Origin of the sequence: Streptomyces sp. MI02-7b (genome assembly GCF_033793585.1) — a bacterium.
Classification (GTDB): Bacteria; Actinomycetota; Actinomycetes; order Streptomycetales; family Streptomycetaceae; genus Actinacidiphila.
The window spans coordinates 1-56,311 of the sequence record NZ_JARAWX010000029.1; the positions used below are offsets into that span (position 1 = coordinate 1).

General features: G+C 73.2%; 54 protein-coding genes and 1 pseudogene. 24 read left to right on the forward strand and 31 right to left on the reverse strand.

What is annotated here, in order from left to right:
• The 3 genes and pseudogenes from PV364_RS34160 to PV364_RS34170 form a co-directional block, all read right to left on the reverse strand.
• On the reverse strand, positions 1-756 hold a 756-nt coding region (locus PV364_RS34160; RefSeq protein WP_319664554.1), incomplete at its 3' end, for a sirohydrochlorin chelatase.
• A 276-nt stretch (positions 757-1,032) separates the two neighbouring features.
• Positions 1,033-1,194: pseudogene (locus PV364_RS34165) on the reverse strand (SpoIIE family protein phosphatase); the annotation flags it as partial.
• A 30-nt stretch (positions 1,195-1,224) separates the two neighbouring features.
• The gene (locus tag PV364_RS34170) at positions 1,225-1,653 is read right to left on the reverse strand and encodes a gamma-glutamylcyclotransferase family protein (protein ID WP_319664659.1); all 429 of its coding nucleotides are present in this window, start codon (positions 1,651-1,653) and stop codon (positions 1,225-1,227) included.
• 56 nt (positions 1,654-1,709) lie between these two features.
• Here PV364_RS34170 and PV364_RS34175 point away from each other — a divergent pair, with 56 nt between their 5' ends.
• From PV364_RS34175 to PV364_RS34190, 4 genes are all read left to right on the forward strand, one after another.
• A complete protein-coding gene (locus PV364_RS34175) occupies positions 1,710-2,402 on the forward strand; it encodes a vancomycin high temperature exclusion protein (protein ID WP_319664556.1) in 693 nt (230 codons plus the stop codon).
• Positions 2,399-2,665 (forward strand): hypothetical protein, encoded by a 267-nt coding sequence (locus PV364_RS34180; RefSeq protein WP_319664557.1) that lies wholly within the window; start codon positions 2,399-2,401, stop codon positions 2,663-2,665. The genes PV364_RS34175 and PV364_RS34180 overlap by 4 nt, the downstream gene beginning before the upstream one ends.
• A 341-nt stretch (positions 2,666-3,006) precedes the next feature.
• Positions 3,007-3,204 carry an antitoxin gene (locus tag PV364_RS34185; protein ID WP_319664559.1) on the forward strand — a complete coding sequence of 66 codons (198 nt, stop codon included), beginning with the start codon at positions 3,007-3,009 and terminating at the stop codon, positions 3,202-3,204.
• 59 nt (positions 3,205-3,263) lie between these two features.
• Positions 3,264-4,196: an oxidoreductase gene (locus PV364_RS34190; protein WP_319664560.1), complete on the forward strand. Its 933-nt coding sequence runs from the start codon at positions 3,264-3,266 to the stop codon at positions 4,194-4,196.
• 104 nt (positions 4,197-4,300) lie between these two features.
• Here PV364_RS34190 and ppdK read toward each other — a convergent pair whose 3' ends face one another.
• Positions 4,301-7,066 carry a pyruvate, phosphate dikinase gene (ppdK, locus tag PV364_RS34195; protein ID WP_319664562.1) on the reverse strand — a complete coding sequence of 922 codons (2,766 nt, stop codon included), beginning with the start codon at positions 7,064-7,066 and terminating at the stop codon, positions 4,301-4,303.
• 348 nt (positions 7,067-7,414) lie between these two features.
• On the reverse strand, positions 7,415-8,566 hold the full coding sequence (gene dusB / locus PV364_RS34200; protein WP_319664563.1) for a tRNA dihydrouridine synthase DusB: 1,152 nt from the start codon (positions 8,564-8,566) through the stop codon (positions 7,415-7,417).
• Between the two features lie 120 nt (positions 8,567-8,686).
• Between dusB and PV364_RS34205 the strand changes: the two genes are divergently transcribed.
• From PV364_RS34205 to PV364_RS34215, 3 genes are read left to right on the forward strand one after another with little or no spacing between them, the layout of a single operon-like run.
• On the forward strand, positions 8,687-10,099 hold the full coding sequence (locus PV364_RS34205; protein WP_319664564.1) for an MFS transporter: 1,413 nt from the start codon (positions 8,687-8,689) through the stop codon (positions 10,097-10,099).
• Positions 10,096-10,509: a MarR family winged helix-turn-helix transcriptional regulator gene (locus PV364_RS34210; protein ID WP_319664565.1), complete on the forward strand. Its 414-nt coding sequence runs from the start codon at positions 10,096-10,098 to the stop codon at positions 10,507-10,509. The genes PV364_RS34205 and PV364_RS34210 overlap by 4 nt, the downstream gene beginning before the upstream one ends.
• 41 nt (positions 10,510-10,550) lie before the next feature.
• Positions 10,551-11,126, forward strand: a complete 576-nt coding sequence (locus tag PV364_RS34215; RefSeq protein ID WP_319664566.1) for an NADAR family protein — start codon at positions 10,551-10,553, stop codon at positions 11,124-11,126.
• 1 nt (position 11,127) lies between these two features.
• On the opposite strand, the gene PV364_RS34220 is transcribed toward PV364_RS34215, so the two are convergent.
• On the reverse strand, positions 11,128-12,006 hold the full coding sequence (locus PV364_RS34220) for a helix-turn-helix transcriptional regulator (protein ID WP_319664568.1): 879 nt from the start codon (positions 12,004-12,006) through the stop codon (positions 11,128-11,130).
• Positions 12,007-12,297: 291 nt separating this feature from the next.
• On the opposite strand from PV364_RS34220, the gene PV364_RS34225 reads away from it, so the two are divergent.
• From PV364_RS34225 to PV364_RS34235, 3 genes are all read left to right on the forward strand, one after another.
• Positions 12,298-13,653 (forward strand): MFS transporter, encoded by a 1,356-nt coding sequence (locus tag PV364_RS34225; RefSeq protein ID WP_415924644.1) that lies wholly within the window; start codon positions 12,298-12,300, stop codon positions 13,651-13,653.
• A 128-nt stretch (positions 13,654-13,781) separates the two neighbouring features.
• Positions 13,782-14,789 carry an aldo/keto reductase gene (locus tag PV364_RS34230; protein WP_319664571.1) on the forward strand — a complete coding sequence of 336 codons (1,008 nt, stop codon included), beginning with the start codon at positions 13,782-13,784 and terminating at the stop codon, positions 14,787-14,789.
• A 34-nt stretch (positions 14,790-14,823) separates the two neighbouring features.
• A complete protein-coding gene (locus PV364_RS34235) occupies positions 14,824-15,408 on the forward strand; it encodes a TetR family transcriptional regulator (protein WP_319664572.1) in 585 nt (194 codons plus the stop codon).
• An 82-nt stretch (positions 15,409-15,490) separates the two neighbouring features.
• On the opposite strand, the gene PV364_RS34240 is transcribed toward PV364_RS34235, so the two are convergent.
• The gene (locus tag PV364_RS34240; protein WP_319664573.1) at positions 15,491-16,873 is read right to left on the reverse strand and encodes a glycine--tRNA ligase; all 1,383 of its coding nucleotides are present in this window, start codon (positions 16,871-16,873) and stop codon (positions 15,491-15,493) included.
• 185 nt (positions 16,874-17,058) lie between these two features.
• Between PV364_RS34240 and PV364_RS34245 the strand changes: the two genes are divergently transcribed.
• Genes PV364_RS34245 through PV364_RS34260 form a run of 4 tightly spaced genes read left to right on the forward strand, consistent with a single transcriptional unit; the run spans position 17,059 to position 20,196 of the window.
• A complete protein-coding gene (locus PV364_RS34245; protein ID WP_319664574.1) occupies positions 17,059-18,039 on the forward strand; it encodes a metal ABC transporter substrate-binding protein in 981 nt (326 codons plus the stop codon).
• A 20-nt stretch (positions 18,040-18,059) separates the two neighbouring features.
• On the forward strand, positions 18,060-18,821 hold the full coding sequence (locus PV364_RS34250; RefSeq protein WP_319664575.1) for a metal ABC transporter ATP-binding protein: 762 nt from the start codon (positions 18,060-18,062) through the stop codon (positions 18,819-18,821).
• Positions 18,821-19,714: a metal ABC transporter permease gene (locus tag PV364_RS34255; RefSeq protein WP_319664576.1), complete on the forward strand. Its 894-nt coding sequence runs from the start codon at positions 18,821-18,823 to the stop codon at positions 19,712-19,714. The genes PV364_RS34250 and PV364_RS34255 overlap by 1 nt, the downstream gene beginning before the upstream one ends.
• A gap of 56 nt (positions 19,715-19,770) precedes the next feature.
• Complete coding sequence (locus PV364_RS34260) at positions 19,771-20,196, forward strand: Fur family transcriptional regulator (protein WP_319664578.1); 426 nt, start codon at positions 19,771-19,773, stop codon at positions 20,194-20,196.
• A 44-nt stretch (positions 20,197-20,240) separates the two neighbouring features.
• Here the strand turns inward: PV364_RS34260 and PV364_RS34265 are convergent, their stop codons facing one another.
• Together PV364_RS34265 and recO are read right to left on the reverse strand one after the other, a co-directional pair.
• Complete coding sequence (locus tag PV364_RS34265) at positions 20,241-21,083, reverse strand: isoprenyl transferase (RefSeq protein ID WP_319664579.1); 843 nt, start codon at positions 21,081-21,083, stop codon at positions 20,241-20,243.
• A gap of 26 nt (positions 21,084-21,109) precedes the next feature.
• Complete coding sequence (gene recO, locus PV364_RS34270; protein ID WP_319664580.1) at positions 21,110-21,856, reverse strand: DNA repair protein RecO; 747 nt, start codon at positions 21,854-21,856, stop codon at positions 21,110-21,112.
• 57 nt (positions 21,857-21,913) lie between these two features.
• Here recO and PV364_RS34275 point away from each other — a divergent pair, with 57 nt between their 5' ends.
• Positions 21,914-22,276 (forward strand): DUF1304 domain-containing protein, encoded by a 363-nt coding sequence (locus PV364_RS34275; RefSeq protein WP_319664581.1) that lies wholly within the window; start codon positions 21,914-21,916, stop codon positions 22,274-22,276.
• A 29-nt stretch (positions 22,277-22,305) separates the two neighbouring features.
• Here PV364_RS34275 and PV364_RS34280 read toward each other — a convergent pair whose 3' ends face one another.
• From PV364_RS34280 to leuA, 5 genes are all read right to left on the reverse strand, one after another.
• A complete protein-coding gene (locus tag PV364_RS34280) occupies positions 22,306-22,995 on the reverse strand; it encodes a response regulator transcription factor (RefSeq protein ID WP_319664582.1) in 690 nt (229 codons plus the stop codon).
• 208 nt (positions 22,996-23,203) lie between these two features.
• Positions 23,204-24,484, reverse strand: coding sequence for a sensor histidine kinase (locus PV364_RS34285; RefSeq protein WP_415924641.1), 1,281 nt, complete (start codon positions 24,482-24,484; stop codon positions 23,204-23,206).
• Positions 24,485-24,551: 67 nt separating this feature from the next.
• Complete coding sequence (locus PV364_RS34290) at positions 24,552-26,654, reverse strand: MMPL family transporter (protein ID WP_319664583.1); 2,103 nt, start codon at positions 26,652-26,654, stop codon at positions 24,552-24,554.
• 140 nt (positions 26,655-26,794) lie between these two features.
• Entirely contained in the window at positions 26,795-27,511 is a 717-nt protein-coding gene (locus PV364_RS34295; RefSeq protein ID WP_319664584.1) for a TerB family tellurite resistance protein, read from the reverse strand.
• Between the two features lie 205 nt (positions 27,512-27,716).
• A complete protein-coding gene (gene leuA, locus PV364_RS34300) occupies positions 27,717-29,480 on the reverse strand; it encodes a 2-isopropylmalate synthase (protein ID WP_319664585.1) in 1,764 nt (587 codons plus the stop codon).
• Positions 29,481-29,805: 325 nt separating this feature from the next.
• Here leuA and PV364_RS34305 point away from each other — a divergent pair, with 325 nt between their 5' ends.
• Together PV364_RS34305 and PV364_RS34310 are read left to right on the forward strand one after the other, a co-directional pair.
• On the forward strand, positions 29,806-30,927 hold the full coding sequence (locus PV364_RS34305) for a M4 family metallopeptidase (protein WP_319664587.1): 1,122 nt from the start codon (positions 29,806-29,808) through the stop codon (positions 30,925-30,927).
• Positions 30,928-30,936: 9 nt separating this feature from the next.
• The gene (locus PV364_RS34310; protein WP_319664588.1) at positions 30,937-31,203 is read left to right on the forward strand and encodes a protealysin inhibitor emfourin; all 267 of its coding nucleotides are present in this window, start codon (positions 30,937-30,939) and stop codon (positions 31,201-31,203) included.
• 29 nt (positions 31,204-31,232) lie between these two features.
• On the opposite strand, the gene era is transcribed toward PV364_RS34310, so the two are convergent.
• The 5 genes from era to PV364_RS34335 form a co-directional block, all read right to left on the reverse strand.
• Positions 31,233-32,183, reverse strand: a complete 951-nt coding sequence (gene era, locus PV364_RS34315; protein ID WP_319664589.1) for a GTPase Era — start codon at positions 32,181-32,183, stop codon at positions 31,233-31,235.
• 64 nt (positions 32,184-32,247) lie between these two features.
• Complete coding sequence (locus PV364_RS34320; protein WP_319664590.1) at positions 32,248-32,604, reverse strand: cytidine deaminase; 357 nt, start codon at positions 32,602-32,604, stop codon at positions 32,248-32,250.
• Positions 32,605-32,671: 67 nt separating this feature from the next.
• Entirely contained in the window at positions 32,672-34,003 is a 1,332-nt protein-coding gene (locus tag PV364_RS34325) for a hemolysin family protein (protein WP_319664591.1), read from the reverse strand.
• A 5-nt stretch (positions 34,004-34,008) separates the two neighbouring features.
• Positions 34,009-34,506, reverse strand: a complete 498-nt coding sequence (ybeY, locus tag PV364_RS34330) for an rRNA maturation RNase YbeY (RefSeq protein WP_319664592.1) — start codon at positions 34,504-34,506, stop codon at positions 34,009-34,011.
• Between the two features lie 13 nt (positions 34,507-34,519).
• Positions 34,520-35,545, reverse strand: a complete 1,026-nt coding sequence (locus PV364_RS34335) for a PhoH family protein (protein ID WP_319664594.1) — start codon at positions 35,543-35,545, stop codon at positions 34,520-34,522.
• A gap of 136 nt (positions 35,546-35,681) precedes the next feature.
• Between PV364_RS34335 and PV364_RS34340 the strand changes: the two genes are divergently transcribed.
• From PV364_RS34340 to PV364_RS34350, 3 genes are read left to right on the forward strand one after another with little or no spacing between them, the layout of a single operon-like run.
• Complete coding sequence (locus PV364_RS34340) at positions 35,682-36,197, forward strand: GNAT family N-acetyltransferase (protein ID WP_319664596.1); 516 nt, start codon at positions 35,682-35,684, stop codon at positions 36,195-36,197.
• A gap of 48 nt (positions 36,198-36,245) precedes the next feature.
• On the forward strand, positions 36,246-36,473 hold the full coding sequence (locus tag PV364_RS34345; protein WP_319664597.1) for a FitA-like ribbon-helix-helix domain-containing protein: 228 nt from the start codon (positions 36,246-36,248) through the stop codon (positions 36,471-36,473).
• Positions 36,470-36,862 carry a type II toxin-antitoxin system VapC family toxin gene (locus tag PV364_RS34350; protein WP_319664599.1) on the forward strand — a complete coding sequence of 131 codons (393 nt, stop codon included), beginning with the start codon at positions 36,470-36,472 and terminating at the stop codon, positions 36,860-36,862. Before PV364_RS34345 ends, PV364_RS34350 begins: the two co-directional genes overlap by 4 nt.
• Before the next feature lie 13 nt (positions 36,863-36,875).
• On the opposite strand, the gene PV364_RS34355 is transcribed toward PV364_RS34350, so the two are convergent.
• Positions 36,876-37,967, reverse strand: a complete 1,092-nt coding sequence (locus tag PV364_RS34355) for a carbohydrate kinase family protein (protein ID WP_319664600.1) — start codon at positions 37,965-37,967, stop codon at positions 36,876-36,878.
• 128 nt (positions 37,968-38,095) lie between these two features.
• On the opposite strand from PV364_RS34355, the gene PV364_RS34360 reads away from it, so the two are divergent.
• A complete protein-coding gene (locus PV364_RS34360) occupies positions 38,096-39,022 on the forward strand; it encodes an FHA domain-containing protein (RefSeq protein ID WP_319664601.1) in 927 nt (308 codons plus the stop codon).
• Positions 39,023-39,050: 28 nt separating this feature from the next.
• On the opposite strand, the gene PV364_RS34365 is transcribed toward PV364_RS34360, so the two are convergent.
• The 9 genes from PV364_RS34365 to hrcA form a co-directional block, all read right to left on the reverse strand.
• The gene (locus PV364_RS34365; RefSeq protein ID WP_319664603.1) at positions 39,051-39,566 is read right to left on the reverse strand and encodes a hypothetical protein; all 516 of its coding nucleotides are present in this window, start codon (positions 39,564-39,566) and stop codon (positions 39,051-39,053) included.
• A gap of 79 nt (positions 39,567-39,645) precedes the next feature.
• Positions 39,646-40,635, reverse strand: a complete 990-nt coding sequence (locus PV364_RS34370) for an adenosine deaminase (protein ID WP_319664604.1) — start codon at positions 40,633-40,635, stop codon at positions 39,646-39,648.
• 46 nt (positions 40,636-40,681) lie between these two features.
• Positions 40,682-41,587: a ribonuclease Z gene (locus PV364_RS34375; RefSeq protein ID WP_319664605.1), complete on the reverse strand. Its 906-nt coding sequence runs from the start codon at positions 41,585-41,587 to the stop codon at positions 40,682-40,684.
• 6 nt (positions 41,588-41,593) lie between these two features.
• Positions 41,594-41,953, reverse strand: a complete 360-nt coding sequence (locus PV364_RS34380; RefSeq protein ID WP_319664606.1) for a histidine triad nucleotide-binding protein — start codon at positions 41,951-41,953, stop codon at positions 41,594-41,596.
• An 87-nt stretch (positions 41,954-42,040) separates the two neighbouring features.
• A complete protein-coding gene (locus PV364_RS34385; protein WP_319664607.1) occupies positions 42,041-45,316 on the reverse strand; it encodes a S41 family peptidase in 3,276 nt (1,091 codons plus the stop codon).
• A gap of 170 nt (positions 45,317-45,486) precedes the next feature.
• The gene (locus tag PV364_RS34390) at positions 45,487-46,224 is read right to left on the reverse strand and encodes a 16S rRNA (uracil(1498)-N(3))-methyltransferase (protein ID WP_319664609.1); all 738 of its coding nucleotides are present in this window, start codon (positions 46,222-46,224) and stop codon (positions 45,487-45,489) included.
• The gene (locus PV364_RS34395; protein WP_319664610.1) at positions 46,221-47,294 is read right to left on the reverse strand and encodes a nitronate monooxygenase; all 1,074 of its coding nucleotides are present in this window, start codon (positions 47,292-47,294) and stop codon (positions 46,221-46,223) included. Before PV364_RS34395 ends, PV364_RS34390 begins: the two co-directional genes overlap by 4 nt.
• 85 nt (positions 47,295-47,379) lie before the next feature.
• A complete protein-coding gene (gene dnaJ, locus PV364_RS34400) occupies positions 47,380-48,519 on the reverse strand; it encodes a molecular chaperone DnaJ (RefSeq protein WP_319664611.1) in 1,140 nt (379 codons plus the stop codon).
• Entirely contained in the window at positions 48,519-49,535 is a 1,017-nt protein-coding gene (gene hrcA, locus PV364_RS34405; protein ID WP_319664663.1) for a heat-inducible transcriptional repressor HrcA, read from the reverse strand. Before hrcA ends, dnaJ begins: the two co-directional genes overlap by 1 nt.
• Positions 49,536-49,813: 278 nt before the next feature.
• On the opposite strand from hrcA, the gene PV364_RS34410 reads away from it, so the two are divergent.
• Complete coding sequence (locus PV364_RS34410) at positions 49,814-50,473, forward strand: MBL fold metallo-hydrolase (protein WP_319664665.1); 660 nt, start codon at positions 49,814-49,816, stop codon at positions 50,471-50,473.
• Between the two features lie 30 nt (positions 50,474-50,503).
• Complete coding sequence (locus PV364_RS34415; RefSeq protein ID WP_319664613.1) at positions 50,504-51,334, forward strand: DUF3097 domain-containing protein; 831 nt, start codon at positions 50,504-50,506, stop codon at positions 51,332-51,334.
• On the opposite strand, the gene hemW is transcribed toward PV364_RS34415, so the two are convergent.
• Positions 51,335-52,567, reverse strand: coding sequence for a radical SAM family heme chaperone HemW (hemW, locus tag PV364_RS34420; protein ID WP_319664614.1), 1,233 nt, complete (start codon positions 52,565-52,567; stop codon positions 51,335-51,337).
• 620 nt (positions 52,568-53,187) lie between these two features.
• Positions 53,188-54,963, reverse strand: coding sequence for an ATP-binding SpoIIE family protein phosphatase (locus tag PV364_RS34425; RefSeq protein WP_319664615.1), 1,776 nt, complete (start codon positions 54,961-54,963; stop codon positions 53,188-53,190).
• A 239-nt stretch (positions 54,964-55,202) separates the two neighbouring features.
• Between PV364_RS34425 and PV364_RS34430 the strand changes: the two genes are divergently transcribed.
• The coding region (locus tag PV364_RS34430) for a HAMP domain-containing protein (RefSeq protein ID WP_319664616.1) at positions 55,203-56,311 on the forward strand (1,109 nt) is incomplete at its 3' end.

Here is a 56,311-nt window from a genome sequence, read left to right on the forward strand (position 1 = left end):
GCCGGGCGCGGCGGCCGCGGCGGCGGCGGCGTGCCGGCCGGGCGCGGCGAAGCAGGAGGCGACGGCGATGTCGTGGCGGCCCGCGGCGGCCAGTGCGCGCACGGCGTCGGCGACACCGGGCCCGGCCCTCGTGTACGCCGGGACCACCGGGACGCCGCCGCCCAGCCGTGCCTGGAGCAGCGCCGCGGTGCGCGCCGTGTCCCGCGCCGACCGCGGGTCGCGCGACCCGGCGGCGGCCAGCACGACCGCCGCACGGTGCGCGTCCCGGGGCCGCGGGACGCGCCAGCCGGCCTCGGTCAGCCGGTCGTGCAGCGCCTCCGCCAGCAGCGCGTGCGGTCCGAGCGCCGCGGCGATCCGGCCGCCCGGGTGCGCGGCGCGGGCCAGCACTCGCGGGATGCCGGCGGTGACGTGGTGGCCGTGCGCCAGCATGAGCGGGACCAGCACGGCGTCCCGGCGCAGCGCGGCGAGGGTGTCGTCGAGCAGCGGCTCGTCGAGGTCCAGATGGCCGAGGCGCACCGTCAGACCGGGCCGCAGCGCCCTGACCGCGTCCGTCAGCGCGTGCGCCGTCCGGGACGCCCCGGGGTCGCGGCTGCCGTGCGCGACGAGCACCAGGACGGGGGGCCGCCCGGACCCGTTCAGCGTCACTCGCGACAACTGGCTGCTGAGCTGCGCGGTGATCAGCGCCAGGAGCTGTCCCGTGCTGTCGAAACGGTCCGGTCCTTCAGCGCCGTGGAGCGGGGGTTCCAGTGCCGTCATGGAGCGAGTGTGCCCACGCGGGGTTGCCGTGCCGTTGCACGGAAATGACGTCTGGTCCCCGCCACTCCGTCCACCGGTCGCGGACACGGGCTCCGCCGCGCCCCGGCGGGAACTCACCGGCCTCGGCGGCAGCGCCGGTGGTGTCCCTGGTGGCCGGCGCGGGCGCCCTCCTCGGGGCCGACCAGCAGGAGGGCGGTGTCGTCCGCGGGAGCGGCGGCGAGACGGCCGGCGAGTTCGTGGACGGCGGTCCCGATGTCCGTGCCGGGGCGCTCGGGTCTACAGCAGGAGCACTGCCCCCGGCGGGAACGGGATCTCGGTGGCCGGGTGCCCGGCGTCGGCCTCGACGCCGAGGACGATCCCCGACCGCGCTCGCACGATGTCGGCACCGCCGCCCGGACGGCGCACGATCGCGGGCAGGTGGCCCGCGCCGGCCGGTGTCGCCCGCTGCCGTCCCGCGCGGCGCGGGGGTCAGCGGTGCTTCCAGTCACCGCCGTGGATGGGCCGGCCGGAGGCGCGCAGGTCCCGTTCGTGAGCGGGGGCGGCGAGGTACACCCAGGCGGGGAGGGTCTGGCCGGCGTAGGTGCGGACGTCGCGGACCACGCGCTCGTAGAGGTTGCCGGCCGCGCCGGGGGTGTACTCCTCCAGGCGGTCGAGGTCGGTGAGGACGTCCTCGTAGAGGTCGTCGAGGGGCTGCACGACGTCGCCCTGGACGTGGCCGCGCACGTCGGGCACCGCGTACGGGTAGCCCGGCCCGTCGAAGAGCAGGGCGCCGTGCAGGACCGCCGGGGTCTCGGTGGCGATGCGGCCGCGCAGCAGCCAGGAGTGGTTGATCTCGCCGGGCCGCAGGGTCCCGTACACGAAGAACGGGAGGCGGGAGTGGTCGTCTCGCACGATCATCATGGAACCGCAGGGACGTGGGCGGCGTCGACTCGGGCGTGAAGCGGTTGCGCGGGATGACACGGACGGCTGTCGCGGGAGTACGGGCCGTGGCGGCGCGCCTGCCCAGGTCCAGGCGGGGCAGGCGGCGGTTGCTGCGCGCCGCGGTGGCGCTGTGCGTGCTGGCGCTGCTGCCCGCCACTTGGCTCCGGCTGACCGCGGACCCGCGGGTCCGCACCCTGGCCGACGCGCCCGCCGAACCGGTCGCGGTCGTCTTCGGCGCCGGGCTGTGGAACGGCGAGCCGTCGCCGTACCTGGCCCACCGGCTGGACACCGCCTCGGCGCTGTACGCCGCCGGGAAGGTGCGGGCGGTCCTCGTCACCGGCGACAACAGCCGCACCGACTACGACGAGCCGACCGCCATGCGGGACTACCTCGGCGCGCACGGCGTCCCCCGCGCGAAGGTCGTGCTGGACTACGCCGGCTTCGACACCTGGGACTCCTGCGCCCGCGCCAGGCGCATCTTCGGCGTCGCCCACGCGCTCCTGGTCAGCCAGGACTTCCACATCCGCCGCGCGCTCGCGCTGTGCCACGCCGCGGGCATCGACGCCTACGGGATCGGCGTCGACGAGCCCCACGACGTCACCTGGTACTACGGCGGGGCCCGCGAGATCGCCGGCGCCGCCAAGGCCGCCGTCGACGCCGCCCTCACCCCGGACCCGCACTTCCTCGGGCCCCGGGAGCACGGCATCGCGCAGGCGCTGCGGTGAGCACCGGCGTCGTACGGGACGGTACGGCGCCGCCGGAAGCGGCGGCGCGGCAGGCACTGGCCGCGGAACTCGGCTACAGCGAGACGGTGTTCGTGGACGACGGCGCCGAGGTACTGCGGCCGCCCGCGGGCGGGGTGAGGGCCGCGGCGGAGGGCCCGTTCACCCGGGTGCGGGGGCGCGCGGAGTGGGCGCCGGGGCGGCGGACGCAGGCGTACCGCTCACCGGCGGAGGTCGACGCGCCCGCCTTCCCCGCCGCCGGGTGACGGCCGGCCGTACGCGTGGGCGTGGGACGACGACGTCCGGGGCCGCGTGAGGCACGGGCGTCGCCGCTCCGCGAGGACGGCATCGTGGCGGACGAGGCGACCGGGGCGGACGCCCCGGCGCTCGGCGACGGGCTCCCGCGGTCGCCGGGAACCCGTCGGGGCAACGGGCTCGCGGATCCTCACCCGCGTGCGCCCCGGCGGCGCCGCGGACCTCGGCGGCCGGGTGGTCCGGACCCGCTGAACCGCTCCCCACCTGCGGCATTGGGCGTGGCTCGGGATGCGGATCTTCAGCGGGGCGGTGATGCTGGGAGGAGTCCCACCTCACGGCAAGGAGGACAGCGATGTCCATGTTGGACAAGATCAAGGCCAAGCTGAAGGGCCACGAGAGTCAGGCCCAGAAGGGCATCGACAAGGGTGGCGACACGCTCGACGAGAGGACCGGCGGCAAGTACCAGCGCCAGGTCGACACCGGCCAGGACAAGCTGGGCGACGAGTTCGGCACGGGCGGCTCGGGCGAGAACCGGCCTCCCCACTCCTGACGCCGGCGGGGCCGCCGCGCCCGCTTCCGGCAGCGCGCGGCGGCCCTACGCTGGCTGCCATGGCCTGGACCGCGAACGACATACCCGACCTGAGCGGCCGCACCGCTGTCGTCACCGGCGCGAACAGCGGCATCGGCTTCTGCACCGCACGCGAACTGGCCCGTGCCGGCGCCCGCGTGCTGCTCGCCTGCCGCAGCGAGGAACGCGGCAAGGACGCGGTCCGGCGTATCCTGCGCGACGTCCCGGCCGCCCGCGCCGGCTACCGCCACCTGGACCTCGGCGACCTGTCCACGGTGCGCGCCTTCGCCAAGGAGTACGACGCCGACCGGCTGGACCTGCTGGTCAACAACGCGGGCGTGATGGCGCTGCCGCACCGCACCACCCCCGACGGCTTCGAGTCGCAGATGGGCGTGAACCACCTCGGCCACTTCGCCCTCACCGGCCTGCTGATGCGGCATCTGCTGGACACCCCCGGCGCGCGCGTGGTCACCGTCTCCAGCTGGCTGCACGCGATCGCCGACGTGGACCTCGGCGACCTCAACAGCGAACGCGGATACCGGCGTTGGATCGCCTACGCCCGTTCCAAGAGCGCGAACCTGCTCTTCGTCCACGAACTCGCACGGCGCCTGGCCGCCGTAGGCGCCGACACCGTGGCCGCGGCGGCGCACCCAGGGTACGCCCGCACCGAACTGCAGACCCGGGGCGCCCGCATGGAGAACCGCCGGGTCGCCGAGCGGCTGATCGGCATCGCCAACCGCGTCGTCGGCCAGTCCGCGGAGGCGGGCGCTCTGCCCCTGTTGTACGCCGCCACGGCGCCCGGTGTCCGGCCCGACTCGTTCACGGGGCCGCGCCTCCAGGGCTGGCGCGGCTCACCCGCCCCGTCCTGGCGCGCCAAGTGGACCCTCGACGACCGCGCGGGCGAGATGCTGTGGGCGGCCTCCGAGCAGCTGACGGGCGTCACCTACCCGATGGTGGTCCCACCCGCCGGGTGAGGGCGGGCACGGGTGCCTCCCGGAGAGAGAGCGGGGGCGGCACCTTCGCACAAAGGTGCCGCCCCCGGTGAGGGAGGGAGATGGTCCATGGGGCGCCGGGGTGGTCACCGGCCGCCGTTGCCCCTGTTCTGCGCCGCGGCCCGGCCCGCCTCCAGGCGGGCGACGGGGATGCGGAACGGGGAGCAGGAGACGTAGTCCAGGCCCACCTCGTGGAAGAAGTGGACGGACTCGGGATCTCCGCCGTGTTCGCCGCAGACGCCCAGCTTGAGGCCGGGGCGGGTGGCCCGGCCGGCCTCGGCGGCGGACCGCACCAGTGAGCCGACGCCGTCGCGGTCGATCGTCTCGAACGGGGAGACGCCGAAGATGCCCTTCTCCAGGTACGCCGTGAAGAAGCTCGCCTCCACGTCGTCGCGGGAGAAGCCCCACACGGTCTGGGTCAGGTCGTTGGTGCCGAAGGAGAAGAACTCCGCGGCCTCGGCGATCTGCGCGGCGGTCAGGGCGGCCCGGGGCAGCTCGATCATCGTGCCGAGCGTGAGTCCCAGTTCGGTACCGGTGGCGGCCTCGACCCCCGCGATGACCGACTCGGCCTCGTCGCGGACGATCTCCAGCTCCTGGACGGTGCCCACCAGCGGGATCATGATCTCGGGCCGGGGGTCGCCCTTGGCGTTCTTGCGCTCCGCGGCGGCCTCGGCGATCGCCCGCACCTGCATCGCGAACAGGCCCGGGATGACCAGGCCCAGGCGTACCCCGCGCAGGCCCAGCATCGGGTTCTGCTCGTGCAGCTTGTGGACGGCCTGGAGCAGCCGCAGGTCGTTCTCGTTGGCGTCCTTGCGGGACTCGGCGAGCGCGACGCGTACCGACAGCTCGGTGATGTCGGGCAGGAACTCGTGCAGCGGCGGGTCGAGCAGGCGCACGGTGACCGGCAGGCCGTCCATCGCCTCGAAGAGCTCGACGAAGTCGGACCTCTGGAGCGGCAGCAGGGCCTCCAGCGCCTCGTCGCGCTCGGTGTCGGTGTCGGCGAGGATCAGCCGCTCGACGAGCTCGCGGCGCTCGCCGAGGAACATGTGCTCGGTACGGCACAGGCCGATGCCCTGGGCGCCGAAGCGGCGGGCGCGCGAGGCGTCCTCGGCGTTGTCGGCGTTGGCGCGCACCCGCAGCCGACGGACCCGGTCGGCGTAGGCCATGATCCGGTGCACCGCCTGCACGAGCTCGTCGGCGTCGTCGGCGCCCGCGTGCATCCGGCCCTCGAAGTACTCCACGACCGGGGACGGCACGACCGGGACGGTGCCGAGGTAGACCTTGCCGGAGGAGCCGTCGATGGAGACGACGTCGCCCTCCTCCACGACGATCCCGCCCGGCGCCGTCATCCGCCGCCGCTTGGTGTCGACCTCCAGCTCCTCGGCGCCGCAGACGCAGGTCTTGCCCATGCCGCGGGCGACGACGGCGGCGTGCGAGGTCTTGCCGCCACGCGAGGTGAGGATGCCCTCGGCGGCGATCATGCCGTTGAGGTCGTCGGGGTTGGTCTCGCGGCGGATGAGGATGACCTTCTCGCCGGAGCGCGACCACTTGACCGCGGTGTACGAGTCGAAGACGGCCTTGCCGACCGCCGCGCCCGGCGAGGCGGCGATGCCCCAGCCGATCCGCTCGGACTTCGCCTTCTCGTCGAAGCGCGGGAACATCAGCTGCGCCAGCTGGGCGCCGTTGACCCGCTGCAGGGCCTCCGCCTCGTCGATGAGCCCCTGGTCCACCAACTGGGTGGCGATACGGAAGGCGGCGGCCGCGGTGCGCTTGCCGACGCGGGTCTGCAGCATCCACAGCTTGCCGCGCTCGATGGTGAACTCGATGTCGCACAGGTCCTTGTAGTGCGTCTCGAGGGTCTCCATGATCTGCATCAGCTGGTCGTAGGAGGCCTTGTCGAGCTGTTCGAGCTCGGCGAGCGCGACGGTGTTGCGGATGCCCGCGACGACGTCCTCGCCCTGCGCGTTGCACAGGTAGTCGCCGTACACGCCCTGGTGGCCGGTGGCGGGGTCGCGGGTGAAGGCGACGCCGGTGCCGGAGTCGGGGCCGAGGTTGCCGAAGACCATCGAGCAGATGTTGACGGCCGTGCCGAGGTCGCCGGGGATGCGCTCCTGGCGGCGGTAGAGGATGGCGCGCTCGCCGTTCCAGGAGTCGAAGACCGCCCGGACGGCCATGTCCATCTGCTCGCGCGGGTCCTGCGGGAAGTCCCGGCCGGTCTCCTTGGACACGACGGCCTTGAACTGCTCGACCAGGCCCTGCAGGTCGCCGGCGTCCAGGTCGAGGTCGTTGTGGGTGCCCTTGGCGCGCTTGGCGTCCTCCAGGGCCTCCTCGAAGCGGTCGCCGTCCACGCCCAGCACGGTCTTGCCGAACATCTGGATCAGGCGGCGGTAGGAGTCCCAGGCGAAGCGTTCGTCGCCGGCCTGCGCCGCGAGCCCGGCCACGGAGTCGTCGGACAGGCCGATGTTGAGGACGGTGTCCATCATGCCCGGCATGCTGAACTTCGCCCCGGAGCGCACGGAGACCAGAAGAGGGTTGTCCGGCTGGCCGAGCTTCTTGCCCATGCGTTGTTCCAGCGCGTCGAGGTGCGCACTCACCTCGTCGCGCAGGGCCGCGGGCTCCACGCCGGAGTCCAGGTAGACCTTGCAGGCCTCGGTGGTGATCGTGAAGCCCGGAGGGACGGGCAGGCCGAGGTTGGTCATCTCGGCGAGGTTGGCGCCCTTGCCGCCGAGAAGGTCCTTGAGGTCCTTGTTGCCCTCAGTGAAGTCGTAGACGAACTTCTGGATTTCTTGTTCTTCCGACACGGGACTCGCTCCTCGCGGCCGGGATGCCCTGACGGCGGGGAGCGTACCCATCTCGAAGGCGCTGCAGTACGTCCATCACCAGGTCACACGGCTGTAACCACCCATCGGCCGATAGATCGAAAGCGCCGGGACCGGTTCGGGCGGGCATCGGATGCATTCAATCCTCGAACACATGATGCCGCCACGTGATCACGACGGGCGGTATCTGTTACTCCATGCGAGGGATGGCTTGATCGGATGGCGCCGACAACGATGGCACCCAGTGCCACCCCTAAGAGAGGTGACATGACACTCGGCGCGCTCATCTGAGCAATGCCCCTATCAGGCGTGGCGAGAATCACTCGCCGCGCCGGCACGGCGTCAGACCCCGAGGGCTCCTCCACGCCGCGCGGAATGCCGTCAGCCGCCGGAAGTGTCCGATTCCGCGTCCGCATCCACGACCACCGAGCAGTCGTACGGGTCCTCCAGCCAGCCGTCCGGGAGCGCCACGCGCTTGCCCGCCGCCGTACGGCCGCGCGGGCCCTCGGCGCCATCCGGCCATTCCTGGTCGAGGTCGAGGTCGTCGAGGTGGGCGTCGAGCTCCGCCAGGGAGGACGCCATGGCGAGCTTGCGGCGCATCTCGGAGCCGACCGAGAAGCCCTTGGTGTACCAGGCCACGTGCTTGCGGAAGTCGATCACGCCGCGCTCCTCGTCGCCCAGCCACTCCCCGAGCAGCTCGGCGTGGCGCCGCATCACCCCCGCGACCTCGCGCAGCGCCGGGGTGGCCAGGGTGCCGTCACCGTCGAACGCGGCGACGAAGTCGCCGAACAGCCACGGCCGGCCCAGGCAGGCGCGGCCCACGACCACGCCGTCACACCCGGTCCGGCCCATCAGCCGGATCGCGTCCTCGGCGCTCCAGATGTCGCCGTTGCCGAGCACGGGGATCTCCGGGACGTGCTCCTTCAGACGGGCGACCGCCTCCCAGTCGGCCGAGCCGCCGTAGTGCTGGGAGAGCGACCTGCCGTGCAGCGCGACCGCGGCGATCCCCTCCTCGACGGCGATACGGCCCGCGTCCAGGTAGGTGACGTGATCCTCGTCGATGCCCGTGCGCATCTTGATGGTCACCGGCAGGTCGCCCGCGTTGGCGACGGCCTCACGCAGGATCGAGCGGAACAGGTTGCGCTTGTACGGCAGCGCCGCGCCGCCGCCCTTGCGGGTCACCTTCGGCACCGGGCAGCCGAAGTTCAGGTCGATGTGGTCGGCCAGGTCCTCGTCGACGATCATCCGGACCGCCTTGCCGACGATCACCGGGTCCACCCCGTACAGCTGGATCGAGCGGGGGGTCTCGCTCTTGTCGAAGTGGATGAGCTGCATGGTCTTCTCGTTGCGCTCGACGAGCGCCCGGGTGGTGATCATCTCGGAGACGAAGAGCCCCTTGCCGCCGGAGAACTCCCGGCACAGCGTGCGGAAGGGGGCGTTGGTGATCCCCGCCATCGGCGCCAGCACCACAGGCGGCCACACGGTGTGCGGGCCGATCGTGAGCGGTGGGGCGGTGATGGCGTCTGCAGTCATGCGCCCCATTCTCGCCCATCCGCGGACGGCCGGGCGCACGGAGTGGGTGTAGATTGAAATGGTTACACAAGTACAACCAAAGTCCGGGGCGGGAGCCCCGGCGGAGCGGACGGGGTACCGATGCCGGAGCTCAGCCACCGCAGGCGTCTGCTGGTGCTGGCCATTTGCTGCATGAGTCTGCTCATCGTCAGCCTCGACAACACGATCCTCAACGTGGCGCTGCCGTCCATGCGCGCCGATCTGCACGCCTCGATCTCCGGACTGCAGTGGACCATCGACGCCTACACCCTGGTGCTGGCCTCGTTGCTAATGCTCTCCGGCTCGACCGCGGACCGCATCGGACGGCGCCGGATCTTCCGCCTCGGCCTGGTGATCTTCACGGTGGCCTCCGGCCTGTGCAGCATCGCGCCCAGCCTGGAGTGGCTGGTGGTCTTCCGCATGCTGCAGGCGATCGGCGGCTCGATGCTCAACCCCGTCGCGATGTCGATCATCACCAATGTCTTCACCGACCCGCGCGAGCGGGCCCGGGCCATCGGCGTGTGGGGCGGCGTCGTCGGGATCAGCATGGCGGCCGGCCCGATCATCGGCGGCGCCCTGGTGGAGACCGTCGGCTGGCGCTCGGTCTTCTGGATCAACCTGCCCATCGGCTTCCTCGCCCTGGTGCTGACCGCCCTCTTCGTCCCCGAGTCCCGGGCCCCCCGGCCCCGCCGGATCGACCCCGTCGGCCAGTTGCTGATCATCGCGCTGCTCGGTTCGCTGACGTACGCGATCATCGAGGCGCCGGGGGCGGGCTGGGGCTCGTCCCTGATCATCGGCTGCCTCGTGGTCGCGGTGTGCTCGGCGGCGGTACTGATCGGCTACGAACGACGGCGCAAGGAGCCGCTGATCGACCCGCGCTTCTTCCGCAGCGCGCCCTTCAGCGGGGCGACGGTGATAGCGGTGAGCGCCTTCGCCGCGCTCGCCGGATTCCTCTTCCTCAACACCCTGTACCTCCAGGACGTGCGCAAGCTGTCCGCCCTGGACGCCGGACTGCACCTGCTACCGATGGCCGCCATGGCGCTCGTCTTCGCCCCGCTGTCCGGCCGCATGGTCGGCAGCCGCGGGCCGCGGCTGCCCCTGCTGCTCGCGGGCACGGCGACGACGGCGAGCGGGGTGGTGTTCGCCGCGCTGCACGGCCAGTCCTCGGACGTCCTGCTCTTCACCGGGTACGTGCTGTTCGGCATCGGCTTCGGCTTCGTCAACGCGCCCATCACCAACACCGCCGTCTCCGGCATGCCGCGCTCCCAGGCCGGGGTCGCCGCGGCCGTGGCCTCCACCAGCCGCCAGGTCGGCCAGTCGCTGGGCGTCGCCGTCGTCGGCGCGGCGCTGGCGGCCGGGCTGAACATCACGGCCTGGTGGATCATCACGGGCTGCGGAGTGGTCGTGCTGGTCCTGGGCTGGCTGACGAGCGGGCCCTGGGCGGCCGGCACGGCGGCACGGGCCGCACAGCGCCTCCAGGCCGACGAGCCCCGGGAAATGGTGGGGGCCGGATGAACGACGTGACACCGGCCCGGGTGTGGCGCAACATGCGCACCCTGGTCCTGGAGCGCAACGAGCGCCGCCGGGAGGTGGCCGACGCCCTCGGCATGAGCTTCTTCCGCATCAAGGCGCTGCGCCGGATCGCGGCCGCGCCCGTCACCCCGGGCGAACTCGCCGCCGACCTCATGACCGACCGCCCGTACATCACGATCGTCGTGGACGACCTGGCCGGGCGCGGCCTGGTGGACCGCACCCCGCACCCCGACGACCGCCGCCGCAAGGTCGTGGCGGTCACCGCGGCGGGCGCCGCGGCCGCCGCCGAGGCCGAGCGCATCCTCGGCACGCCCCCACCGGCGCTGGCGGCCCTGTCCCCGGACGAACTCGCTGTGCTGGACCGCGTGCTGGGCCGGCTGCTCGACGAGTAATCCCGGTGACCGCTGTCGGACCCCCGCGTTACCGTCACGGCATGACGCAGACGCAGATCACCGAGCCGGCCGACGTTCGCGACCACGACACCCTCGTGGCGCTCACGGCGCGGGGGAAGCAGGCGAAGTACCTGTTCTTCTGGGGGCACCGGCCGCAGGCGGACGGCAGCGTGGGCGCGGGCTGCCTGAGCCAGTGGTGGCCCTCGGAGTTCTCCGTCGACGGCGTCGTGTACCCCACCGCGGAGCACTGGATGATGGCCGGCAAGGCCCGGCTCTTCGGTGACGAGGAGACCCTGGCGAGCATCCTCGCCGCACCGCATCCGCACGCGGCGAAGCGACTGGGCCGCCAAGTGCGCGGTTTCGACGGCCGGGTGTGGGAGCGGCGGCGCTCGGAGCTGGTGGTGGAGGGCAATGTCGCCAAGTTCGGGCAGGACCCCGCGCTGCGCGGCTATCTGCTGGGGACGGGCCGGCGGGTGCTCGTCGAGGCCAGCCCGGTCGACCGCATATGGGGCATCGGCCTGGCCGCCGACGACGAGCGCGCGGCCGACCCCGCGCAGTGGCGCGGGCTGAACCTGCTGGGCTTCGCCCTGATGGAGACCAGGGCGCGGCTCGGCTGAGTCAGGCGGGGACGGGTTCGGGCAGTCCGGCCGCGGTCACGGCGGGGACCGTGACCAGTTCGTACAGCCGCTGCACCCGCTCGCGGGTGAGGTCGTCCGCCGGGGTGTAGGTCACCAGCCGCGGGCCCTGCCGGGGGCCGAGCCACAGGTGGGTGAAGTCGAAGGTCAGCAGGCCGACGTAGGGGTTGAGGAAGCGCTTGGCGCGGTTCTCCGGCTCCTGGACCTCATGGCGCTCCCAGAGCTCGCGGAACTCCGGTGACGCCTGCTCCAGCCGTTTCACCAGCGACTTCCAGGCGGGCTCGGCGAGGTGCTCGGCCATGGCGGCACGGTACTTGGCGACCATCTGCCGGCTGGCCTCCTTCCAGTCCGGCATCCCCGCCCGCCAGGCGGCGTCGGTGAAGGCCAGCCACATGATGTTGCGGTCCTCGAAGGGCAGCGCGTCGAGGTCGGCCACCAGCCGCCCGTAGGTGCGGTTGTGGGCGATGACGTCGGTACGGCTGTTGAGGACCGCGGCCGGCAGCGGCTCCAGCTTGCCCAGCATCTCGCGGATCTGGTCCGACATGCCGGGGCAGCGGGCGCGCGGATTGGGGTCGGTGACGCCGGCGAGCCGGAACAGGTGGGTGCGCTCGTTCGGGTCCAGCATCAGCGCACGGGCGATGGCGTCCGCCACCTGGGCCGAGATCTGGATCTCCCGGGCCTGTTCCAGCCACGTGTACCAGGTGACCCCGACCGCGGCGAGCTGCGCGACCTCCTCGCGGCGCAGCCCCGGCGTGCGCCGGCGGCGCCCGGGCGTCAGGCCGACCTGCTCGGGGGCGATCCGCTCGCGGCGGCTGCGGAGGAAGGAGGCGAGCTCCTGCCGGGCTGCTGCGGTCGTCGTCATGGCTCCAGGGTGCCCCATGTACCCAGCCCGTTGCCAGGTGGTCCTGATACCTGGATAAACGCTCTCTGGTACCACCTTTGAATGGGGCCCATCGTGGCATACGTGACCGATCGAAACGACCTCCCCGTCTCCACCGGCCTGCCCTCCCGGGCCCAGGTAAAGCCCCGGGTGATCCGTCTCGGCGACGGCACCGCCGCCTCCCCCGCCCCCGCCCCCTCCACCACCGCCTCCCACGTCCCCTCCACCACCGCACCCGCGTCCCCCGCGCTCAGCCCGCTGGGCCTGTTCACCGTGCTGCTGGGCGCCGCGCTGCCGCTGATCGACTTCTTCATCGTCAACGTCGCCCTGCCCGCCATCGAGTCCGACCTGCACGCCGGGGCGGCCCTGCTGGAGCTGGTCGTCGCCGGCTACGGCCTGGCGTACGCCGTGCTGCTGGTGCTCGGCGGCCGGCTCGGCGACTCCTTCGGCCGCCGGCGGCTCTTCCTGGCCGGCATGGCGGCCTTCGGCCTCACCTCGCTCGCCTGCGGCCTGGCGCCGGACGCCTGGACACTCGTGGCCGCGCGCGTCGCACAGGGCGCGTCGGCGGCGCTGATGCTGCCGCAGGTGCTGGCCACCATCCACTCCGCCACCTCCGGCCACCGCCGGGCCAAGGCGCTGAGCCTGTACGGAGCCACCGCCGGCCTGTCGATGGTCGCCGGCCAGATCCTCGGCGGCGTCCTGGTCGCCGCGGACATCGCGGGCACCGGCTGGCGCGCGGTGTTCCTGGTGAACGTGCCGGTCGCCGCGATCGGGCTGTTCCTCGCCGCGCGCAGCGTCCCGGAGACCCGCTCCGAGCACCCGGCGCCCGTGGACCGTCCCGGCACGCTCCTGCTGGCGGTGTCCCTGATCACGCTGCTCGCGCCGCTGACCGAGGGCCGGGCCGCCGGGTGGCCGGCGTGGACCTGGGTGTCGCTGCTGCTCTTCCCCTTCGCCGCGACCGCCTTCTACCTGGTCGAGCGCCGGGCGGACCGCGCGGGACGGGTCCCGCTGGTGCCGCCGAGCCTGTTCCACTCGGCCGGCATGCGCAGGGCGCTGCCGCTGGTGCTGCCGTTCTCCATCGGTTTCGGCGGCTTCATGTTCGTCATCGCGGTCGCGCTGCAGCAGGGCCTCGCGTACGGCCCGGTGGAGGCGGGCGCCGCGCTGGTGCCGATGGCGGTGGCCTTCTTCATCGCCTCGCTGGCCGGGCCGCGCCTGGTCATCCGCTACGGGGGGCGTGTGGTCACCGCGGGCGGCGCGCTGCAGGCGGTCGGTGTCGCCGTGCTGGCGGCCTCGGTGGCCCGCGAGTGGCACGCCGGGGGGATGAACGGCTGGGCGCTGCTGCCGGGGCTGGCGCTGGCGGGCTTCGGACAGGGGCTGCAACTGCCGGTGCTGTTCCGGCTGGTACTGGCGGACGTACCGGCCTCCCGGGCCGGAGTGGGCAGCGGCGTCATGGTGACCGCGCAGCAGTCCGCGCTCGCCCTGGGCGTCGCCACCCTCGGCACCCTCTTCCTCTCCCTCGCACCCGCGCACGGGATGCGGGACGCCCTGGTCATCGTGCTGGTCGTGCAGCTCGCGGCCGTCCTGGGGACGGCGCTGTTCAGCCTGCGGCTGCCACGCCACGTGGGGTGAGGCACCGGGTCCGGCGGTCATGACGGGGCACAGGGACTGACAGATATTGAAATCTGTCAGTCCCTGTGCCATTGTCGTCAGTGCACCCCTCGATCACGCGATCTCCTGATCCGAACAAGGAGTTCCCCATGCGGAACCGCACGCTCGGCACCACCGGACCGACCGTCTCAGCCCTCGGCCTCGGCGCCATGGGCATGTCCGCCCTGTACGGCGAAGCCGACCGCGCCGAGTCCATCGCCACGATCCACGCCGCCCTCGACGCGGACATCACACTGATCGACACCGGCGACTTCTACGGGATGGGCCACAACGAGATGCTCATCGGCGAGGCCCTGCGCACCGCCGGCGCCGACCGCGAGAAGGCCCTCGTCAGCGTCAAGTTCGGCGCCCTGCGCGGCCCCGGCGGTGAGTGGTACGGCTACGACGGCCGCCCGGCGGCGGTGAAGAACTTCGCCTCCTACTCGCTGCAGCGCCTGGGCACCGACCACATCGACGTCTACCGCATCGCCCGGGTCGACCCCGCCGTTCCGATCGAGGAGACCGTCGGCGCCATCGCGGAGCTCGTCCAGGCCGGCCACGTGCGCCACATCGGCCTGTCCGAGGTCGGCGCCGGCACGCTGCGCCGTGCCGCGTCCACGGCTCCCATCAGCGATCTGCAGATCGAGTACTCACTGATCTCGCGCGGCATCGAGGAGGACATCCTGCCGACCGCCCGCGAGCTGGGCATCGGCGTCACGGCCTACGGCGTGCTCTCGCGCGGCCTGATCAGCGGCCACTTCACCCGTGACCGGCAGCTCGCCGCGAACGACTTCCGGTCGATGAGCCCGCGCTTCCAGGGCGAGAACCTGGAGCACAACCTGGCGCTGGTCGACGCGCTGCGGAAGATCGCCGAGCAGAAGGGCGTCTCCGTCGCGCAGACCGCCATCGCCTGGGTGCTGGCCCAGGGCGAGGACATCGTGCCGCTGATCGGCGCCCGTACCCGGGAGCGGCTGACGGAGGCCGTCGGCGCGCTGGACGTCCGTTTCGACGACGCCGACCTCGCCGCCATCGAGGCCGCCGTCCCGGCCGGTGCGGCGGCGGGCAGCCGCTACCCGCAGTCGCAGATGGAGCACCTGGACAGCGAGCGCGAGCACTGACGGCCGGCGCGCCGGCCCTGGGAGAATGTCCACCATGCCACCCGAGACGCTGACCGCCGAACGCATCCTTCAGACCACGGAGGACGTGCTGCGGCGCTACGGCCCCGCGAAGGCCACCGTGGTCGACGTGGCCCGCGCGCTCGGTGTCAGCCACGGGAGCGTGTACCGGCACTTCCGCACGAAGGCGGCACTGCGCGAGGCGGTCACCCAGCGCTGGCTGGACCAGTCGCACGCGGAGCTCTCGGCGATAGCCCTGGACGCCGGGCTGCCCGCGCCGGAGCGGCTGCGGGCCTGGCTCGCGGCGCTCTTCGCGGCGAAGCGGCGCAAGGCGGGTGGCGACCCCGAGCTGTTCGCGACGTACATGGTGCTGGCGGCGGAGCAGAGCGCCGTCATCGATCGCCATGTCGGCGACCTGGTCGAGCAGCTGTCCGGGATCATCCGGGAGGGCACCGGCGCGGGCGACTTCGCGGCCGGGGACCCCGAGGTGGCGGCGCGGGCCGTCTTCGACGCCTCCGGACGCTTCCACGACCCCGCCTACGCGGCCGAGTGGTCCGCACCCGGCATCGACGCCGCGTTCACCGCGGTCTGCGACCTGATCGTGCGCGGCCTGGCGTCCTGAACCCGGCGCACGCACGCGAAGGCGCCCGGTCCCCCTCGGGGGGGGACCGGGCGCCTTCGTGCGCGTCCGTACGAGCCGGAACCTAGCAGCCGAGCAGACGGCCGCCGAGGAAGGACTCGACCTGGTCGAGCGAGACGCGCTCCTGCTTCATGGTGTCGCGCTCGCGGACCGTCACCGCGTTGTCCTCGAGGGTGTCGAAGTCGACGGTGACGCAGAACGGCGTGCCGATCTCGTCCTGGCGGCGGTAGCGGCGGCCGATGGCGCCGGCGTCGTCGAACTCGATGTTCCAGTGCCGGCGCAGGTCCGCCGCGAGCCCCTTGGCCTTCGGGGAGAGCTGCGGGTTGCGCGACAGCGGGAGCACCGCGACCTTGACCGGGGCCAGGCGCGGGTCGAGCCGCATGACGGTGCGCTTCTCCATCACGCCCTTCGCGTTCGGCGCCTCGTCCTCGTTGTAGGCGTCGAGCATGAAGGCGAGCATGGCGCGGTTGAGACCGGCCGCGGGCTCGATGACGTACGGGAAGTAGCGCTCGCCGGCCTCCTGGTCGAAGTACGACAGGTCCTGGCCGCTGGCCTGGCTGTGCGCCTTGAGGTCGTAGTCCGTGCGGTTGGCGATGCCCTCCAGCTCGGAGAACTCGGTGCCGCCGAAGTTGAAGCGGTACTCGATGTCGGTGGTGCGCTTCGAGTAGTGGGAGAGCTTCTCCTTGGCGTGCTCGAACCAGCGCATGTTCTCCTCGCGCAGGCCGAGGCCCCGGTACCAGTCCCAGCGCTGCTGCATCCAGTACTCGTGCCACTGCTCGTCCTCGCCGGGCTTGACGAAGAACTCCATCTCCATCTGCTCGAACTCACGGGTCCGGAAGATGAAGTTGCCCGGCGTGATCTCGTTGCGGAAGGACTTGCCGGTCTGGGCGATGCCGAACGGCGGCTTGCGGCGCGAGGTCGTCTGCACCTGCGAGAAGTTGGTGAAGATGCCCTGGGCGGTCTCCGGACGCAGGTAGGCGATCGAGCCGGAGTCCTGGGTCGGGCCCAGGTGGGTGGAGAGCAGTCCGGAGAACTGCTTGGGCTCGGTGAAGGCGCCCTTGTTGCCGCAGTTCGGGCAGTTGATGTCGGAGAGGCCGTTGGCCGGCAGGTGGCCGTGCTTGGCCTCGTACGCCTCCTCCAGGTGGTCCGCGCGGTAGCGCTTGTGGCAGGAGGTGCACTCGGTGAGCGGGTCGGTGAACGTGGCGACGTGGCCGGAGGCCTCCCAGACCTCGCGGGCCAGAATCACCGAGGAGTCAATGCCGACCACGTCCTCCCGCGAGGTGACCATCGCACGCCACCACTGGCGCTTGATGTTCTCCTTGAGTTCCACGCCCAGCGGCCCGTAGTCCCAGGCGGCCTTCTGACCGCCGTAGATCTCGCTGCAGGGGAAAACGAAGCCACGGCGCTTGCTCAGGCTGACGATGGTGTCGATCTTGTCGGCGGCCACGGTGCTCTCTTCAGACGACGAAGCGGTCGGTGGGGTCCGCCGGGGGCGAGCTCGGTCCGGCGAATACCTCAGATTACCGGCGTCGATGGGGGCGGTATCAAATCGGTTCCGCGTCGCGGGGGGCCGATCGTGATCACACTGTGCTCAATTGACAATCGTTTCCATTTTTGTTGAAAATGGGAGTCATGAACATAGGTCGTGTGCTGCTGTCGACGGCGGCCGTCGCCGGGCTCGTCGCCCTCTCCGCGTGCACCACCGCGGCGGGCGGGACCCGTACCGCGGACGGGCGCCTGAAGGTGACCGCGTCCTTCTACCCGATGCAGTTCCTGGCGGAGCGGATCGGCGGCAGCCACGTCAGCGTCACCGGCCTCACCAAGCCCGGCACCGAACCGCACGACCTGGAACTCACCCCCCGGCAGGTCGGCGAGCTCGGCGAGTCGGGCGTGATCGTGTACCTCAAGGGCCTGCAGCCCGCGGTCGACGACGCCATCGCGCAGTCCGGCGTACGGCACATCGTGGACGCCGCCTCGCTCACCGCGCTGGAGGACCACGGCACCGAGGTCGACGGGCACCACCACACCACCGGTGACAATGAGAGCGACACCGGCCTCGGCGAGGACGGCCCGCGCCACGACGAGGACGCCGGCGCCGACCCCCACATCTGGCTCGACCCGGTGAAGTACGCGGCCGTCGCCGAGGGCGTCGGCCGGACGCTGGCCGCGGCCGACCCGGACCACGCCGCGCTCTACGCCAAGAACACCGGCGCGCTGGTGAGGAAGCTGGACGCGCTGAACACCGAGTTCGCCGACGGACTGCGCAACCGCACCTCGGACACCTTCCTCACCACCCACGCCGCCTTCGGCTACCTCGCCGAGCGCTACGGCCTGGTGGAGGAGGCGATCAACGGCATCGACCCGGAGGCCGAGCCGAGCGCCGCCCGGATGCGGGCGCTCCAGGGCCTCGCCAAGGACACGCACGTGAGCACGGTGTTCTTCGAGACGCTCGTCAGCGACCGGACCGCGACGACCCTGGCGGGCGACCTGGGCCTGCGGACCGACGTGCTCGACCCGATCGAGGGGATCACCGACCGGTCGCGCGGCTCCGACTACTTCGGGGTCCAGCGCGCCAATCTCAGGGCCCTGCAGACGGCGCTGGGCGCCAAGTGACCGCGACGACGGAGGCTGGTATGGACACGGTCGTATCGCTGCGGGGCGCGACCGCCTCGCTCGGCTCGCGCCCGGTACTGCGCGGCATCGACCTGGACGTGCGCCGCGGCGAGGTCGTGGCGCTGCTCGGTGCCAACGGCTCGGGCAAGTCCACCGCGGTGCGCGCCGTGGTCGGCCAGGTGCCGCTCACCGGCGGCGAGCTGGAGCTGTTCGGCACCCCGCACCGCCGCTTCCGGGACTGGGCGCGGATCGGCTACGTGCCGCAGCGCACCACGGCCGCCTCCGGGGTGCCCGCGACCGTGCGCGAGGTCGTCACCGCGGGGCGGCTGGCCCGCACCCGGATGGGGTTCTCCCGCAAGGCCGACCGGGCCGCCGTGGACCGCGCCCTGGAGCTGGTCGGCATGGCCGACCGGGCCGGTGACTCGGTGAACGCCCTGTCCGGCGGACAGCACCAGCGCGTCCTGATCGCCCGCGCGCTGTCCGTGGAGCCCGAAGTGCTGATCATGGACGAGCCGATGGCCGGTGTCGACCTCGCCAGCCAGGAGGTCCTCGCGGGCACCCTGCGCGAACAAGTGGGCCTCGGCACCACGGTGCTGGTCGTCCTGCACGAACTCGGCCCGCTGGAGCCGCTCATCGACCGCGCGGTCGTGCTGCGCGACGGCTGCGTCGTCCATGACGGGCCGCCGCCGCAGGCGCGCGGCCAGCACGCGCTGCCCGGCCACGACCATGTCCACCCGCACGCCGACCGTGCGGCCGCGCCGATCCGGACGGGGCTGTTCTGATGGAGCTGTTCTCCTACGCCTTCATGCAGCGGGCCCTGATCGCGGCCGTCCTGGTCGGCATCACGGCGCCCGCCATCGGCATCTTCCTGGTCCAGCGCCGCCAGGCGCTGATGGGCGACGGCATCGGCCATGTCGCGCTGACCGGCGTGGGCCTGGGCTTCCTGCTGAGCACCAACCCGGTGTGGATGGCCACGGCCGTGTCCATCGTCGGGGCCATCGTGATGGAGCTGATCCGCTGGTACGGCCGCACCCGCGGCGACATCGCGCTGGCCATGCTCTTCTACGGCGGCATGGCGGCCGGCGTCATGTTCACCTCGCTCGCGCCGAACGGCTCCAACGCCAACCTGACGACGTATCTGTTCGGTTCGATCACCACCGTCTCGCCGCAGGACATCACCGCCGTCTGCGTGCTGGCCGGTTTCGTCGTCCTGGTCACCCTGGGCCTGCGGCGGCAGTTGTTCGCGGTCTCCCAGGACGAGGAGTTCGCCCGCGTCAGCGGACTGCCGGTGCGGCTGCTCAACCTGCTGGTCGCGGTCACCGCGGCGGTCACCGTCACCGTGGCGATGCGGGTCGTCGGGCTGCTGCTGGTGAGCGCGCTCATGGTGATCCCGGTGGCGGCCTCGCAAGCGATCACCCGCAGCTTCGCGACGACCTTCGCCCTCGCGGTGGGCATCGGCGTCACCGTGGCCTTCTCCGGCACGGTCACCTCGTACTACGTCGACGTGCCCTCCGGGGCGACGATCGTGCTGCTCGCCATCGGCGTCTTCGTCGCCCTGACCCTGGCGTCCGCGCCGCTGGCGAAAAAGAGGGCTCGCAAGGCCGCGCAGGACACGGAACGATGCACCCTGGAGGTACCCGGCGCGCGCCCGGCCGAAGACGACGTTCGGGTCTGAGAGCCCCGGACTGGCACAATGGCCGACCGGGACAACGACCGAGAAGGAGGCCACTGGTGACGACCGCCAAGCCCCCCGTACGGGGCCGTTCGACGCGGCAGCGCGCCGCCGTGGCCGCGGCCCTCGCCGAGGCCGACGAGTTCCGCAGCGCACAGGAACTGCACGATCTCCTCAAGCACCGGGGTGACTCGGTGGGCCTCACCACGGTCTACCGCACCCTGCAGTCCCTCGCCGACGCCGGCGAGATCGACGTCCTGCGCACCGGCGACGGCGAGTCCGTCTACCGGCGCTGCAGCAGCGGTCACCACCACCACCTCGTCTGCCGCGTCTGCGGCAAGGCCGTCGAGGTCGAGGGTCCCGCGGTGGAGAAGTGGGCCGACGCCATCGCCGGCGAGCACGGCTTCGTCGATGTCGCGCACACGGTCGAGATCTTCGGCACGTGCGCCGACTGCGCCTCCTGCGGCGGCCCCGCCGCGCTCTGACCAGCCCCGGGGCCCCAGAGCGCGGCCACGCGGCCACCCGCCCGTCAGGCCTGCGGGGTCGCCGTACCGCCGTCGGCCGCCATCTCCTCGTTGGGGATCGCGCCGCCGAAGCGGCGGTCGCGGGAGGCGTACTCCAGGCAGGCGCGCCACAGGTCGCGGCGGTCGAAGTCGGGCCACAGCACGTCCTGGAAGACCATCTCGGCGTAGGCGGACTGCCAGATCAGGAAGTTGGAGGTGCGCTGCTCGCCGGAGGGGCGGACGAAGAGGTCCACATCGGGCATGTCCGGGTGGTACATGTACTTCGCCAGGGTCTTCTCGGTGACCTTGGAGGGGTCGAGTCGACCCGCCTTTATGTCCTGTGCGAGCGCGGCCGCGGCGTCCGCGATCTCCGCGCGGCCGCCGTAGTTGACGCACATGTACAGCGTCATCGCGTCGTTGTCGCGGGTCATCTCCTCCGCGACCTGGAGCTCCTTGACCACGGACTTCCACAGCCGCGGCATGCGCCCGGCCCAGCGGATGCGGATGCCCATCTCGTGCATCTCGTCGCGGCGGCGGTGGATGACGTCGCGGTTGAAGTTCATCAGGAAGCGGACCTCGTCGGGGGAGCGCTTCCAGTTCTCGGTGGAGAAGGCGTACAGGGAGAGGTTCTTGACGCCGATCTCCAGGCAGCCCTTGAGGACGTCGAGCACGACGGTCTCGCCGACCTTGTGGCCCTCGGTGCGGGGCAGGCCGCGCTCCTTGGCCCACCGGCCGTTGCCGTCCATGACGATGGCGACGTGCTGCGGGACGAGCTCGCCTGGGATCTTGGGGGGCCGGGCGCCGGACGGGTGCGGGTCGGGAGCCCGGTACTCGCGTCGGGGGCGGCTCAGAATCCCGCGTACAGCCATGCGCCTGCTCTCCACTTCATGTGTATCTACTTGTCGATGAAACGCAGCGAGCGCAGCCCGCGCTCCAGGTGCCACTGCAGATAGGCGGCGACCAGCCCGCTGCCCTCTCGGCAGTGGCGCGGCTCGCACGCGTCCGCGGTCTCCCAGTCGCCGCCGAGCAGCGCCCCGAGGAGTTCCAGGGACTCCAGTGAGGGTACGACGCTTCCGGCCGGGCGGCACTCGCCGCATACGACTCCTCCCGCGGCGACCGAAAAGAACCGATTCGGTCCGGGCATCCCGCACTTCGCGCAGTCGCCGAAGCTGGGCGCGTAGCCGTTGACCGCCAGGGAGCGCAGCAGGAAGGCGTCGAGCACCAGGCGCGGGTCGTGCTCGTCGCCGGCGAGGGTGCGCAGGCCCCCGACGAGGAGCAGGTACTGCTGCACCGCCGGTTCGCCCTCGTGGTCGGTGAAGCGCTCGGCGGTCTCCAGCATCGCGGTGCCGGCGGTGTAGCGGGCGTAGTCGGTGACGATCCGGCTGCCGTACGGGGTGATCGTCTCGCCCTGCGTGCACAGCGGCAGCCCGCGTCCGACGAGTTCTCCCCCGCGCGCGAAGAACTGCACGTCCACATGGGAGAAGGGCTCCAGCCGGGCCCCGAACTTCGACTTCGTGCGCCGCACTCCGCGGGCCACCGCGCGCACCCGGCCGTGGCGGCGGGTGAGCAGCGTGATGATCCGGTCCGCCTCACCCAGCTTCTGGGTGCGCAGCACGATGCCGTCGTCGCGGAACAGACTCATGGCGCCCATTCTCCCGCACGGCCCGGGGCGCCCGGCACGGGACGTACGCTACGGCTCATGTCGATCACCGCTACCGTCGCCGTGCTGCTCATAGCGGCCCTGCACGTCTACATCCTGGTCCTGGAGATGTTCCTGTGGACCACGCCGCGCGCCCGCGCCTCGTTCGGCACCACCGAGGAGTTCGCGCGGGAGAGCAAGGCCCTGGCGGCCAACCAGGGCCTCTACAACGGCTTCCTGGCCGCCGGGCTGGTGTGGGGCGCGGTGGCGTCGGACCCGGTCGGCTTCCAGGCGCAGGTGTTCTTCCTGGTCTGCGTGGCGGTGGCGGGCGTGTACGGCGCGGCGACCGCGAGCCGGCGCATCGTCTTCGTGCAGACCGTTCCGGCCCTCGTCGCGCTGGCCCTGGTCGTGGCCGCGCACTGAGTGCGCACGGCCACCCCGCGGCGACCCGGTCAGCCGCTGACGCCCGCGGGACCGCCGGGGCTGACCAGCCCGGACTCGTAGGCGGCGATCACCAGCTGCGCGCGGTCGCGGGCACCGAGCTTGCCCATGATCCGGCTGACGTGGGTCTTGGCCGTGAGCGGGCTGAGGCCCAGCGCCTCGGCGATCTCGGTGTTGTTCAGGCCGCGCGCGACCAGGGTGAGCACCTGGCGTTCGCGTTCGGAGAGCGCGGCCGTCCGCCCCGGCGCCGGGCCGCCGGGCTGCGGGCTGTCCGGCAGGCGCAGCACCCGGGCGATGAGGCGGGCCGTGGGCCCGGGCGAGAGCAGCGCCTCGCCGGCCGCGACCGTGCGGATGGCGTCGAGGAGTTCGGCGGGGCGGGTGTCCTTGACCAGGAAGCCGCTGGCGCCCGCGCGCAGCGCCGGGACGACGTGGTCGTCGGTGTCGTAGGTGGTGAGCACCAGCACGCGCACCCCCGCGAGGTCGTCGTCGGCCGCGATGAGCCGGGTCGCCTCGATGCCGTCGAGGTCGGGCATGCGGATGTCCATGACGACGACGTCCGCCCGGCAGGCACGCGCGGTGGCCACGGCCTCCCGGCCGGTGGCCGCGTGACCGACCACCGCCATGTCCGGGGCGGACTCCACCAGCATCGCGAAGGCCTCGCGGACCAGCGTCTGGTCGTCGGCGAGCAGCACCCGGATCACGCGGCACCCCCGGGCAACCGCAGACCGCCCCCCGGGCGTGAGCCGGCGACCGCCGTGTCCGGGCCGGAACCGACCCGCGTCGCGCAGACCTCACACACCGGCATCCGGCCCTCGGCGAGCACAGGGACCACCCGGGAGGGCCCGGCGGTCAACACACCCGCGACGCGACCACGGACCAACGGCCGGTCGCCGGCGCACAACACCCGGATCACACGGCACCCCCGGCGAACGGCAGCACAGCGGCAACCTCGAAACCGCCCCCGGGGCGGGGGCCCGCGGTCAGCGTGCCGCCGACGCTGCGGGCGCGTTCGCGCATGCCGATCAGGCCGTAGCCGGTGGCAGGGCCGGTCACCGCCGGGGCGGCGTCCTCGGACGGCCTGGGGGGTGCCACGGCGCGCCAGGGCCGCCAGCGGGCGTCAGGGCGGTCCGGTCCGGGTTCGGCCCGCGTCCCCGGGCAGGGGCCGTCGTCGGTGACGGCGATCCGCAGGGCGGTACCCCGGTCCGGGTCGGTGCCGAGCTCCACCCCGACCCGGACCGAGGTGCCCCCGGCGTGCCGCACGGCGTTGGTCAGTGCCTCCTGGACGATGCGGTAGGCGGCGGCCCCGATCGCCGGGGGCACCCCGTCCGCGCCGGCCGCCACGGCCAGTTCCACCCGGGCGCCGGCGGCCTCCGCGGAGCGGGCCAGGTCGGCCACGGCCGCCAGGCCCGGCAGCGGGCCGCGCTCGTCGTCGCCGCGCAGCACCTGGAGGGTGGCGCGGAGTTCGGCGCGGGCGTCGCGGCAGGTGCCGGCGATGCTGTCGAGGGCGCCGGCGACGGCCGTGCGGTCCAGCCGGTCGGGGTCGGCGACCAGGACGTGCGCGGCGACCGAGGTCTGCACCCCGATGAGGGTGATGCTGTGGGCGAGCAGGTCGTGCAGGTCGCGGGCGATCCGCAGCCGCTCCTCGGCGACGCGCCGGGCCGCCTCCTCCTCGCGGGTGCGTTCGGCGCGTTCGGCGCGCCCGACGATGGCGGCCACGTACTTGCGGTGGATGCGGACCGCCTCGCCGGTCAGCGCCACCGCCACCACCCAGCCGCCGCTGCGCAGCATGTCGGTCGCCGCGTGCCGTTCGGGTGTCGCCGACATCACCCCGCCCATGATCGCGACGACCGCCGCCACGGTGAGGTACGTCCGCGGCGGCGGCCCGGCGACCGCCAGCGAGTAGATCGCCACCATGCTCGCCGGGACCACGGCCAGGTGCAGGTTGTCCAGGGCGTGGTACGGGGCGACGGCCGCGACCATGACGAGCATCACGGTCATCGGCCACCGCCGCCGGGCCGCCAGCACCAGCGCGGTGACCACCAGCAGCGCCCAGCCCGCCGCGTCCGGGCGGTGCCCCTGCCCGGCCGGCAGGAGGGCGCCCACGGCGCTCTGGAGCACGAGCACGCCCACGGCGAGGGCGGCGTCCTTGTGCGCGCGGACGGCGGGCGGGAGGGGCGGCGGCTTCGGCACGGCTCCATCTTCCGTTACGGGGTCGGCGGGGGGACAGACCGGTTCACGGGCCGGCTCACGGGCCGGTTCACGGGCCCGTACGCGGCCGGCTCAGCCGGCCCGGCCACCAGACCCGCTCGCGCAGCGCCACGCTCGCGGAGGTCACCAGGTAGATGCGGACGAGGAAGGTGTCCAGCAGGACGCCCACGGCGATGACGAAGCCCATCTCGACCAGCGACACCAGCGGCATGTTGACCAGGACCGAGAACGTGGCCGCCAGCACCAGCCCGGCCGAGGCGATCACCCCGCCCGTGGTGCGCAGCGCGGTGACGGCCGCGGCGGCCGGCGCGGCCCCAGCCAGCGACTCCTCGCGCATCCGGTGCATGAGGAAGATGCCGTAGTCGACCCCGAGCGCCACGAGGAAGACGAACGACAGCAGCGGCAGTCCCGGGTCCGTGCCCGCGAAGCCGAACAGCGGCCCGAAGACCAGCCCGCCGATGCCCAGCGCGGCGCCCCACACCGCGATCACGGCCACCACGAGCAGCAGCGGCGCGACCAGGCTGCGCAGCAGCGCGACGAGGATCAGCAGCACGGCGGCCAGGACGAGCGGCACGACGACCCAGCGGTCGCGGGTACTGGTGGCGGCCAGGTCCGCCTGCTGGGCGCCGGGGCCGCCGACGTGTGCGCCGTAGGGGCCGTCCAGCTCCGCGCGCAGGGCGTGGATGGTCGCGGTCTCGCCGGCCGACTCCGGCGGCGCCTGCGCGGTCACCGACACCTCCGTCCAGCCGCCGCCGCTGCGCCCGCGTTCGGCGGACGCGACGCCTTCGGTGCCCCGGACCGCGGCCAGCACCTCGCCGGTCCGGCCGGTGGGCGACATGACGGTGATCGGCTGGGCGGAGCGGCCGGGGTCGGCCTCGGCGAGGATGCGCATGGCGGCGACCGACTCCGGCGCGCTGGTGAAGGCGTCGTCGTTCCGCAGACTGCCGGGCAGGGCCAGGGTCCCGAGCGCGAGCGCACCGAGCAGCACCGCGCCGGTCGCGAGCACGGCCGCCGGACGGCGCGCCGCCGAGCCGCCCATCGCCGCGAACAGGCCGCGCGGGCGCGGCACTTCACTGCCGTACGCGGGCACCAGCGGCCAGAACACCCGCCGTCCCAGCAGCACCAGCAGCGCGGGCAGCAGGGTCGTCATCGCCAGGAGCGCGCACAGCACCCCGACCGCGGCGATCGGGCCCATGCCCCGGCTGCTGTTGAGGTCGGCGGCGAGCAGGCACAGCAGGCCCACAGCGACGGTCCCGGAGGAGGCCAGGATCGCGGGCCCGCAGCCGCGCAGCGCGGCGCGCATCGCCTCGTACGGGCGCTGGATCCGGCGCAGTTCCTCGCGGTAGCGGGCGACCAGCAGCAGGGCGTAGTCGGTGCCGGCGCCGAAGACGAGGATGGTCATCACGCCCTGGCTCTGGCCGGTGACGGTGACGCCGAAGGCCTGGTGGAGTCCGTAGACCCCGGCCATCGCGGCGGCGTCCGCCACGCCCGCGACGAGCAGGGGCAGCAGCCACAGCAGCGGGCTGCGGTAGATGAGGATCAGCAGCACGGCGACGACGGCCACCGTGGTGTAGAGCAGCGGCCCGTCGAGGGAGGAGTACACCTCCTTCATGTCGGTGTTGAGCGCGCCGGGGCCGCCCACAAGGGCGGTCAGCCCGTCGCCGCCCTCGGCCCGGTCGCGGACGTCGGTGACGAAGGCGTTCCTGGCCGCGTCGTCCTGGCCCGGCCCGGTGCTCGCCACGGGGTACATCAGTGTGTCGCCGTGCGACGGGACGGCGTGCGGCGTGCCGCCGGTGAGCCGGTGCGCCCGCGCGATGCCGGCGATCTGGGCGGCGGCCTTGTCGCGGTCGGCGGCGGTCAGCCCGCCGTCGCGGTGGTAGACGACCACGAGTTCGGTGGCCTCGCCGCCGGGCAGCGCGTCCTGGAGCCGGGCGACCTGCGTGGAGTCGGCGCTCACCGGGAGGTAGTCCACCGCCCGGTTCTGCTGCGCGTCGGCGAGCTTGCCGGCCAGCGGGCCGGCCAGCGCCAGCACGGCGATCCACAGCGCGAGCACCGCCCAGGGGAGCGCGCGGGCGCCCCGGCTCCTCCCCCGTCCTCGGGTCGTCGGCGGCGGCGCGGCGGCCGGTGTGGTCTCAGTGGTCGGGGCCCCCATGACGGGCCTCCCTCCGGGCCGGTGGTCTGGTCCTTTCCAGACTTCCGGCGCGGCGGCGCCTTTTCGTCGGACCCGGGACCGAGCCCGGCGTTACTGCCCGGGGTGCGGGGCGGGTCCGGTTACTCCCCGGGGAGTACTCCTCAGGAGGGCGTGCGGGCCGCGGCCTCCAGCACCCGGGCCGTGTCCTCGCCGACCAGACCGAGGCAGCGGCCGACGGCGCCCAGCACCTCGCGCTCCGCGGGCAGGTAGGGGCCGTCGGCGAGGGCGATGCGCGCGCCCTGGAGCAGGACCCGTTCGCGTCCCTGCGGGGCGAGGTGGCGGGAGAGCGGTTCCAGGGCCTCGTGCAGCTCGATGGAGAGCCAGCTGCCGCAGCCGTCGAGGGAGTCGGCGAGACCCTCCGGCGAGGGCGATCCGGCGGCGCCGGGGAAGCGGCCCTCGTCGGCGACGATGGCCGCGAGCAGGCCGAGCAGCTGGTCCTCGGTGCAGTCGGTGAAACCGGCCGTGCGGACCGCCTCCACGGCCGTCTCGCGGGCGGCCCGCCCGGAGGCGCCGCCCGCGGTGAGGACGGCGAGGGCGACGGTGTGGACGGCGTCGCGGAGCATCGCGGAGAAGACGGTCGTCGTCGGTTGTTCCAGGGCCTCGGGGCCCCGGCGGGCACGGCACACGACGCACTCCACGACGGTGCCGGCCGAGCCGCGCGGCAGCAGCGGCAGGCCGAGGACGGTCAGGCGCCGGGTGCCGGTCCGGCGCCGGTACCCGCGGTCGCCGCCGCAGCCGGCGCAGAAGAACTCCCCGTCGCCCTCGGTGCGCCAGACCGTCCGCACGCCCAAGATGCACAAGCCCTTGATCTGGAGCACTTCGCACCCTCCGGCCGCTCATCCGGCTACATACCGGTTCGTCCCGTTACGGGCCGCAGGCGGGGGTAACGCTCCGGCAACGGCGCCGTAATGACGTGATGTTAGCCACATGAGCAACGCGGAGTCAGTACCACGAGAGGGCCGAATACAAGAATCGGCCACGGCACCCGGGCGGGTGCCGTGGCCGGTTCACCGTCCGCGGTGATCAGCGCGTCGCGCGGTTGACGGCGGAGACGACCGCCTTCAGCGACGCACGGGTGGTGTTGGCGTCGATGCCGATGCCCCAGAGGACCTTGCCGTCGATCGCGCACTCGATGTACGAGGCGGCCTGGGCACTGGCCCCCTCGCTCATGGTGTGCTCGGTGTAGTCCAGCAGCCGGGCGTCGACGCCCACGGCGGCCAGCGCGTCGAAGAACGCCGAGATCGGGCCGTTGCCGGTGCCGGTGAGCACGGTCTCCACGCCGTCCACGGCCGCCTCGACGGTGAGGGTGTCGGCGCCGTCGCTGCTGGTCGAGGTCTGCGCGGAGCGCAGCGTGATGCGGCCCCAGGCGTTGTCGGGGGTGGGCAGGTACTCGTCCTCGAAGATCCCCCAGATCTCCCTGGGCGTGACCTCGCCGCCCTCGGCGTCGGTCTTGGCCTGGATGATCTTCGAGAACTCGATCTGCATCCGGCGCGGCAGGTCCAGCTTGTGGTCGTTCTTCAGGACGTACGCGACGCCGCCCTTGCCGGACTGGGAGTTCACGCGGATGACGGCCTCGTAGGAGCGGCCGACGTCCTTGGGGTCGATCGGCAGGTACGGCACCGCCCACTCGATGTCGTCGACGGTCACACCCCGGGCGGCCGCGTCGGCCTCCATGGCGTCGAACCCCTTCTTGATGGCGTCCTGGTGGGAGCCGGAGAAGGACGTGTAGACCAGGTCGCCCACGTACGGGTGGCGCGGGTGGACCTCCATCTGGTTGCAGTACTCGGCGGTGCGGCGGATCTCGTCGATCTGGGAGAAGTCGATCTGCGGGTCCACGCCCTGGCTGAACAGGTTCATCCCCAGGGTGACCAGGTCCACGTTGCCGGTGCGCTCGCCCTGGCCGAACAGGCAGCCCTCGATGCGGTCCGCGCCCGCCATCAGCGCCAGTTCGGCGGCGGCCACGGCCGTGCCGCGGTCGTTGTGCGGGTGGACCGACAGGCACACGTACTCGCGGCGCGACAGGTTCCGCGACATCCACTCGAAGCGGTCGGCGTGGGTGGAGGGCGTGGAGCGCTCCACGGTCGCCGGCAGGTTCAGGATGATCTCGCGGCCCTCCTCGGGCTGCCAGACGTCCATGACCGACTCGCAGACCTCCAGGGCGAAGTCCAGCTCGGTGTCGGTGAAGATCTCCGGGCTGTACTGGTAGCCGAAGACGGTCTCGTCGCCCAGGATCTTGTCCGCGTACTCCATGACCAGCCGGGTGCCGTCCACGGCGATCTGCCGGATCTGCTCCTTGGAGCCGCGGAAGACCACCCGGCGGAAGGTCGGGGCGGTGGCGTTGTACAGGTGGACGGTGGCCCGTGCCGCGCCGCGCAGGGACTCCACGGTGCGCTCGATGAGCTCCTCGCGGGCCTGGGTCAGCACCGAGATCGTGACGTCCTCGGGGATCGCGCCCTCTTCGATGATGGAGCGCACGAAGGCGAAGTCGGTCTCACCGGAGGCGGGGAAGCCGACCTCGATCTCCTTGTAGCCCATCGACACCAGCAGGTCGAACATCGCGCGCTTGCGGGCCGGCGACATCGGGTCGATCAGGGCCTGGTTGCCGTCCCGCAGGTCGGTGGACAGCCAGCGGGGGGCCTTGGTGATCCGGTTGCCCGGCCAGGTGCGGTCCGGGATCTCCACCGCCTCGTACGGCCGGTACTTGTGCACCGGCATCGACGTGGGGCGCTGGCGCACGGTGGCGGCGGTGATCGGCGTGGGACGGCCGACGGCGTTCGGGGTGGACATGTACGGGGGGCTCCTCGGTTGCGGCTTCAGAAGCGGCCGACCGGCGCTGGTTCTCCGACAACGCCACACTCCGCGGGGAGGGAGTCGACCTGGACTACAGGCCCTCGCCGCGGCAGCTAAGGAGAAGAAGCATCCCGAAACGCATGATGTGACCGACCCTAACCGAGCCCCGGGTCTCCCCGCAGCCGCTGCGGCGTTCTTCTCAGTATGCAAGACCGCCCGTGATGACGTGAAAAACGTAATTTTCCTCTCTTTACGGCAATCGTTACGGCAATCGCCGTCACGGCTGGTGACACCGGAGTCGCGCCGTGCCACATTGCCGACCATGGAGCACACACCCGTTTTCTGCACGATCGTGCCGCCGCACGTCCTGGACCGGATCGCCCGCAACCAGGACAGCGCGCTGGCCGGCCCCTCCCGCCGCACCCTGGAGCAGGACGCCGCGCAGCGCACCCGCCGCCGTCTGACCACCGTCATCGGGGCGTTCCCGGTGGCCGGGGCGGAGCCGTCGGAGCAGCCGCAGCGCACCATCGGCGACGCCGGGCACGGGGAGGACCTGCCGGGCGTGAAGGTCCGCGGCGAGGGTGACGCGCCGCTCGCCGACGCGACGGTCAACCGGGCCTACGACGGGCTCGGCGCGACCTTCGAGCTGTACCTGACCGCGTACGGCAGGCACTCCATCGACGACGCCGGCCTGCCGCTGGACGCGACGGTCCACTACGGCCGCGACTACAACAACGCCTTCTGGAACGGCGAACAGATGGTCTTCGGCGACGGCGACGGGGAGCTCTTCCTCGACTTCACGCTGCCCGTCGACGTCATCGGCCACGAGCTCACCCACGGCGTCACGCAGTACACCGCCAACCTGGACTACTTCGGCCAGTCCGGCGCGCTCAACGAGTCGGTGTCCGACGTGTTCGGCTCGCTGATCAAGCAGTACGCGCTGGGGCAGACCGCCGACCAGGCGGACTGGCTGATCGGCGCCGGGCTGCTCGCCCCGCGCGTCACCGGCGCCGCCCTGCGGTCCATGAAGGCCCCCGGCACGGCGTACGACGACGACGTGCTCGGCAAGGACCCGCAGCCCGGTCACATGGACGGCTATGTGCGCACCTCCCGGGACAACGGCGGCGTCCACATCAACTCCGGCATTCCCAACCGGGCGTTCTACCTGGCCGCCACCGCGCTGGGCGGCCACGCCTGGGACCGCGCCGGGCGGATCTGGTACGACGCCCTGACCGGCGGCGGGCTCTCACCGCGCGCCGACTTCGCGGAGTTCGCCCGGGCCACGGTGGCCGCGGCCGCCGCCCGCTACGGCGAGGCGGAGGAGCACGCGGCCGTCGCCGACGCCTGGAGCCAGGTCGGCATCGCGACACCGGCGGCGGGCGGCTCCGAACTCCCGCGCCAGGCACCGGCACCGGAAGGTGCGCAGCCCCCCGTCCAGGGGTAGGCGCACCCCATGCGCATAGAGGTGATCCGCTCCGGCGGCTTCGCGGGGATCGAGCGCCGGGCCGCGCTGGACACCAACGGCCGGCCCGACGCCTTCCAACTGCACGCCCTGGCCCGCGACGTGCTCGCCGCGGGCGGGGCGGAGCCCTCGTCCGGGGTGCCGGACGGCTTCCACTACGAGATCACCGTCGACGCGCGCACCGTGCACTGCGCCGACCCGGACCTCACGGAGGCCCAGCACCAACTGATCCGGATCATCCTGAAGGAGGGCACGTGACACCCGCCGGCGGGCCGGCGGGGGTCTGACTAGAACCCCAGCTTGCGCAGCTGCTTGGGGTCGCGCTGCCAGTCCTTGGCCACCTTCACGTGCAGGTCGAGGAAGACCGGCGTGCCCAGCAGCGCCTCGATGTGGCGGCGGGACTTGGTGCCGACCTCCTTCAGACGGGCGCCCTTGGGGCCGATGATGATGCCCTTCTGGCTGGGCCGCTCGATGTAGATGTTGGCGTGGATGTCGAGCAGCGGCTTGTCCGCCGGGCGGTCCTCGCGGGGCAGCATCTCCTCGACCACGACGGCGATGGAGTGCGGCAGCTCGTCGCGCACGCCCTCCAGCGCGGCCTCGCGGATCAGCTCGGCGACCATGACCTGCTCGGGCTCGTCGGTGAGGTCGCCCTCCGGGTACAGGGCCGGGCCCTCGGGGAGGAGCGGCACCAGCAGGTCGGCGAGGAGGCCGACCTGGCTGTCACCGACGGCGGAGACGGGGATGATCTCGGCCCACTCGATGCCGAGTTCGGCGCCGAGCCGGTCGATGGCCAGAAGCTGCTCGGCGAGGTGCTTGGAGTCCACCAGGTCGGTCTTGGTGACGATCGCGACCTTGGGGGTCTTGCGGACCTCCCCCAGCTCCTTGGCGATGTACCGGTCGCCGGGGCCGAGCTTCTCGTTCGCGGGCAGGCAGAAGCCGATCACGTCGACCTCGGCCCAGGTGGTGCGCACCACGTCGTTCAGCCGCTCGCCGAGCAGGGTGCGGGGCTTGTGCAGCCCCGGGGTGTCGACCAGCACGAGCTGCGCGTCCGGGCGGTGCACGATGCCGCGCACGGTGTGCCGGGTGGTCTGCGGGCGGTTGGAGGTGATCGCCACCTTCGTTCCGACGAGAGCGTTGGTCAGGGTGGACTTGCCCGCGTTGGGGCGGCCCACGAAGCAGGCGAAGCCGGACCGGTGGGCGGGGGCAGTGGTCTCGGTGCGAACGCTCATGGCGACCATTGTCCCTGATCCTCCGGGCCGGCCTGACGCACGCGCCCGCCGCCCGCCGCGTACGCCCCTCGGGTCACTCCGCGGGGACGGTGGCGCGCAGCGCGCCGTCCGGGCCCGCGAGGAGCACCGGGGTGTCGGGGCCGCCGAGGTCGCGCACCGCGGCCAGGTCCTCCGGGGCCAGGGTGCCGGCGGCCGAGACGACCGCCGCGGCCTCCAGGGACGTGGCACCGCTCGCGACGGCCATGGCGACGGCGGTCCGCAGGGCGCTGAGCGACAGCGACCGCAGCGCCACCGTTCCCGCGACGTAGGTGCGTCCCGTCCCGTCCCGCACGGCCGCGCCCTCGGGGACGCCATTGCGCGCCCGCGCCGAGCGGGCCAGCGTGATGATCTTGCGGTCCTCGGGGTCCAGCGGGGGCTGCTCGTCGCTCATGCGGCCAGCGTATCCGCCGTGAACCGCCCGCCGGGGACGGGTTTCCGCGGCAGGTGCCCGCCCGGTCCTAGCCGCGCACGGCACCGTCCTGGGCGGAGTCGGGGCCGGCGGACGGGGCCGGGGCGGGAAGCGGGTCGACCAGCACCGCGCCGATGCGGTTGCGGCGCCCGGACGGGGCCTCCGCGGTGAGGCGCAGCGCGGCCGGGGCATCGGGGGCCGAGGCGGTCTCGGGCAGTTCCACGACCGCGGAGGCGCCCGGGATCGGCACCCTGCCCAGAACCTTGGCGAGCAGGCCGCCGACGGTCTCCACGTCCTCGTCGTCCAGGTCGACCCCGTACAGCTCGCCGAGGTCGCCGAGGTCGAGGCGGGCGGTGACGCGGTAGCGGCCGTCGCCCAGCTCCTCGACGGGCGGCAGCTCGCGGTCGTACTCGTCGGTGATCTCGCCGACGATCTCCTCCAGGATGTCCTCGATCGTGACGATGCCGGCCGTGCCGCCGTACTCGTCGATGACGACGGCGACGTGGTTGCGCTCCCGCTGCATCTCGCGCAGCAGGTCGCCGGCGTTCTTGGTGTCGGGCACGAAGGCGGCCGGGCGCATCACCGAGGAGACCGGGTCGGTCTCCGCGTCGCGGTTGATGTGCACGCGCCGGGCGAGGTCCTTGAGGTAGACGATGCCCACGATGTCGTCCTCGCTCTCGCCCGTGACGGGGATGCGGGAGAAACCGCTGCGCAGCGCCAGGGTCATGGCCTGCCGGATCGTCTTGAAGCGCTCGATGGCCACCAGTTCGGTGCGCGGCACCATCACCTCGCGCACCAGGGTGTCGCCGAGCTCGAAGACGGAGTGCACCATGCGGCGCTCCTCGTCCTCGATCAGGGACTCGCTCTCGGCGAGGTCGACCAGGGCCCGCAGTTCCGCCTCGGAGGCGAACGGGCCCTGCCGGAAGCCCTTGCCGGGGGTGAACGCGTTGCCGAGGAGGATCAGCAGCGCGGGGATCGGCCCCATCACCCGGGCCAGCGGCAGCAGCACGTACGCCGCCGCGGTGGCCGTGTTCAGCGGGTGCTGGCGGCCGATGGTGCGCGGCGAGACGCCCACGGCGACGTACGAGACCACGATCATGACGCCGATAGCGACGAGCAGCGCCTGCCAGGTCGCGTCGAAGTGCCGTACGCACAGCACCGTGACGAGCACCGCCGCCGCCATCTCGCAGGCCACGCGCACCAGCAGGGCCACATTGAGGTAGCGCGTGGGGTCGGAGGCGACGGCGAGGAGCTTGTCCGCGCCACGGCGGCCGGCCCGCATCGCCGCCTCGGCGCGGAACCGGGACATGCGGGCGATGCCGGCCTCGGCGCAGGCGGCGAGCCATGCGACGACGACCAGCAGGACGGCGTAGACCACCATCGGGATCAGTGGGTGGTGGTCGGGGCCGGTGAGGGGCCCTGGATGCCGCGCTCGGCGCGCCAGCCGTCGAGGATGGCCTTCTGCAGGCCGAACATCTCGGCCTTCTCGTCGGCCTCGTCGTGGTCGTAACCGAGCAGGTGCAGCACTCCGTGGACGGTGAGCAGCTGGAGCTCCTCGTCCATGGAGTGCTTGGTCGTGGCCGCCTCGCCTTGCTTCTTGGCCACCTCGGGGCAGAGCACGATGTCCCCGAGCAGGCCCTGGGGGGGCTCCTCGTCGTCCTTCCCGGGACGGAGCTCGTCCATCGGGAAGGACATGACGTCGGTGGGGCCCGGTTCGTCCATCCACTGGATGTGCAGCGCCTCCATGGCGTCGGCGTCGATGGCGATCACCGAGAGCTCGGACAGCGGGTGGATGCGCATGTGCTGCAGGGCGTAACGGCTGATGTCGAGCACAGCCGCCTCGTCGAAGTCCCAGCCGGATTCGTTGTTGACGTCGATCGCCATAGTGCTTCGGAGGCTACTTTCCGTTGCCGTTTCGGTTGCCGTTGAGGTCGTCGTAGCGCTCGTAGGCGTCCACGATGCGCCCGACCAGCTTATGGCGTACGACATCGGTGCTCGTCAGGCGCGAGAAGTGCACGTCCTCGACACCGTCCAGGATGTCCACGACCTGGCGCAGCCCGCTCTTCGTGCCGCCCGGCAGGTCGACCTGCGTGACGTCGCCGGTGATGACGATCTTGGAGTCGAAGCCGAGCCGGGTGAGGAACATCTTCATCTGCTCGGCGCTGGTGTTCTGCGCCTCGTCGAGGATGATGAACGCGTCGTTGAGCGTGCGGCCGCGCATGTACGCCAGCGGGGCGACCTCGATCGTCCCGCTCGCCATGAGGCGCGGGATGGAGTCGGGGTCGACCATGTCGTGCAGCGCGTCGTACAGCGGGCGCAGGTAGGGGTCGATCTTCTCGTAGAGCGTGCCCGGCAGGAAGCCGAGCCGCTCGCCCGCCTCGACGGCGGGACGGGTCAGGATGATCCGGTTGACCTGCTTGGACTGCAGCGCCTGCACGGCCTTGGCCATCGCCAGGTAGGTCTTGCCGGTGCCCGCCGGGCCGATGCCGAAGACGATGGTGTGCTTGTCGATGGCGTCGACGTAGCGCTTCTGGTTGAGCGTCTTGGGGCGGATGGTGCGGCCCCGGCTGGAGAGGATGTTCTGGGTCAGGACCTGGGAGGGGGTCTCCTCCAGGCCGTCGGTTCCGCTGTCCTGGCGGAGCATGGCGATCGACCGCTCCACGGCGTCCTCCGTCATCGGCTGTCCGGTGCGCAGCACCAGCATCATTTCGTCGAAGAGGCGCTGGACCAGGGCGACATCGGCCGCTCCGCCGGTCGCGCTGATCTCATTGCCTCGTACATGGATGTCGACGGCCGGGAACGCCTTCTCGATCACGCGCAGGAGCGAGTCGCCGGACCCCAGGACAGTCACCATGGGGTGCTTGGCCGGTACGACGAAGTGGGCACTCGCCTGCGGTTGCTGCGTTGTCGGTGTCTGTGTCATGGGCCAGGCACTTCGGCCTGCTCATCCCGCCTTCTGCTCTTCGACATGCCACTGGGCTTGGGGTTCAAGGGTACGTCGGTGCGACGGAGGTGCCGAGGGGTTTTACGCTGCGTCACGCAACGGGTAGAACTGCGCCATGCAGATCCGCACCGGGGGTCCCGCCGACCTCCCCGCCACGCTCGCCCTGCTCGACGGCGCCGTCGCCTGGCTGACCGCCCGAGGCCACACCGGGCAGTGGGGCACCGAGCCGTGGTCCTCCCGCCCTGCCGCCGTCGAACGGACCCGCCGGTACGCCGACGCGTACCTGCTGCGCGCCGCCGAGGTGGACGGCGAGGTCGCCGGGGTGTGCGTGCTCGCCGGGGAACCTCCCGAGAGCGTCCCGCCCGCCGGCGAACCCGAGTTGTACATCCGCCTGCTGGTCACCGACCGGGCGCGCTCCGGGAGCGGCATCGGGGCCGCGCTGGTCGACGACGCGGTCGCCGAAGCCCGCCGCCGGGGCGTGAGCCTGCTGCGGGTCGACTGCTACGCCGGCAGCGACGGGCGGCTGGTGCGCCGGTACGAGGCCCTCGGCTTCACCCGCGCGGAGCGGTTCGCGGTGCCCCGCGACGGGGGCGAGCCCTGGCCGGGTCAGGTGCTGCAGCGCCGGGTGTAACAACGCATGCGACATGCATGCATGCATTTCGCATGCCACCGTGGCGCCATGGCGAACATCCAGATCAAGGACGTCCCCGACGACGTGCACCGCACGCTCAAGCACCGCGCGGTCGAGGCGCACCAGTCCTTGAACGAGTACCTGCGCCAGCGGCTGATCGAGCAGGCGAGAACGCCGACGGTCGACGACATTCTGGCCGGCGCCCGGAAGTCGGCGACGGCCGACTACACCCTCGATGACCTGCTGGGCCACATCGACGAGGGGCGTCACCGGTGATCGTCGTCGACGCGTCGGCGGTCGTCCTCGCCCTCACCCATGGCGGCCCGCTGGGCGACCTGGCACGCAAACGACTCTCCGGCGAGACCCTGCACGCCCCGGCCGTCGTCGAGTGCGAAGCGGCCCAGGCGATCCGCGGTCTGTCACTGGGAGGAAGACTGGAGCAGTCGGCAGCGGCGACGGCGATCACCCCTCTGTCGGCCCTGCCGATTCAGCGCACGCCCGGATACGCCCTGCTCGAACGGGTCTGGGAACTGCGCGCCGACCTGTCGGCGTACGACGCGTCGTACGTGGCGCTCGCGGAGCACCTGGAATGCTCCCTGGTCACGGGCGACGCCCGGATCGCGCGGGCGGGGGCGGCGCGCTGCCCCGTCGACGTGGTCGCGTGACGACGCCACCGCCTCAGCGGTACGGCCGGAAGCCGATCGTCGGCACCGCCCGGCGCAGCGGCCAGCGGCGGGTGCCGGTCGGCAGCAGGTCGTCCAGGAAGGCGTAGCGGCGCAGCGCGGTGCGGTCCTGGTCGTCGTAGGCCTTGGCGTGCTGCCACCAGGCGGCGATCTCGATCCAGCCGGGCGCCGACAGCGAGCCGCCGAACTCCTGCACCGACAGGGCGGCGGTCAGGCAGGCGAAGGCCAGCCGGTCGGCCAGCGGCCATCCGGCGAGCGAGCCGGTCACGAAGCCGGCGACGAAGACGTCGCCCGCCCCCGTCGGGTCGAGCGCCTCCACGTCGAGCGCGGGCACCTCCGCGCACTGCCCGGAGCCGGAGTCCACCGCGTAGGCGCCCTCGGGGCCGAGCGTCACCACCGCCAGCGGCACCCGTTCGGCCAGCTTGCGGGCGGCGGCCCGGGGGCAGTCGGTGCGGGTGTAGGCCATCGCCTCGGCGGCGTTGGGCAGGAACGCGTCGCAGTGCTCCAGGTCGCTGAGGTCGGAGGGGTCCCAGCGGCCGGACTCGTCCCAGCCCACGTCGGCGAAGACCCGGCTGCCGTGCCGGGCGGCGTGCCCGATCCACTCCTGGCGCGGCCGGCCCGGCACCAGCGAGGCCAGGCAGGCCCGGCTCGGCGGCGGGCACGCCGGGGCGGTCTCCTCCGGCGGCGGGGCCTCGTGGCCGTGGCTGACCATGGTCCGCTCGCCCTCGTACGCCATGGAGACGGTGACCGGCGAGTGCCAGCCGGGGATCCTCCGGGACGGCGTGAGGTCGATGTCCTCGCCCTCGGCGAGGGAGTCCCAGCAGTAGTCGCCGTACACGTCGTCGCCGAAGGCGGCGGCCAGGCAGGTGCGCAGGCCGAGCCTGGCCAGGGCGGTGGCCATGTTGGCGACGCCGCCGGGGCTGGAGCCCATGCCGCGGGCCCAGGACTCGGTGCCGCGCACGGGCGCGCTGTCCAGACCGGTGAAGATGATGTCCAGGAAGACCGTGCCGGTCAGGTACACATCGGTCTCCGGGTCGTCCGCGGCGCGCACGGCGGCCAGCGGATCGAGGACGGGCTGGTCATCCACCCGGGCTTCCTCCCGACCTGGTGTCGTTCGGACCGATCGTACGCGCGGCGCCCCCACCCGCATGCGTTTGTCCGTTCGGACACTCGGGCGGATCATGAAGGAAACCCGATGAATCGCGGGGGCTGGACATGGCCGGACCTTCGGCTTCACCACCGCGGCTGATCGTGACCTCCGGGCCGGACGAGGGCACCGTCTTCGACATCCCGGCCGGGTACTGCGAGATCGGCAGACTGCCCGGCAGCGGCATCCGGCTCGACGGCGAGGGGATCAGCAGGCGGCACGCCGCGATGAACCGTGCCGGGAGCCATGTCGTCCTCGCCGACCTGGGCTCGACCAACGGCACGTTCCTCAACGGGGACCGCCTCATGGCGCCCCGGCCGCTGCGGGACGGGGACCTGGTACGGATCGGGCACGTCGCCCTGCGGCTGTCGGTGGCCTCGGGCGGCGACCTGGACCCGGAGCCGGGACGGGAGCCGGCCGCACAGGACCCGCCCGGCCCCGGTGATCCCCCGCCACCCGCCGCGCCGCCGGTGATCACCGACCTCGGCGACGTCCGCGGCCCCGCCCCGCGCGGCCGCCCGCGGCGGTACGCCTCGGCGCACGAGCAGTTCCTGGTGGGCCGCGACCTGTACCGGGACGATCCGCCGGCGCCCGCGGCGGACGGCCCGGACGAGGGGTACGCACATCCCGGCCCGGACCCGGATCCCTACGACGACGCGTACGCCGACCCGGACGGCGCCCTCCTCCCCGGGCAGCGGCCGGGCCGCGCCCTGATGGTGCTGGGCGTGCTCGTCGCGCTCGCCGGGTTCGTCATCTGGGTGTCGCTGATCCTCGGTCTGCTGGGCGGCACGGGCAGCGCCGCGGTGCCGCCGGACCCCTTCACCGAGCAGCTGTGGGGAGCCCCGAAGGCCCCGCTGGGGTTCGCCGCGTTCGGCGGCGGGGCGGTGCTCTTCGGTGCCGGCGTGGCCCTGTCGAAGGCGGCGCGCCGGCGCGCCCACGAGGCCGGGCGGCACGGGGGGCAGCACCGTGTCCACCGCGGTGGACCCACCCCCTGACGCACCGCCACTTGGACGGCGGGGCCCGCTACACGCCCTCGCGGGGCACCGGCCGCCAGCTCGCGGTGCCCGTGCCCCCGCGCGGAGGGCGGGGGCCGCGGCGCCGTGCGCGGGCCAGCCACAGGCCCCGCCCCGCCGACCACGCCAGCAGCGCGGCGACGAGCGGACCGCCGAGGAGGATCACCAGCCCGGCACCGATGTTGGCGCCGATGACGCCCGCGGTCACGACCCGCCAGCCCGCGCCGGCCAGCGCACCGGCAGCGACCAGCGGGCCGAGCACCTGCCACCACCGTCCGTCGAACCGTTCCGGCCCGGGCCGCGAGGCCATCCCCAGCACGGTCGCGGCGGCCACGGCGAGCAGCGCCGCCACCACGCCCAGCCCGGTCTCCACACCGGCCGGGACGTCCAAGGGCCGCACCAGGTAGTCGAGTTCCGAGGGGCGGAAGCCGGCGGCCTCCTGCCGGCCCAGCAGGCCCCAGACGGCGACCGGTACCGAGGCGATCAGGGTGACGGCCGCGAGGGGCCGTATCGGGTGCTTTCGCATGAGTCCATGCTCCGTCCACGGGATGCGGTCCGCATGAGTGCGCGTACTCAGTTCGCATGCCCCGGGACGAGGAACGAACTCAGAAAACGTAGGCGTCCACTTCGGCGAGGTAGCGGGCGCGCAGGTGCTCCTCGCCGTCCAGGAACGCGGCCCGGAAGGAGTTGCGGGCCAGGCGCCGCACGGTGTCCTCGTCGAGGGCGAGCGCGTCGCGCAGGGCGTCGAAGTTGTCGCCGGCGTAGCCGCCGAAGTAGGCGGGGTCGTCGGAGTTGACGGTGACCAGCAGCCCCGCGTCGAGCATCGCGGGCAGCGGGTGCTCGTCCAGGGCGGCCACGCAGCGCAGGCGGACGTTGGACAGCGGGCAGACGGTCAGCGGGACCTGGTCGCGGGCCAGCCGGGCGACCAGTTCCGGATCCTCCATGCTGCGGATGCCGTGGTCGATCCGGTCCACGCCGAGCACGTCCAGCGCCTCCCACACGTATGCGGGCGGGCCCTCCTCCCCGGCGTGCGCCACGCGGCGCAGTCCCGCCGCGGCGGCCGCGTCGTAGACCTCGCGGAACGTCACCGGCGGATGTCCGACCTCCGCCGAGTCCAGCCCGACCGCCGCGATGCGGTGCAGGTGGGGCCGGGCGGCCTCGAAGGTCTCCATCGCGGACGCTGCGGACTCGTCGCGCAGGAAACACATGATCAGCCGGGTGCTGACGCCGTGCCGCTCCCGGCTGCCGTCCAGCGCCCGCGCCAGCCCCTCCACGACGGTCCCGATCGGCACCCCGCGCGCGGTGTGCGCCTGCGGGTCGAAGAAGATCTCCGCGTGCCGCACCCCCTGGGCGGCGGCCCGCGCCAGGTAGGCGTCCGCGAGGTCGGCGAAGTCCCGCTCGGTGCGGAGCACGGCCATCAGCGCGTAGTACAGGTCGAGGAACGACTGCAGGTCGTCGAACGCGTACGCCCGCCGCAGTTCGTCCGCCGAGGCGTACGGAAGGGTGACCCCGTTGCGCTCGGCGAGGGCGAAGGCCAGCTCCGGTTCGAGGGTGCCTTCGATGTGCAGATGGAGTTCGGCCTTCGGGATCGTCACCCGGCAACGGTACAGGTCACAGCGGTGCGGACCGGTTCGCGGCGGGTCAGCGGCGGCGTGGCACGGGCACCCGGCCGAGGTCCTGGGCGACGGTCAGCTCCGCCGCGAAACCGGCGGCGCGGGCCTGCCGCTCGAAGGCCTCGGGGTCGGTGTAGCGCTGGGAGAAGTGGGTGAGGACCAGGTGGCGCACTCCGGACTCGGCGGCGACCCGGGCCGCCTGACCCGCCGTCAGGTGCCCGTGCTCCTGGGCGAGCGAGGCGTCCTCGTCCAGGAAGGTGGACTCGATGACGAGCAGGTCGCAGCCGTCGGCCAGCGCGTACACCGCGTCGCACAGCCGGGTGTCCATGACGAAGCCGAAGCGCTGGCCGGGCCGCACCTCGCTGACGTCGGCGAGGGTGACGCCGTCGGCCTCGCCGTCGCGCTGGAGACGGCCGACCGCGGGCCCGGTGATGCCGTGGGCCGCGAGCCGGTCCGGCAGCATGCGGCGGCCGTCCGGCTCGACGAGGCGGTAGCCGTACGCCTCCACGGGGTGGGAGAGCCGCCGGGCCTCCAGCCGGAAGGCGCCGTCGGCCAGGACGACGGTGTCGCCGGAGACCGGCTCCTCGCGCAGCTTCACCGTCTCCCGGTAGGCGGTCGCGTAGCGCAGCCGGTCGAAGAAGTGCCGCCCGGACTCGGGGTAGTGGGCGGTCACGGGGTGCGGCACCCGGTCGAGGTTGATCCGCTGGATCACCCCGGCCAGGCCCAGGCTGTGGTCGCCGTGGAAGTGCGTGACGCACAGCCGGGTGAGGTCGTGCGCGGCCACCCCGGCGCGCAGCATCTGGCGCTGGGTGCCCTCGCCGGGGTCGAAGAGGATGCCCTCGCCGTCCCAGCGCAGGAAGTAGCCGTTGTGGTTGCGGTGCCGGGTCGGGACCTGGCTGGCCGTGCCCAGGACGACGAGTTCGCGTGCTGACACCGGCCGTTATCCCGGCGGCCAGTCAAGGCCGCGCCCGCCGAGCACGTGCGCGTGGGCGTGAAAGACGGTCTGGCCGGCGCCCGCCCCGGTGTTGAACACGATCCGGTAGCCGGTGCCGTCCACCTTGTCCCCGGCCGCCACCTCGCCCGCCTCGCGCAGCACGTCGGCGGCGAGCTGCGGCTCCGCGGCGGCGAGGGAGGCCGCGTCCGGGTAGTGCGCCTTGGGGATCACCAGCACATGCGTCGGCGCCTGGGGGTTTATGTCGCGGAACGCGACCGTCGTCCCCGTCTCGCGGACGACGGTCGCGGGCACGCTCCCCGCGACGATCTTGCAGAACAGGCAGTCCGCCTGCGGTTCTCCCGCCACCGTGGCGCCTCCGGCTCGTCGTTGATCAGGTCGTTGATCGGTAAGGGCATGCTACCGGTGCCGTGACGGCCCGCAGCGGAGCCCGGGTCACGGCAGCGGCGGCGGCGTCCGCGCCGGGTTCTCCGCCAGCGCGTCGAGGGCGAGACGGATCGCGGTGTCGAGCTGGGGGTCGCGGCCGGCCGCCCAGTCCTGCGGGGTCTGCGGCACCTCGACGTCCGGGTCGACACCGTGGTTCTCCAGGTCCCAGCCGACGCCCTCCATCCAGGTCGCGTACTTCGGCTGGGTCACCAGCGTGCCGTCGACCAGGTGGTAGCGGGAGTCGATGCCGATGACCCCGCCCCAGGTCCTGGTGCCGACCACGGGCCCGATCCCCAGCGCCTTGATGGCCGCGTTCACGATGTCGCCGTCGGAGCCGGAGAACTCGTTGGCGACCGCGACGACCGGGCCGCGCGGGGCGTCCAGCGGGTAGGTGAAGGCGGGCAGCCCACGGGGCAGGTCCCAGCCGACGACACGGCGGGCGAGCTTCTCCACGACGAGCTGCGAGGTGTGGCCGCCGCGGTTCTCCCGGACGTCCACGATCAGGCCCTCGCGGGCCACCTCGACGCGCAGGTCGCGATGGAGCTGCGCCCAGCCCGAGCCCACCATGTCGGGCACGTGCACATACCCCAGCCGGCCCTGCGACGCCTCGCGGACGTGGGCGCGCCGCCCGGCGACCCAGTCGTGGTACCGCAGGGGCTCCTCGTCCGGGATGGGCACCACGACGACCTGGCGCGGCGCGCTCCCGTCGGCCGGGGCCACGGTCAGCTCGACGGGCTTGCGCACGGTCCCGATCAGCAGCGGACCGGGCCCGGCCACCGGGTCGACGGGGCGGCCGTCGACCGCGAGGATCGCGTCCCCGGCACGCAAGGCGACCCCGGGCGCGGCCAGCGGGGCGCGGGCGCGCGGGTCGGAGGTCTCGGAGGGCAGGACGCGCCCGATCCGCCAGACGCCGTCCTCGTCGCGCAGGAGGTCGGCGCCGAGCAGGCCCTGCCGGTAGAGGGAGTCGACACGCCCGCCGGACGGACTGACGTAGGCGTGCGAGGTGCCGAGTTCGCCCGCCACCTCCCACAGCAGGTCGACCAGGTCGTCGTGGGTGGCGACGCGGTCCAGCACCGGCCGGTAGCGGTCGCGCACGCCGTCCCAGTCGACTCCGCCCATGTCGGCGCGCCAGAAGTTGTCGCGCATGAGGCGGTGCGCCTCGTCGTACATCTGCCGCCACTCGGCGTGCGGGTCGACGGTGACGCGGACCCGGGACAGGTCCACCGTCACGTTGCTGTCCGAGTCGTCCTCGGAGGGCGTGGACTTGTGGTCGGCGGCGGCGACCCGCAGCCGGTGGCCCGAGGTGACCAGCACCTTGTTGCCGTCACCGCTGACCGCGTAGTCGTCCGCGTCGTCGGCGATCTCCTCGACGCGCAGCTGCTTCAGGTCGTACCGCTCCAGCACGCTGGACGGCGGCTCCGCATCCGGGGAGGCCAGGCTCGCGCCGAGCACGCCGCGCACGGGGTGGCGCAGCCACAGCACGCCGTCCTTGGCGGCCCGCAGCGTGGAGTAGCGGGCGGCCTCGACCGGGAAGGGCACGATGCGGTCGGCCAGGCCCTCGACGTCGACACGGGTGACGGGGATGCGCGGGCGCTCCTCGCCGTCCTCCTTGCGGGACTCGCCCTTGCCGCTCTTGGCGTCGTCCTGGCCGCGCTCGTCGCCGTCCTTCTCCTCCGCCGAGGGGTCGACCGGCCGGCCGTGGAGCTGCGGGCCGAAGGGCGAGGGCGTGGTGGCGGCGAGGGTGATCAGGTGCGGGCGGCAGGAGGCGAGGAAGGCCAGGTCGAAGGCGTGCTCGTCGTAGACCGGGTCGAAGGACCGCTCGGACAGGAAGGCCAGGTGCTTGCCGTCGGCGGTGAAGGCCGGCGAGAAGTCGTTGAAGCGCAGGGGCGTGGCGTCGACGACGGTCAGGTCCGCGGTGGAGGCCAGCTTGAGCTGGCTCAGCGGCTCCCGGCCCGGCTGGGACCAGGCCAGCCACGCCGAGTCCGGCGAGAAGGCCAGGCCACTGGCGTGGCCGTACTCGCTCTCCACGACCGTGCGGACCTCGCCGGTCTGTGCCTCGACCAGCAGCACCCGGCCGTCGTGCGAGGCGACCGCGATCCGGTGGCCGTCCGGGGAGACGGTCATCGCCAGGACGCGGCCGAGCCGGCCCGCGGCCAGCCGGCGTGGCGCCGGGACGCCGCCCGCCGCGGGGGCGATCTCCAGGGCGTCCTCACCCTCCGCGTCGGTGACCCACACGACCTGCTGGTCGCCCTCGCCGCCGAACACCCGCGGCAGCCGTGTGCGGACCCCCGGTTCGGCGGCCAGCGCCCGCGCGGGACCGCCGCGGTGGGTGACCCAGTGCGTGGTGCCGCGGACCTCGACGGCGCTGCCGCGGCCGGTGTGGTCCGGGCGGGCGTCGCCGAGGTGGTGGGCGGCGTGGACGGGGTGCGGCTGCAGGTCGGTGCGCTGGCCGCCGAGGCGCACCTCCAGCGGACGGGCCTCGGCGCCGTCGAGGTCGTCCAGCAGGAACAGCCGGCCGGCGCTGGTCCACACGACGCGGGTGCCGTCGGTCGCGGCGTGCCGGGCGTAGAAGCCGCCGTCCTCCACGGCGGTGTGCCGCCGCAGGTCGCTCCCGTCGGGAAGGCTGGAGTAGAGCGCGCCGACGCCCTCGTGGTCGGAGAGGAACGCCAGCCTCTCCCCCACCCACATCGCGCACTCCAGGTTGCCGTCCAGGTCCGCGTGGACCCGCTCGAACTCCCCGCTCCCCGAGCGGTCGATCCACAGCTTGCCCGCCGTGCCGCCGCGGTAGCGCTTCCACGCCGCCGCCTCGCGGCCCATCGTCGCGGACAGCAGCAGCACCGCGCCGTCCGGCCCGTACGCGACGTCCCCGACGGGCCCGTACGGCAGGGTGCGGGCCGGGCCGCCGTCGAGCGGGACCGCCCACGCCCAGCTGCGGCGCGAGGACGCCTGCCCGTGCGGGCTGATGGCCAGTACCTCGCCGTCCGCGGTCCAGCCGCGCACCAGGGCGCGCCCGGCGCCCCAGAACGTCAGCCGCTTCGAGGGGCCGCCGTCGACCGGCGCCACATGGACCTCCGGCGCCCCGTCGCGGGTCGAGCTCCACGCCACGTGCGCCCCGTCCGGCGAGAACCGCGGGTGTGCCACCGGCATGTTGTCCGCGCTCACGCGCCACGCCCGGCCGGCGCCGTCGAGCGGGGCCGCCCAGACGTCGTCCTCGGCGATGAAGGTGATCAGGTCGCCGTGCAGATGGGGAAAGCGGAGGTACGAGGGGTGCGAAGGCTGCGTCACGCCGTCACATTAACCACCCGGTGGCCTGTGGGTCAGGGGTTTTGGATCTCATTTGCCCTGCGGGAGGGAGCCGACGGGCGCACCGGTGCCGAAAGCGACGCGCGGTGCCGGGGAGCGCCGGCACCGGGACGGGCGCGCGCCCGGGGACGAGCGCACACAGGGCGGAGCGCTCAGCCCCAGCGGCCCGTGCGTCCCAGGAGCAGCGCGGTCGCCGCGACACCGGCCGTCGAGGTGCGCAGGACACTCGCGCCGAGCCGGTACGGCTTGGCCCCCGCCGCGGCCAGGGTGTCCAGCTCCTCGGGGGAGACACCGCCCTCGGGCCCGACGACCAGGACGATGTCGCCGTCCGCCGGAAGGGCCGCGGCGGCCAGCGGCTCTGACCCCTCCTCGTGGAGGACGGCGGCGAAGGCGGCACCGGCGAGCAGCGGCCCGAGCTGACGGGTCGTCGCCAACTCGCCGACGTCGGGGAAGCGCAGACGGCGGGCCTGCTTGGCGGCCTCGCGGGCGGTGGAGCGCCACTTGGCGAGGGACTTGGCGCCGCGGTCGCCCTTCCACTGCGTGATGCAGCGGGCGGCGGCCCACGGCACGATCGCGTCGACGCCGACCTCCGTCATGGTCTCCACGGCCAGTTCGCCGCGGTCGCCCTTCGGGAGGGCCTGCACCACCGTGATCCGCGGGCGGGGGACGGGCTCCTCCCGGACCCCGGTGACGGCGACCTCGAGGGTGTCCTTGCCGTCCACGACGGCCACGACGCCCTGCGCGCCCCGCCCCTGACCGTCCGTCAGCACGATCTCCTCTCCGACCTGCAGCCGCCGCACGGAGACGGCGTGCCGCCCCTCGGGGCCGGAGAGCGTGATCCGGTCCGGGCCCAGGGCGCCGGGCTCGACAACGAAGACAGGGGCGGTCACAAAGCGCTCCGGGCGGAGTCGAGTTCGGCCGCGAGCAGCCGGACGAGGTCGATGGCGGGCAGCTCCCTGGCCATGGCGTGCCCCTGGCCGGCCCACAGGGCCATCGCCCCGGGGTCACCGGCCGCGGCGGCCGCCCCGCGCACCGGGGCGGTCAGGAAGTGGATCCGCGGGTAGCCGGGCGGGGCGTACCGGCCGTGCTCGCGCAGGTACCGGTTGACCAGCCCCCGCGCGGGACGACCGGTGAACGCCCGGGTCAGCTCGGTTTCCGCGAAGTCGGGGTCGGTCAGGGCCCGCTTGTGCACCGGGTGCGCCCCCGACTCGGGACAGGCCAGGAAGGCGGTGCCCATCTGCGCCGCGTCCGCACCCGCCGCCAGCACCGCGGCGATCTGCGCGCCGCGCATGATGCCGCCCGCCGCCACGAGGGGCAGCGACACGGCCTCCCGCACCTGCGGCAGCAGGACGAGCAGCCCGGTCTCGGTACCGTCCCGCTCCGGATCGTCGCGGTGCGTGGACTGGTGGCCGCCGGCCTCGGCGCCCTGCACGCACACCGCCGCCGCGCCCGCCTCCTCGGCGGCCCGCGCCTCGGCGACCGAGGTCACGGTGACGACGGTGACCGTGCCGGCGTCGCCGAAGGCCCGCAGCACCGCGGGCTCCGGACAGCCGAAGGTGAAGCTCACCAGGGGGACGGGGTCCTCCAGCAGGGCCTCGATCTTCGCCCCGTACGCGTCCTCCAGTACGGCGTCGCCGCCCGTGCCGGGGTCGCCCAGGAACGTGCCGTAGCGGGTGGCCTCACCCGCCAGCCGCGCGGCGAAGTCCTCGACGCGCGCGGGGTCGGCGGTCTCGCGCTGCGGCAGGAACACGTTCACGCCGAAGGGCCGCGAGGTGAGCCGCCGGACCTGTGCGATCTCCTCGCGCATGGCCTCCGCGGTCCGGAAGCCGGCCGCCAGGAAGCCGACACCGCCGCCCTCGGCCACGGCCGCCGCCAGGGCGGGAGTGGACGTCCCGCCGGCCATCGGCGCCTGCACGACCGGATGCGCGGCGAGGGTGGAGAGATCGGTCAGCGCGGCCATGCGCCCATCGTTTCACGACCTCGGACGCACGGCTGCGCGGGGCGCGGGCGGGTGCCCGCGCCCCGTTCCGTGTCATGCCGCGCGCTCAGCGGCCGTTGAAGGCGTCCTTCAGCCGCGAGAACAGACCCTGCTGGCCCGGCTGGAACTGGCCGAGCGGCCGCTCCTCGCCGCGCAGCTTCGCCAGGCGCCGCAGGAGTTCCTCCTGGTCCGGGTCGAGCTTGCCCGGGGTCTGCACCTCGACGTGCACGACCAGGTCACCCCGGCCGCCGCCGCGCAGATGCGTGATGCCGCGCTGGTGCAGCGGGATCGACTGGCCGGACTGCGTGCCCGGCCGGATGTCGATCTCCTCCAGGCCGTCCAGGGTCTCCAGCGGCACCTTGGTGCCCAGCGCCGCCGCCGTCATCGGGATGGTGACGGTGCAGTGCAGGTCGTCGCCGCGCCGCTGGAACTGCGCGTGCGGCAGCTCGCGGATCTCCACGTAGAGGTCGCCGGCGGGCCCGCCGCCGGGGCCGACCTCGCCCTCGCCCGCGAGCTGGATGCGGGTGCCGTTGTCGACACCGGCGGGGATCTTCACCGTCAGCGTGCGCCGCGAGCGGACCCGGCCGTCGCCCGCGCACTCCGGGCACGGGTTCGGCACGACGGTGCCGAAGCCCTGGCACTGGGGGCAGGGCCGGGAGGTCATGACCTGGCCCAGGAAGGACCGGGTGACCTGGGAGACCTCACCGCGGCCGCGGCACATGTCGCAGGTCTGCGCCGAGGTGCCGGGGGCGGCGCCCTCGCCGTGGCAGGTGTTGCAGACGATCGCCGTGTCGACCTGGATGTCCTTGGTCGTGCCGAAGGCGGCCTCGTCGAGCTCGATCTCCAGCCGGATCATCGCGTCCTGGCCGCGCCGGGTGCGCGAGCGCGGACCGCGCTGGGACGCCGTGCCGAAGAAGGCGTCCATGATGTCGCTGAAGTTGCCGAAGCCCTGGCCGAAGCCCGCGCCCGCGCCGGCACCGCCGCCGTTGGCGGACAGCGGGTCGCCGCCGAGGTCGTAGACCTGCTTCTTCTGCGGGTCCGACAGCACCTCGTAAGCGGCGTTGATCTCCTTGAACCGCTCCTGGGTCTTCGGGTCCGGATTGACGTCCGGGTGCAGCTCGCGCGCGAGACGGCGGAAGGCCTTCTTGATCTCGTCCGGACTCGCGTCGCGGCGCACGCCGAGCACGGCGTAGTAGTCGGTGGCCACTACGACTCCGCCAGGATCTGTCCGACGTAACGTGCCACTGCGCGTACCGCTCCCATCGTTCCGGGGTAGTCCATGCGGGTCGGGCCGACCACGCCAAGTTTCGCGACCGCCTCGTCGCCCGAACCGTAGCCGACGGAGACGACCGATGTGGAGTTCAGGCCCTCGTGGAAATTCTCGTGACCGATTCGCACGGTCACGCCCGAATCCCCGGCCTCGCCCAGCAGCTTGAGGAGCACGACCTGCTCCTCCAGCGCCTCCAGCACCGGGCGGATCGTGAGGGGGAAATCATGGCCGAAACGGGTCAGGTTGGCGGTGCCGCCCAGCATGATCCGTTCCTCGGTCTCCTCGACCAGGGTCTCCAGCAGCGTCGCCAGCACGACCTGCACCGACGGCCGGTCGTCCGGCTCGAAGCCGTCCGCGAGGTCCTGCACCAGCTGCGGGACGTCGGCGAAGCGCCGTCCCACCACCCGGCTGTTGAGCCGGGCCCGCAGATCGGCCAGCACGGTCTCGCCCACCGGCGCGGGCGCGTCGACCAGCCGCTGCTCCACCCGGCCGGTGTCCGTGATCAGCACCAGCATCAGCCGGGCCGGCGCCAGGGCCAGCAGTTCGACGTGCCGCACGGTCGAGCGGGTCAGCGACGGGTACTGGACGACGGCGACCTGCCGGGTCAGCTGCGCCAGCAGCCGCACGGTGCGGGCCACCACGTCGTCGAGGTCCACGGCGCCGTCCAGGAAGTTCTGGATGGCCCGGCGCTCCGCGCCCGACAGCGGCTTGACGTTCGTGAGCCGGTCGACGAAGAGCCGGTAGCCCTTGTCGGTCGGCACCCGGCCGGCGCTGGTGTGGGGCTGCTGGATGTAGCCCTCCTCCTCCAGCACGGCCATGTCGTTGCGCACCGTGGCCGGGGACACCCCCAGCCGGTGGCGCTCGGTGAGCGCCTTGGAGCCGACCGGTTCCTCGGTGCCCACGTAGTCCTGGACAATGGCACGCAGCACATCGAGTCGTCGTTCGCTCAGCATTGCGGCGTCCACCTCCAGTCGTCCGGTCACCGGTGCGTCGGTCGTTCTCCGTGCCCTGGCACTCCCGACAAGTGAGTGCCAGCTTTCCCCAAGTCAGTGTACGGCGGGGAGGCAAGACCTCGGCAAGGGCGGTCCGCACCCGGACCCCCTCGACCGGCCACCGTAGCGCGCGCGGCCCACCCCGGCGGGGATACCGTCGCGGTGTGGAGACGACACCGACGGCGCCGGAGCCCTTCGCCGGCTGGGAGCACCTGGCACCCGGCGTGGCCCGCTGCCGGATGCCGTTCCTCGACGTCACCATCGGGGTCGTCGTCGGCGCCGAGGGCGTCCTGCTGGTGGACACCGGCTCCTCGGTCGCCGAGGGGGCCGAGCTGGGCCGCCGGGTCCGTGAGCTGACCGGGCGCGACGTGACGCACATCGCACTGACCCACGGTCACTTCGACCACGTCTTCGGCACGGCCGCCTTCCCCGGCGCCCAGGTCTTCGGCGAGATGACACTCGGCGCCCACCTCGGCCGCGAGCGCTTCACGCTGCGCCTGGACGCGATCGAGCACGGCGCCGGCGAGGAGGCCGCGACGCTGGCCGCGGAGGTCCTGGTGCCGCCCGGTCACCTCGTGGACGGCCGCTGGGCACTGGACCTCGGCGGCGACCGCGAGGTCCTGCTGGTCCACCCCGGTGAGGGACACACCACGCACGACCTGGTGGTGGTCGTGCCCGGGACGCCCGCCGTGGTCTTCTGCGGCGACCTCGTCGAGGAGTCCGGCGAGCCGCAGGCCGGCCCGGACGCCGCCCCGGGCGCGTGGCCGGGCACCCTGGACCGGCTGCTGGAGCTGGGCGGCGAGAGCGCGCTCTACGTCCCCGGACACGGAGCCGTGGTCGACGCGCGCTTCGTCCGCGCCCAACGGGACGCGCTGGCGGCCCGGTTCGGATCCGCTTGAGCGGCGGTCCGTCCGGATACGATCCCTGGCATGCGCAGCCGGAACTACGACGCCGATCTCACCCCGCCCTGGAAGCGGCCGTCCGTGCCCGCGCCCGAGGTCGCGGCCGAACGGGACCTGGTGGTGGAGGAGGTCTCCACCGGCTTCTGCGGGGCGGTGATCCGCTGCGAGAAGACCGCCGAGGGGCCGACCGTCACGCTGGAGGACCGCTTCGGCAGGCACCGGGTCTTCCCCCTCGTGCCGCGCGGCTTCCTCCTGGAGGGCAAGGTCGTCACCCTGGTGCGGCCCACCGCCGCCGCCCCCTCCGGCCCCCGGCTGACCGCCTCGGGCTCCCTCGCCGTCCCCGGCGCACGGGCCCGGGTCGCCCGCGCCGGGCGCATCTACGTCGAGGGACGCCACGACGCGGAGCTCGTCGAGCGGGTCTGGGGCGACGACCTGCGGGTCGAGGGCATCGTCGTGGAGTACCTGGAGGGCGTCGACGACCTGCCCGCCATCGTCTCCGCCTTCGCCCCCGGACCCGGCGCACGGCTCGGCGTGCTCGTCGACCACCTCGTACCGGGCTCCAAGGAGTCCCGGATCGCCGCCTCGGTCACCGGCGACCACGTGCTGGTCGCCGGCCACCCCTACATCGACGTCTGGGAGGCCGTGAAGCCCTCCTCCGTCGGCATCCCCGCCTGGCCGGCGGTGCCGCGCGGCCAGGACTGGAAGACCGGGGTGTGCCGCGCGCTCGGCTGGCCGGAGAACACCGGAGCCGCCTGGCAGCACATCCTGGGCTCGGTCCGTTCCTACAAGGACCTCCAGCCGGAACTGCTGGGCCGCGTGGAGGAGCTGATCGACTTCGTCACGGCCCCGGGCGCCTGATCAGTCGACCAGGTCCCTGACCACCGCGTCCGCGAGCAGCCGCCCGCGCAGCGTGAGCACCGCCCGCCCGGTTTCGTACGCGCCCGGCTCCAGCAGCCCGTCGGCCACCGCGCGCCCGGCGGCCGCCGCCCCGGCCGGGGCCAGGATGTCCAGCGGGCAGCCGTCCGCGAGCCGCAGCTCCAGCAGGATGCGCTCCACCCGGCGGTCCTCCGCGGCCAGCACCTCGCGGCCCGCGCCGGGACTGCGCCCCTCCGCGAGCGCCGCCGCGTACGCCGCGGGGTGCTTCACGTTCCACCAGCGCACGCCGCCCACGTGGGCGTGCGCGCCCGGTCCGGCGCCCCACCAGTCGGCGCCCGTCCAGTACAGCTCGTTGTGGCGGCACCGGGCCGACGTCGAGGTCGCCCAGTTCGACACCTCGTACCAGTCGAAACCGGCTTCCGACAGACGCTCCTCGGCGATCAGGTAGCGGTCCGCGTGGACGTCGTCGTCGGTCATCGGCACCTCGCCCCGCCGGATCCGGCGGGCCAGCTGCGTGCCCTCCTCCACGATCAGCGCGTACGCCGACACATGGTCCGGGCCCGCGTCGATCGCCGCGTCCAGGGACGCCCGCCAGTCGTCGTCCGACTCCCCCGGTGTGCCGTAGATCAGGTCCAGGTTCACATGCTCGAAGCCGGCTGCCCGCGCCTCCGCCACGCAGGCCTCCGGCCGGCCCGGCGTGTGCCTGCGGTCCAGCACCTGCAGCACGTGCTGCCGGGCGCTCTGCATCCCGAACGACATCCGGTTGAAGCCCCCGGCCCGCAGCTCCGCCAGGTACGCGGGGTCCACCGACTCCGGATTCGCCTCCGTCGTGACCTCGGCCCCCTCCGCCAGGCCGAACTCGTCCCGGATGGCGCCCAGCATGCGGGTCAGGTCCGCCGCCGGCAGCAGCGTCGGCGTGCCGCCGCCGACGAACACCGTCTCGACGCGGCGGGCGTCGTCGCCCAGCACCTTGCGGGCGAGCCGGATCTCGTCGATCAGCGTGTCCGCGTAGTTCTCGCGGGAGGCGAGCACGCCGCCGGTGCCGCGCAGCTCGGCGGCGGTGTAGGTGTTGAAGTCGCAGTAGCCGCAGCGGGTGGCGCAGTACGGGACGTGCAGGTAGAACCCGAGCGGGCGGTTCTCCGCCCCGGCGAGGGCTGCCGGGGGCAGCGCACCGTTCTGGGGCATGGGCTCGCCGTCGGGCAGTACGGATGGCATGCCCCCATTGTGCCGGGGTTTTTTCCCTGCCCGCCCTCCCGGGTGCCCTGTGAAGTCAGGGCACCCCGGCGCGCGTGGTTCTTGGCCCGGGTTCGGGGCCTCCGGGGCTGACCATTCTGGACAGCACATTTACGTGCGTTTCCAGCACCTACTCATCCCATCCCGACCCGGATACCGCACACAAATATGCTCCACAGTCCGGAACACCCAGCCGTCACCGCCAACGCACACCGCGCCGGCCGCCACGTCGCGCCCACAGCGGGTCCCCCGGCCGAATGTTGGGGCAGGCACTGGCGGGCCGATGGGGGCGGCATCCAGGCAACCGCAGTCACCACGGTCCGCCTCCACACCCCCACTGGGGATCAGGCGCATGACGAAACGGAGGGGGCGGGGTCGTAGGGGTGGGCGTTCTGGACTGTGGAGCATATTTGGGTGCACAACCCGGGGTGATCAGTTGAGAGCGCCCGAGGCACCGAAATGTGCTGTCCAGAATGCCCAGCCCCGGAGGCCCCGACCCCGGCACCCCACGAAACGCGCGCCGGGGCGCCCTGACTTCACAGGGCACACGGGCGGGAGGGCGGGGAAAAACCAGACGGCAACCACGACGGCGCCGCACACAGCTACTGGGCCCGCAGGACGAGCAGCGCCAGATCATCGTCCGGCGGAGCCGGATCGTACCCGTGCACCGCCCTGCGAATCCGCTCCGCGACCCCCGCCGCCCCCAACCCCACGCACCCCGCGAGCACCACCGCGAGCCCGTCGTCGTCGTCGAACTGCCGGTTGCCGCTGCGCCGCTCAGTGACGCCGTCGGTGACGCACAGGAGCGTGTCCCCGGGCGCGAGGTGGAACGATTCGCTGCGGTAGTGGGCGTCGTCCGTGATGCCCAGCAGTATCTGCGGGGCGGCCGCTGCGCGGACCGTGCCCGCGCCGTTCAGGACGAGCGGCAGCGGGTGGCCGGCGCTGGCCAGGGTGCACAGGACACCGCCGTCGCCGCCGGGCACGATCTCGCCGTAGAGCAGCGACAGGAAGCGCGGGCCGGTCTCCCAGCCGGGGCCGAGGCCGTCGCCGAGAGTCGCCGCGGCTGCCTCGTCCGCGAGGGCGCGGTTGAGGCGGTCGAGGACCTCGGCGACGCCGTGGCCCTCCCGGGCGAGGAGCCGCATCACGGGCCGGGCCAGCCCGGTGACGGCGGCCGCCTCGGGACCGTTGCCCTGGACGTCGCCGAGCGCGAAGCACCAGCGGCCGCCGCCTGCCGGGAAGATGTCGTAGAAGTCGCCGCCGACGACGTCGGCGCGCGTGGGCTCGTAGACGACGGCCGTTTCCACGCCGGGGACGGTGCCGAGCCCGGCGGGCAGCAGCCCGCGCTGCAGGACGCGGCTGATCATGGCCTGCCGGGCGTACTGCCGGGCCGTGCCGACCGCGAGGGCCACGCGGCGGGCGAAGTCCTCGATGAGCCCGATGACCTCGTCGGGCATGCGCATCAGCCCGGTCCTGCCGAGCAGCAGCGTGCCGTGGCAGCGGCCGCCGGCGACGAGCGGGCAGGCGAGGGCGGCGCCCATGGCGTCGGTCCCGTCGGCGGTGGCGGGCCAGGGCCAGGGGACGGCGCCGGAGCGGCCGTGGGGCGGCGGCGGGGGCGGGTCCTTCTCAAGGACCAGGCGCAGCCCGTCGATGCGGCTCTCGGCGGCATGCCAGACGCGGGCGAGCCGCGGTTCGGTCGTCCCGGGGCCGTCGGCGCCGAGCCAGACCGCGCACCAGTCGGCGAGCCGGGGCACCAGCAGCTGTCCGGCCAGCGCGGCCACCATGTCCTCGTCGAGCTGCCCGGCGAGCAGGTCGGACGCCTCGGCGAGGAAGGACAGCGAGCCGCGGCTGATCCAGTCGCCGTCGGACCGGCGGGCGGCCTGGCGCGGCAGCGGCGCCAGGATCTCGGCGGCGCGCAGCCCGCCCGTCAGGGTGCGGTCGCCGTCCGTGGCCGGGGCGTGGTCCTCGGGGTCGTGCGCGGCGGCGAGCCGGCACCAGATGGTCTTGAGGTCGCGCCGGTAGGTGATACCCCACGCCTCGGAAAGCGCCGCGACAAGTTGGAGACCGCGGCCGCCGTCGCGGCCCTCCCGTTCCAGTTCGGCCCGGTCGCGCACGACGCGCGCGGGGTGGTGGTCGGACACCTCCACCACGAGGCCGTCCTGTTCGAGCCGGCAGAGCAGTTCGACGGTGGTCCCCGCGTGGATGACGGCGTTGGTGACGAGTTCGCTGACCACCAGGACCGCGTCGGCGGCCAGGCGCTCGTCGGGGCCGGGTCCGTCCGTCGTCCACGCGCCGAGCGCCGCACGGACGAACTTGCGGGCGGCGGAGGCGGCGAGCTGGTTGCCGGGCAGGCTGGTGCGGGAAACGAAATCCCGTGGCATGGAATCTGGCCCCACTGTGCGGCTCCCGAGCAGATACGGCATTGCGCCCTTGAGGGCAAGGTCAGCGTGACAGACTGAGCGCGCTCATAAGCGCCGAGTCACCGAAGAAGGCCGTCATGGCTCTTAAATCGGCTGTTCCCGCCCCGAAAACCGCTACTCCTGCGCGTCAGCGTGTCGTTGATCCGCCGCCGGGAGAGGAGTGGATACGGGCGGCGGAACTCCGGCCGCTGCTGACGGCGATGCGGTCGCTGTGCGACGGGGACTTCCGGGTGAGCCTGGACGAACAGCGGGAAGGACTGCAGGCCGAGCTCGCCGGAACGTTCAACCGGATCGTCTCCCGGGAGCGGCACTTCTCCTCCGAACTGGCCCGGGTCCGGCGGGAGGTGGTCCGCCAGGGCCGGCTGGACGAGCGGCTCGCCGACAGTCCCGGCCAGGGCTCGTGGGCGATGAACGTCCAGGCGGCGAACACCCTCGTCGACGCCCTGGTCATCCCGGCGGCGAACGCGACCCGGGTGCTGGACGCGGTGGCGGGCGGCGACCTGACCCAGCGGGTGGACCTGCACGACGGCAGCCGGCCGCTGCGCGGCGATCTGCGGCGGCTGGGCCGCGCGGTCAACCGCATGGTGGACCAGCTGTCGCTGTTCACCGGCGAGGTGACGCGCGTCGCCCGCGAGGTCGGCACCGAGGGCCGGCTCGGCGGCCGTGCCAAGGTACAGGGACTGTCCGGCAGTTGGCGGGACGTGACCGAGGCCGTCAACGCGATGGCCGCCCGGCTGACCGCGCAGGTGCGTGACATCGCGCTGGTGACGACGGCGGTGGCACGCGGCGACCTGACCCGTCAGGTGACGGTCGAGGCCACCGGCGAGCTGCTGGAGCTCAAGCTGACCGTCAACACGATGGTGGACCAGCTGTCGGCCTTCGCCGACGAGGTCACCCGGGTGGCCCGCGAGGTCGGCACCGAGGGCCAGTTGGGCGGCCGTGCCCAGGTCCGGGGCGTGTCCGGGGTGTGGAAGGACCTCACCGACAACGTCAACTTCATGGCGTCCAACCTGACCTCGCAGGTCCGCAACATCGCCCAGGTGACCACCGCGGTCGCCGACGGGGACCTGTCAAAGAAGATCACGGTCGACGCCCGAGGCGAGATCCTGGAGCTGAAGGACACCATCAACACCATGGTGGACCAGCTCCGCGGCTTCGCGGGCGAGGTGACACGCGTCGCCCGCGAGGTCGGCACAGAGGGCCAGTTGGGCGGCCGTGCCCAGGTCCGCGGTGTGTCGGGGGTGTGGAAGGACCTCACCGACAACGTCAACTTCATGGCCGACAACCTCACCAGCCAGGTCCGCAACAT

What these genes read in the sequence shown, in the direction of transcription:
- PV364_RS34255 (WP_319664576.1), top strand. Translation starts at nt 18,821, where the DNA reads ATGGAGCTGTTCTCCTACGCCTTCATGCAGCGGGCCCTGATCGCGGCC.
- PV364_RS34170 (WP_319664659.1), bottom strand. Translation starts at nt 1,653, where the DNA reads ATGATCGTGCGAGACGACCACTCCCGCCTCCCGTTCTTCGTGTACGGG.
- PV364_RS34265 (WP_319664579.1), bottom strand. Translation starts at nt 21,083, where the DNA reads ATGGCTGTACGCGGGATTCTGAGCCGCCCCCGACGCGAGTACCGGGCT.
- hemW (WP_319664614.1), bottom strand. Translation starts at nt 52,567, where the DNA reads ATGCCATCCGTACTGCCCGACGGCGAGCCCATGCCCCAGAACGGTGCG.
- PV364_RS34275 (WP_319664581.1), top strand. Translation starts at nt 21,914, where the DNA reads ATGTCGATCACCGCTACCGTCGCCGTGCTGCTCATAGCGGCCCTGCAC.
- ppdK (WP_319664562.1), bottom strand. Translation starts at nt 7,066, where the DNA reads ATGGGTACGCTCCCCGCCGTCAGGGCATCCCGGCCGCGAGGAGCGAGT.
- leuA (WP_319664585.1), bottom strand. Translation starts at nt 29,480, where the DNA reads ATGTCCACCCCGAACGCCGTCGGCCGTCCCACGCCGATCACCGCCGCC.
- PV364_RS34325 (WP_319664591.1), bottom strand. Translation starts at nt 34,003, where the DNA reads ATGGTGGTCTACGCCGTCCTGCTGGTCGTCGTCGCATGGCTCGCCGCC.
- PV364_RS34230 (WP_319664571.1), top strand. Translation starts at nt 13,782, where the DNA reads ATGCGGAACCGCACGCTCGGCACCACCGGACCGACCGTCTCAGCCCTC.
- PV364_RS34185 (WP_319664559.1), top strand. Translation starts at nt 3,007, where the DNA reads ATGTCCATGTTGGACAAGATCAAGGCCAAGCTGAAGGGCCACGAGAGT.
- PV364_RS34290 (WP_319664583.1), bottom strand. Translation starts at nt 26,654, where the DNA reads ATGGGGGCCCCGACCACTGAGACCACACCGGCCGCCGCGCCGCCGCCG.
- PV364_RS34245 (WP_319664574.1), top strand. Translation starts at nt 17,059, where the DNA reads ATGAACATAGGTCGTGTGCTGCTGTCGACGGCGGCCGTCGCCGGGCTC.
- PV364_RS34340 (WP_319664596.1), top strand. Translation starts at nt 35,682, where the DNA reads ATGCAGATCCGCACCGGGGGTCCCGCCGACCTCCCCGCCACGCTCGCC.
- PV364_RS34305 (WP_319664587.1), top strand. Translation starts at nt 29,806, where the DNA reads ATGGAGCACACACCCGTTTTCTGCACGATCGTGCCGCCGCACGTCCTG.
- hrcA (WP_319664663.1), bottom strand. Translation starts at nt 49,535, where the DNA reads ATGCTGAGCGAACGACGACTCGATGTGCTGCGTGCCATTGTCCAGGAC.
- PV364_RS34210 (WP_319664565.1), top strand. Translation starts at nt 10,096, where the DNA reads ATGAACGACGTGACACCGGCCCGGGTGTGGCGCAACATGCGCACCCTG.
- era (WP_319664589.1), bottom strand. Translation starts at nt 32,183, where the DNA reads ATGGTCGCCATGAGCGTTCGCACCGAGACCACTGCCCCCGCCCACCGG.
- PV364_RS34345 (WP_319664597.1), top strand. Translation starts at nt 36,246, where the DNA reads ATGGCGAACATCCAGATCAAGGACGTCCCCGACGACGTGCACCGCACG.
- PV364_RS34250 (WP_319664575.1), top strand. Translation starts at nt 18,060, where the DNA reads ATGGACACGGTCGTATCGCTGCGGGGCGCGACCGCCTCGCTCGGCTCG.
- PV364_RS34190 (WP_319664560.1), top strand. Translation starts at nt 3,264, where the DNA reads ATGGCCTGGACCGCGAACGACATACCCGACCTGAGCGGCCGCACCGCT.
- PV364_RS34415 (WP_319664613.1), top strand. Translation starts at nt 50,504, where the DNA reads ATGCGCAGCCGGAACTACGACGCCGATCTCACCCCGCCCTGGAAGCGG.
- PV364_RS34205 (WP_319664564.1), top strand. Translation starts at nt 8,687, where the DNA reads ATGCCGGAGCTCAGCCACCGCAGGCGTCTGCTGGTGCTGGCCATTTGC.
- PV364_RS34235 (WP_319664572.1), top strand. Translation starts at nt 14,824, where the DNA reads ATGCCACCCGAGACGCTGACCGCCGAACGCATCCTTCAGACCACGGAG.
- PV364_RS34320 (WP_319664590.1), bottom strand. Translation starts at nt 32,604, where the DNA reads ATGAGCGACGAGCAGCCCCCGCTGGACCCCGAGGACCGCAAGATCATC.
- PV364_RS34365 (WP_319664603.1), bottom strand. Translation starts at nt 39,566, where the DNA reads ATGCGAAAGCACCCGATACGGCCCCTCGCGGCCGTCACCCTGATCGCC.
- dusB (WP_319664563.1), bottom strand. Translation starts at nt 8,566, where the DNA reads ATGACTGCAGACGCCATCACCGCCCCACCGCTCACGATCGGCCCGCAC.
- PV364_RS34220 (WP_319664568.1), bottom strand. Translation starts at nt 12,006, where the DNA reads ATGACGACGACCGCAGCAGCCCGGCAGGAGCTCGCCTCCTTCCTCCGC.
- PV364_RS34395 (WP_319664610.1), bottom strand. Translation starts at nt 47,294, where the DNA reads ATGGCCGCGCTGACCGATCTCTCCACCCTCGCCGCGCATCCGGTCGTG.
- recO (WP_319664580.1), bottom strand. Translation starts at nt 21,856, where the DNA reads ATGAGTCTGTTCCGCGACGACGGCATCGTGCTGCGCACCCAGAAGCTG.
- PV364_RS34360 (WP_319664601.1), top strand. Translation starts at nt 38,096, where the DNA reads ATGGCCGGACCTTCGGCTTCACCACCGCGGCTGATCGTGACCTCCGGG.
- PV364_RS34215 (WP_319664566.1), top strand. Translation starts at nt 10,551, where the DNA reads ATGACGCAGACGCAGATCACCGAGCCGGCCGACGTTCGCGACCACGAC.
- PV364_RS34310 (WP_319664588.1), top strand. Translation starts at nt 30,937, where the DNA reads ATGCGCATAGAGGTGATCCGCTCCGGCGGCTTCGCGGGGATCGAGCGC.
- PV364_RS34410 (WP_319664665.1), top strand. Translation starts at nt 49,814, where the DNA reads ATGCCGTTCCTCGACGTCACCATCGGGGTCGTCGTCGGCGCCGAGGGC.
- PV364_RS34175 (WP_319664556.1), top strand. Translation starts at nt 1,710, where the DNA reads ATGACACGGACGGCTGTCGCGGGAGTACGGGCCGTGGCGGCGCGCCTG.
- ybeY (WP_319664592.1), bottom strand. Translation starts at nt 34,506, where the DNA reads ATGGCGATCGACGTCAACAACGAATCCGGCTGGGACTTCGACGAGGCG.
- PV364_RS34425 (WP_319664615.1), bottom strand. Translation starts at nt 54,963, where the DNA reads ATGCCACGGGATTTCGTTTCCCGCACCAGCCTGCCCGGCAACCAGCTC.
- PV364_RS34335 (WP_319664594.1), bottom strand. Translation starts at nt 35,545, where the DNA reads ATGACACAGACACCGACAACGCAGCAACCGCAGGCGAGTGCCCACTTC.